Below are 56239 nucleotides of genomic sequence, written 5' to 3'. Positions count from 1 at the left end.
GCATTCCCGGCCGTCACGATCGGGCCGCCGAAGATGGTCTTCAGGCTCGCGAGCTTCTCGATCGTCGTGTCGGGGCGGGGCCCCTCATCCTGATCGAGACTGCCGCGGTCACTCACGTAGGGCACGATCTCGCCGTCGAAGAAGCCGCGCGCCTTCGCCTCGAAGTAGGTCTGGTGGCTGCGAAGGGCGAACTCGTCCGATTCCCCGCGGGTGATCCCGTGCTCGGCTGCGACCTCGCCGGCGTCGACCGCGACGGGCTTCCCGCCGATATCGGCACCGGGCTCGGCCATCGGGTCCTTGAGCGTGGGGCCGCCGCGGCGGATGCCCCACCGGATCGCGGGGTTCATCAGGAACGCCGCCCGACCCATGTTGTCGGCACCGCCCACGAGAACGACGTCGCTCTGGCCGCTCTGGATCGCGCGCGCCCCCAGCTGGACGGCCGTCATCGACGAGCAGCATGCCCGGTCGATCGTGAGGGAGAGCCGGTCCTCGGGGATCCCCGCCCGAAGCATCGCCACGCGGGCCGGGATCGATCCCTCCAGCGCCTCTTCAGCGGGGATCGTCACGCCGTTGTACACCTCGTCGACGTCGCTGGGCGAGATGCCCGCAGCTTCCATGGCCTTGACCATCGCGAAGGTCGCGAGGTCCACGCTCGGCACATCGCGAAGCGCGCCGCCGAACCTGCTGAACGGGGTACGTGCGCCCGCAACGAGCATCACATCATCGGGTGACATCGCCATCACTGCTCCCTCTTGTTGGGGTCCATCGCCGCCCACTCGCGCGCGGAGCGCGAGATGTCGGCCGAAAGCTCGAGTTCGGACAGGATGCTCTCGGCATCACCGCCGACGACAGGGTGGGCCGCCCTTCCGGGCGTCCACGGTCGTGCCATGCGGATGGGGCTGCCCACCTGCAGGGCGTCTGGGGATCCCGGCACCGGGACGAACATCCCGCGCGCCTGGAACTGCGGATCGACCAACGCCTCGGCGAAGGTCTGGACCGGTGTCACGCAGGTCTCGCGGCCCTCGAGCAGCTGCACCCACGCGGCGAGATCCCGCGAGGCGACGAGGTCGGCGACCTCGCCGATCGCCGCGGGGTCCGTCCGGCGGGCGAGCAGATCGGGGCGACCGGCCGCGTCGACGAACTCGGCCCAGAACTGCGGCTCGAGCGCGGCGACAGCGAGGTATCGGCCATCGGCGCAGCGGTACACGCCGTAGGACGGCACCGCGCCGGTGACGGCGGTCGAGGCCGGAGCGTGGCTGCGACCGTCGGCGAGCCAGGAGGAGACGTGCATCCCCATCGCCCACAGCGCGGCATCCGCGAGTCCGACTTCGACCTTGGCTCCCGGGCCTCCGCCGCGAACCGACCACAGCGCCGCGAGGAGCCCCACGGCGCCGGCGAGCCCGCCGATGAGGTCGGCCGACTGGATGCCGGACAGCTGCGGGCCGCCGTCGGCGGAGCCGCTGAAGTGCAGCGCGCCACTGTAGGCCAGGTAGTTCAGATCATGGCTCGGATCGCCGTCGCGAGGCCCGCCCGATCCGTATCCGTTGACGGAGCAGTACACGAGCCTTTCGTTGACGGCACGCAGCTGCTCGTACCCGACGCCGAGCCGCTCGGCCACTCCGGGACGGAACGATTCCAGGACGGCGTCGCTGCGGCCGACGAGCGCGCGGACGATCTCGAGGCCGTGGGGATGCTTGAGATCGACGGCGACGGACTCCTTGCCGCGGTCGATGAACGCGTGCCCGGCCGAAGCACCACCGGGGAGGCGCCCCCCGTACTCGCGCGCCTCCTCGCCCGTGCCGGGCCGCTCGATCTTGATGACGCGTGCGCCGAGGTCCGCAAGCATCTGGCTGAGCACGCCCACCGGCAGCATCCTGCTGAGGTCGACGACGGTGAGTCCTTCGAGGGGGCGCATCAGCGGTGACTGAATTCCGGCGTGCGCTTCTCGAGGAAGGCGGAGAAGCCTTCCTGGAAGTCCTCGGATGCGGCCACGACCAGGAACGCCTCGCGCTCCGCGTCCAGGGCCCCACCGAAGTCCTCGCGTGTGATCCGCTTGATCGTCTGCACGGCTCCGCGCGGGTTGCGGGCGATCTTGGTCGCGAGCGCCATGGCCTCGTCGACGACGGTGCCGGGTTCGGTCACCCGGTTGACGATGCCGAGGTGCTCCGCGCGCGCGGCGTCGATGACCGAGCCGAGGAACATGAGCTCCCGCGCCGCCGAGACACCGATCCGCCGGGGAAGGCGCTGCGTGCCGCCGCCCGCGGGGATCAGGCCCAGCCGAACCTCGGTGAGCCCGAACTTGGCCGTCGGCTCGGAGAGGATGAGGTCGGCCGTCAGTGCGATCTCGAGCCCGCCGCCGACCGCACTGGCCTGCACGGCGGCGATGACCGGCTGGGGGAGGTCCGCCCAGGCAGCGAGCACGCCGCCTGCCCAGCGCGAGTGGGTCGCCATCCCGCCCTCCTTCGTGCGGATGGCTTCGAACTCGCTGATGTCGGCACCCGCCATGAAGGCCTTGTCACCGCCGCCCGTGAGGACGATCGCGCGCACGGACGTGTCGGAGTCCAGTGCCGCCGCGGCCTGCGACAGCCCGGTGAGGACGTCGCTTCCCATCGCATTGACCGGCGGGTAGTCCACGACGACCAGCGCGACGCCGTCGCGCTTGGTGACGGACACCGGTCCGAACTCCAAGGCTCGTTCTTCGGCCACTTCAACCTCCACAGTTCACGACGCGACATCGGTGCGTCTTCCTAGGAATCTAGGGAGCCTCTCGACCCTTGTCAACCAACTGGTTGGTATTTTCCAGCGTGCCCGCAGCTCAATCGCGCGGCAGCCCCAGGACCCGCTCGCCCACGAGATTGCGCAGGATGTTGTCGGTCCCGCCGGCGATGGAGAAGGCCTCCGCGGCGAGAACGCGCTTCAGGATGACGCCTGTCTCGCTTCCGGGCCGCCACGCGGCCGCAGCGGGGCCGAGAAGCCGGACCGCGAGCGCTCCGGCATCCTGCATCGTCCGCGTCATGAGCGCCTTGGCGACCGCGCCCGTCTCGGAGACGAGGGGCCGGCGATGCGCATCGCCGCTGATGTACTCGAAGTACGCGCGCAGGCGCACCTCGGCGAGCACCTGCTCTGCCAACTCCGCCTGCGTGAGGGGATCCTCGTCGCGCCCGGAAGCCGCGGCGAGGGCGAACAGGTCCTCGAGCGACACCCGGGAGACGGCACTGGCTCCCATCGCCATCCGCTCGTGCATCAGCACGAGACGGGCCACGCGCCACCCCTCGTCGAGCTCGCCGATGATGTTCTCACGCGGAACCCGCACACCGTCGAGGAAGACCTCGTTGAAGTCGGACTCTCCCGTCATCTGCCGAAGCGGGCGCACCTCGACCCCCGCGCTGGTCATCGGGACGATGAACATCGTGAGCCCTCGATGCTTGGGGGCACTCGGATCCGTGCGGGCCAGCAGCAGCCCGAAGTCGCACAGGTGCGCGTTCGATGTCCACACCTTCTGGCCCGTCACGACGAAGTCGTCGCCGTCGGCGACCGCGGTGGTCCTCGCCGCTGCCATGTCGGAGCCGGATCCCGGCTCCGAGAAGAGCTCGCACCACACTTCTTCGCCGCGCAGCAGCGGCGGGATCAGGCGCGCGCGCTGCTCCTCGGTGCCGAGTTCGAGGATCGCCGGTCCGATCATCCCGATACCGATGCGGAACAGCTTGTCCTCACCGGCGGCCGTGCTCCGGGTCTCTTCGGAGAAGATGTCGTCGTGGGCCGCCGTGAGCCCCGCCCCGCCGTAGCGGGGCGGATAGGAGATGCCCGCGAAGCCGGCGTCGTACAGCCGACGCTGGTACCGTTTGGCCGCGTCGATGCCCTCCGCCGTCGTGCTCGACGGCCCGGGCCGGACATCCGGCGCCTGCCCTGCGGCAATCGCATCTGTCAGCCACGCGCGAGCGCGCAGGCGGAATTCGGCGGTGTCCTCGGCGACATCCTCCGCGCCGGGCACCGGCGCGGCATCCTCCTTCGCCGGACCCGTCGTGCGCACGAGCGACGCGAGCCGCCCCAGCCGGAGCGAGCGCGGCCCCGCCGCCCCCGTCTCGGCGAGCGCCCGGCGGTAGAAGAGATGCGCATCATGCTCCCACGTGAAGCCGATTCCGCCGTGGATCTGGATGGCCTGCTCACTCGTCCGCACGAACGCATCGCCCGCGATGAGCGACGCCGCGAGCACGGCGGTCTCGACGCGTGACGGATCCGCCCCGGCCGCCGCCAGCCGCGTCGCCTCCGAGACGGCCGCCGTCGCGGCATCGTCGTCGATGAACAGCTCAGCGAGCGCGTGCTTGACGGCCTGGAAGCCGGCGATCGGCCGGCCGAACTGCTCGCGGACCTTGGCGTACTCCGTCGTCACCTCGAGGATGCGTCCCGAAGCACCCAGCGCTTCCGCTGCACGCAGGAGGGCCACCTTCGCCTGCGCGGCGCGCACGGCAGCGCGCGCATCGGGCCCCGGGTCCAGACGCGCGGCCTCGACCTCGCGCAGAGTCAGGAGCCCCACCCGGCGAGTGAGATCCAGCACCACGGCGCTGCTGCGCTCGACGGCCGCGCCCGCGGGGTCCACCCGGAAGACGCCGAGACCTGCACCGGTGTCGGCGACGACATAGACGACCTCGCAGGCCGCCAGGTACTCGACGGGGAGCTCTTCCGCACTCAGGCGCCACGCCTCGCCGTCCCACCGCGCCGTCACGGCGTCATCCCGAAGGCTCGCCGCCACGATCCGGGAGCCCGCCACCGCGTCGGCCAGCTCCGCACCGGCGCGCTCACCGAGCAGGAGTCCGGCAGCCCACAGCGAGAGGTACGGCCCGCCGTAGAGCACCCGGCCCGCCTGCTCGGCGACGATCGAGGCGGCCATCAGGTCACCCGGCTCGCCGCCGTCCTCGGATGGCAGCAGCAGGGATCCGCCGCCGAGCTCTTGACAGAAGCGCGCCCAGACGCGGAGGTCGAAGCCCTCGCCCTCCGATTCGATGTGGTCTCTGAGGCTCCTCAGCGGCGCTTCTCGGGCGAAGAACGCCCGCGAGCCGGCAGCGATCTCGTCATACATGGCGCGGTCCTCGTCTCAGGTGGGCCGGAGCCGGGTTCAGACCCGCTGGATGAGGGTCGCCGTGCCGAAGCCTCCGCCGCAGCACATCGTGACGAGCCCGAACTCCTTGTCGCGCCGCTCGAGCTCGTGCAGAAGCGTCGTGATCAGCCGCGCGCCGCTCGCACCCAGGGGATGCCCCAGGGCGATCGCCCCGCCGTTGACGTTGACGCGCTCAGGGTCCGGCTCGATCTCGTGCTGCCACGCGAGCACGATCGCGGCGAACGCCTCGTTGCACTCGAACAGGTCGATGTCGTCCACCGTCATGCCGTTGCGCTCGAGGATCCGCTGGGTCGCGGGGATCGGGCCCTCCAGCATCAGGACAGGGTCGCAGCCGACGGTGATCGCGTCACGGATGACGGCGCGCGGAGCGAGCCCGAGTGCGCGGACACGATCCAGTTCGCCCACGAGGACGGCGGCCGCCCCGTCGGAGATCTGCGACGAGCTGCCCGCCGTGATCCGCCCGTCGGGACGGAAGACGGGTGCCAGCTGCGCCAGATCCGCCACGTTCGTCCCGGGCCGGATGCCCTGGTCGGCCTCGACGAGGCCATGCGTCGTCGCGAAAGGCGTGATCTCCCTGTCGAAGCGCCCCTCATCCCGCGCGGCGGCGGCGAGCCGGTGCGACCGGGCCGAGAACTCGTCCATCTCCGTCCGGGTGACGCCGTACTTCTCGGCCACCCGCTCGGCCGCCTCGCCCTGATTGACCAGGGGGAAATGCTCGAGGAGCTGCTCGGTGAACGGGCTCCCCCAGGTCTTCTGGATCTCCGGGCCGGCAGCGAACGGGATGCGCCCCATGTGCTCGGCACCCGCACCGATGACGAGGTCCCCTGCTCCTGAGGCGATGAGGCTCGCGGCCGAGTTCACCGCCTGCTGGGAGGAGCCGCACGCGCGGTCGACCGTGGTCGCAGGCGTCTGGACGGGAAGGTTCTCGTGCAGCCAGGCGAGGCGGGCGACGTTGGCGGACTGCACGCCGAAGGGCTGCCCGCAGCCCGCGATGACATCGTCGACCCCCGCGGGGTCGATCCCGACCTGCTCGAGCAGACCCGTGTACGCGCGACCGAGCAGCGCGACGGGGTGCTCGTCCCGGTACATCCCGACGTCCAGTCGCCCCCGCCCGATGGGCAGCCGTGTCGCGCCCACGATCGTCGCGGTCCGGCCTGTGAGTCCAGCCATGTGCACCTCTTCTCAGCGGCACCGGGCGCTCGCCCGGTGGAATGATCAATCGGAAGTCGGAATGAGGTGCACGGGCGGGGCATCCCCGAGACGACCCGCCGGGATCGGCGCGTAGTCCGGACGCTCCTTGCCCAGGCGCGACCCGATCTGCACGAAGTCCCGCCCCGTCAGCGCCTGCTGCGTGATGTCGGCATCGTCGTCGAAGGCCTCCCAGAACGAGGAGCCGGCTGCGCGCTGCACCTGCCACTTCATGACACCCATCGAGACGGCCGAGCCGTTCTCGATCAGGCCGCGCGCGTACTCCCGCGCGGCCTCGGCGAGCACGCTCGACGAGCGCACGTGATCGACGACGCCGAGTCGGCGCGCCTGCACCCCGTCGAACGTTCGCGACGTGAACAGGAGGTCCATCGCACGCGAGGGGCCGACGAGATTCGTCAGCAGCCATGCCAGCCCCTGCTCGGCGACGAGCCCTCGTCTCGCGAAGCCGGTTCCGAACGTGGCGTCGGCGGCGGCGAAGCGGATGTCGCACGCCAACGCGAAGACGAGTCCGATGCCCGCGCAGGGCCCGTTGACGACGCCGATGACGGGCTTGGGGATCGTCCGCGCAATGAGCAGCTCGCGCTCGGGCATCGTCACCTCGTCACCGTCGCCGAGCCCTTCGAGCACGCTGAAGTCCGCGCCCGCGCAGAATCCGCGCCCTGCCCCGGTCAGGATGATGACGCGGACGTCGTCACGGTCGGCCGCTTCGGCCAGTCGCGCGGGCAGCGCGCGCTGCATCTCGCCGTTCATCGCGTTCAGGCGCGCGGGACGGTTGAGGGTGATCGTCGCGATGCCGTCGGCGACATCGAGAAGGACGGTCTCCTCGGACGGCGGCGGCGCGTCTGCCGCTGATGCTCGGGTGTGCACGACATCCTCCACGTCGGTGTGGTCTGTTCGTCACGGCACCCCGCATCTCACCGGGCACCGATCTCGTCGAAGACTAACCAACCAAAAGGTTGGTTGGCAAGCGCAGATACGCCGCCGCCCCTGGACCGGACGGTCGGGATCGGGTCAGCGAAGGCTCGCCATCGCGTACTCCGACATCTTGGCGACGACGTCCTCGCGAGTGAGCTCGCCACCGGGCCGGAACCAGTAGAAGATCCAGTTGCTCATGCCGAAGATGGCGCGCGAGGCGAAGGACGGCTCGACACCGTCGCGCAGCAGTCCGGCATCCGCGGCGACACGGATGAGTGCCCGGAACTCGTGGTCGTACTCCTCCTGCGCGTGCCGGATCTCCTTCGAGTGCACCTCGCTGAGCGAGCGGAAGTCCCGGATGAAGACCTCGGAATAGGTGACATTGCCCATCGTGCAGCGCATGTGGCCTTCCACGAAGGACCGGATGGCCGCGAGCGGGTCATCGGTGATGCTGCGCCACTCCGAGTTCCCCTGGATGATGCGCTCGTGATTGCGCTGGATGATCGCGAAGAGCAGGTCCTCTTTGGTGTCGATGTAGTAGTACAGGCTCCCCTTGAGGATCCCGACCTTGTCCGCGATCTGCTGCAGACTCGTCGCGTCGTATCCGTTCGTGCGGAACAGGTCGGCGGCGGTGTCGATGAGGATCTCGTAGCGGTCGAACCGCCGCCCTTCGCGCGCACCGCCCTTGCGCTCAGCGGCGCCTTCAGTGCTCTTCGTGCGACCAGCCATGTGGTTCACCCTCCATCGTGCGGCATCGTGCCGGTGACTCCCGACTCTGCCCGCTTCGTGTACGACCGTGCAATCACGAACTCCCGATGCGCCGCCGCACACCACAGCCTCGGCTCCGAAAGTGGCCGCCGGCCGTGCTGTCGATCATAAGTCGACGAAAAGACGTCGAAGCAACTCCTCCTTCTCTGGTAACGATTAGCATCGACCGCACAGCTGGGGCCCTACGCCCCCGACGGGCGAAGGAGCCGCGCATGACACTCATCGACGAACAGGACTCTCCGCACGGCGGACCGGAGGCCTCCGGCACGGGCCCCCGCAAGGTGATGGTCCTCCTGACCAAGCGGGCGGATCTGACCCGCGAGCAGTTCATCCGCTACTACGAGGACCACCACGTGCCGCTCGTCCGCCGGCTTCTCCCCTCCATCGGCGAGTACCGGCGCAACTATCTCGACACGACTACGGGGGCGCGTCAGACCCCGCCGCCGGACCTCGGGTTCGATGTCGTGACCGAACTGTGGTTCGAAGACGACGCCGCGTGGGAGAAGTTCCGCAGCGACCTGCAGTCGCCGGAGGTCACCGCCGTCCTCGCCGAAGACGAAGCCAACTTCCTCGACCGGACGAGGAACTGCTCGGTGGGCGTGGACGTCTACCCGCGCTGAGACGTCGGTCAGGCGAACTCGCCCCGCGCGAGCATGTGCACGCTGCCGTCCGGGCGGGTCACCGTGACCTCCAGAGCGTCGTCCCCGCCGTCGCGGACCGCGTAGGTCAGCCGGTCGCCCGGCCACGCGGGAGCCTTCCACCGCGTCTGGAAGCTGCGCAGGGTCGCGATGTCGCGCGCTTCTCCCAGCTGAGCGGCGGCGACACCGGCCGACAGCATCCCCACCGCGAACGGCGAGGGATACCCGGCGTCCTGCGCGAACTGCGCATCGTGGTGGATCGGATTGAAGTCGCCCGAGGCGCCCTGGTAGCGCACGAAGTCGGTGATCGTCAGCGGCTGCGTCACGTGCGTGAGGATCGCGGCGGGGATCTCGGAGGCTGCGTCCGCGGATACCCCGGGGCGGGGGGCGTCGGACCCGTCGCCGCTGTGCTCGGGCAGCGTGATCGTCAGCGCCGTCATCGTGGCGTCGGGCCGGGATTCGTCTTCGGTCCAGAACGAGGTGATCACCTCGGTGAACTCCATCACACCCCGGGACCCGGCCTTCTCGAAGCTGCGCCCGAAGTGCTGGCGCGCACGGTACCGCGTGCCGATGACGGGGAGCCCCCGCGGGTAGTCGAACCGCTGCTCGCCATGGAGCACTCGCCGGTAGTCGCGCTGGACCGTGTGCCAGACCGAGTTCTCGGGCATCATCCACAGGGCGCTCGCGGCGAGGAACGTCACGGGGGCGAGGTCACCCTTCCCCACGGGAGCACCCGTCGCCCGAGCGAACTCGGCGACCTTCCCCTCCTCGACCACGAAGTCGAAGGCGGGCATGCCCGCGGCCGTTCCGTCGCCCATCATCGTCGCCTCGCTCATCGTCGGCCTCCCGCTCGTCTATGCCTATCGTTGTTATGAATAACATGTCCCTGTGGCTGTTCTCAACGACGAGGGCCAGGGGAGACATGGAATGCCGGACGCGATCGCATCAACACGCCCCGCTCACCGCAGGCCGCACTCTTGACGCAGACCAAACGATTGGTTGATACTCTCACCACACGTGCAGTCAGCGCTGACCCCGGATGGACGATGATGCCCACAGACGAACTCGCCACCTATGTTCCCCTCGAACCGACGGGCACCCTCACGGAGGCACTGGCGCGGACGATATCGCGCCGCCCCGACAGCGTCGCCGTCCGCTCCCACGACAACCGCCTGAGCTACACGTGGCGGGAACTGGGAGAGCGCGTCGAGGCCCTCGCAAAGGGCTTCCACAGCCTGGGGCTCCGCCGCGGCGACAAGATCGCGATGCTCATGGCGAATCGTCCCGAGTTCTTCGCGATCGACCTCGCCCTCGTGCGGTTGGGCGTCGTCCCCTTCTCGCTGTACGCGACATCCTCGCGCGAACAGAACTCCTACGCCCTGGAGGACTCCGGTGCCCGGGCCATCATCGTCTCGGCGCCGTTCCTCCCTCGACTCGAGGGCGTCGAGCTGCCGGAGCTGCGCGTCATGCTCGACGAGCCCACCGCCGACGGCTGGCTCGCAGTCGACGACCTCGTCGCCCGCGGCGCCGAGGTCGACCTGTCGTCGGTGCGCGACCCCGAGCCGGACGACCTGCTGACGATGATCTACACGAGCGGAACGACCGGAGCACCCAAGGGCGCCCTCATCTCCCACCGCAACCTGATGTACGCCGCCGACTCCACGCTGCGCGCCGTCAAGGCCCCCACGGGGACCACGATCGTCTCGTGGCTTCCCACCGCCCACATCGGCGAGCGCACCGGCGGCTACGGGATGACGGTCGTCCAGGGCTTCGAGGCTGTCACGGTGGCCGACCCCCGGGAGGTCGTCAACGTCCTTCCCGAGATCAACCCCGGCTACTTCTACGGGCCGCCGCGCACCTTCGAGAAGCTGCGCGCCTCGTTCGAGTCCTGGGTGCTGACCCTCGACGAGGCCGAGCGGGATGCCGTGACGAAGGGCCTGGAGGCGAGCTTCCAGCAGGTGCGCTGCGAGCAGGCGGGCGACGCGGTGCCCGACGAGGTCCGCGCCCTCTCGGCCCGCGCGCGCGACGAGCTGATCCAGCCCTGGCGCGCGCAGGTGGGCTTGGACAACCTCCAGATCGCGGTCGTCGCGACCGCCCCCAACCCCGGGCCGCTGATGGAGTTCTACCACGCGATCGGCATCCCGATGGCGGAGGTGTACGGCCTGACCGAGAGCGGCGCCGGCGGAACGTCTGCCCGAATGGGCGAGATCCGCATCGGCACCGTCGGGCGCCCGGGCGTCCATGTCGAGCTGAAGATCGCGGACGACGGCGAGATCCTGCTTCGCGGTCCGAGCATCTTCGTGGGCTACCACAATCGCCCCGACGCGACGGCGGAGGCCGTCGACGACGAAGGCTGGCTGCACACGGGAGACCTCGGCTCCCTCGACGACGCCGGCTACCTCAAGGTCATCGGCCGCAAGAAGGAGATCCTCGTCACCTCGAGCGGCAAGAACGTCTCGCCCGTCACGGTCGAGTCGGCGATCATCAGCTCCAGCCCCCTCATCGGCCAGACGCTCGCGTTCGGCGAGGGGCGGCCCTACCTGGTCGCCCTCATCGTGCTGGACGGCGAGTACGCCCGGTCCTGGGCCGCACAGGAGGGCCTGGCAGCGACGGACCTGCGCACGCTCGCCGAGGATCCGCGGCTCCTCGCCGCCGTGGGCGAAGCGGTCGCGCGAGGCAACGAGAAGCTCAACAGGGTCGAGCAGATCAAGAAGTTCCACGTGCTTCCCCACGAGTGGCTGCCCGGAACGGTCGAGCTCACGCCGACCTCCAAGATGCGCCGCGAGCCGATCATCGCGAAGTACGCCGACATCATCGAGGGGCTCTACTCATGACCGACGAATCCATCGCCGCCCCGGAGGCCGTCGCGCCCCGGCGGGGGCTGTTCGGCACGATCGTCGCCGCCGTCACCATCGTCTCGATCTTCGCGATGATGGTGCACGTCGTGCTCAACGCGCTCTTCCGGGCGTTCTTCAATCAGCCGATCTTCGGCACGCTCGAGTACACGCAGTTCTGGTACATCCCCCTCATCGCCGCACTCGGGATCGCCCTCGCCCAGGTCAACAACGAGCACATCGAAGCGAGCCTGCTCTTTGACCGGCTGCCTCGCGTCGCCCGCCCGATCGTCGAGATCGTGCTGCAGGTGCTGACCCTCGTCGTCGCGGTGCTCTTCGCGTACTTCGGCGCGCTGATGGCGATCGAGAGCGCAGAGATCGGTCGCACGGCCGGTGTCAGCGGAGTGGCCATCTGGCCGGCGACGTTCTTCCTTCCCATCGCGTTCGCGGCCTTCGCCGTGATCCTCACCATCCAGCTGATCCGAGGCATTCGACGGATGCTCTCGCACGCGTCCGCCGCGACCGGGGAGCCCGAGAAATGACCGACACCAGCACGTTCGTCCCTGCACCGATCGGCACCGATCGGGTCCCGAAGGACCGCCCCTCGTCGTGGGCGTTGCTCATCATCCTCGCCGCCGCGATCCTCGTCCCCGCGGTCGTGATGTTCACGGGCGCCAGCGCCATCACGATCGGCCTGATGGGCATCATCATGATGCTGGGGCTCGTCTTCGTGAAGGCCCCCGTGGCGGTCGCGCTCGTCGTCCCGGGGCTTCTCGGGACCCTCGCGCTGCGAGGTCCCGCCGCCGCCGAGAGCGCGCTCATGGACCTCCCCTACAACGCCGTGGCGGAATGGACGCTCAGCGTCATCCCCATGTTCGTGCTCATGGGCCTCCTCCTCTGGCAGTCCGGCATCACGACGCGCGTCTACGGCACGGCGAAGTCGTGGCTCGGCTGGATGCCGGGAGGCCTCGCCGTCGGCACGAACTTCGCCGGCGCGGGACTGGCGGCCGTGAGCGGCTCGTCTATCGCGACGACCTACGCCCTCGCGCGCGTCGGCATCCCGGAGATGATCAAGGCGGGATACGACAAGCGGCTCGCGATCGTCTCGGTCGCCGTGTCGGGCCTGCCCGGCCAGCTCATCCCGCCCAGCATCATGCTCGTGATCTACGCGGGGATCGCGAGCGTGCCCGTGGGCCCGCAGCTGATCGCGGGCCTCGGCCCCGGCATCCTCGTCGCCATCGTCTTCGCCATCGTGCTCGTGGCGATGAGCATGGTGTGGCCGCGTCTGACCAACGTCAACGGCGGCCCCCGCGTCCGCGAGACCTCGACCTGGTCCGAGCGCTGGCGGAGTCTGCTCTCGGCGTGGCCGATCCCCGTCCTCATCGGCATCATCATCGGCGGGATCTACACCGGGACGCTGACGGTCACCGAAGCCGGCGCCGTCGCGGCGCTCCTGGCAGTCGTCCTCACCGTCTACTACAAGCGCAAGGACCGCCCGTTCGCCGCGATCGGCTCTGCTGCCGTCAGCACTGCCGTCTCGACCGGGGCGATCTTCCTGCTGCTCATCGGCGCGACGATGTTCTCGCGCATGCTGACGCTGTCGGGCGTGACCCGCGACCTCGGCGAGTGGATCACCAGCACGCAGATGGCCGCGTGGCAGTTCCTCCTGCTGATGGCCGTCATCTACCTCATCATGGGCATGTTCCTCGACCCGCTCGCGATGATGCTGCTCACGGTCCCGATCCTCGTTCCCACGCTCGAGGCGATGGACATCTCGCTGCTCTGGTTCGGCGTCTTCGTCGTCTTCATGGGCGAGCTCGCGGTGCTCACACCGCCCGTCGGCATCCTCGCGTACATCATCCACAACATCACCAAGGACCCCGCGGTGAACCAGGGCGTGAACATCACCCTCCGCGACGTCTTCGTCGCCATCCTGTGGCTCATGCCCGCGTCGGTCGCGATCATCCTGCTCCTGATCTTCTTCCCGGAGATTGCGACGTTCCTGCCCTCCATGGGCTGACGCGCGCCGCGCTTCAGCAATCACGCACGAGAAGGAGAACACCGTGCCCCAGAAACACCATGCACCCCTGATGAGGCGAGCCGCACAGACCGCTGCCGTCGCGATCGTCACGACCCTGGCCCTCGCGGGCTGCGGCAGCACCACGGCGGGCGGCGGCGGATCCTCCGACTCCGCTGGGGTGCCCTTCGGGGCGAGCAAGGCGGAGTACCAGGCCGCCTTCGCCGACCTCGACCAGATCACGCTGATCACACAGACCGCGGGCGCGCCGGGGACGATCACGAGCAAGTACTTCGAGGAGTACCAGGAAGCCGTCACCGACTGGTCCGGCGGCAAGATCGAGTTCGAGACGAACTTCTCCTACTCTGTCGCTCCGGCCACCGAGGTCAGCGACGCCGTCGCAGACGGTCGTCTGGACATGTCCTACACGATCCCCGCCTACCAGCCCGAGGAGCTCGCCGCCTCCAACGCCCTGATCGACATGAGCATCACGGCGGAGCAGACACCGCTCGTCGGCCTTCTGCAGCTCATGGGCTGGTCCTTCGAGTCGTCCCTCGCCTCGGAGCCGATCCGCGCCGAGTTCGAGAAGATCGGGCTCTACCCGCTCCTGCCGGTCTACGCGCTCGGCCCGGATGTCATCGCCTGCTCGAGCCCGCGCTCGACACTCGCCGAGCTCAAGGGCGCAAGCGCCCGCATGGGCACCCGGCTCAACGCTCCGCAGTTCAACGCTCTGGGCATCGAGGGCGTGAGCCTGTCGGTCCAGGAGATCTATGAGGCGCTGCAGCGCGGCGTCATCGACTGCACCACATCGGGCCCGCTCTCGCTCGCCCTCAACGGCTCCGTCGAGGTCGCCCCGCACGTCCGCTACGTCCCCACGACCGGCTTCGCGGGCGGCTTCGCCTCGCTCGTCATCAACCAGAGCGTCTTCGAGTCGCTGCCCCTCCCCGCCCGCCAGCTGCTCCACGACCGGCTCGATGTGTTCGTCGAGGCCCAGATCAACAGCGGCATGGGCGCCGAGATGGACCTGCTCGTGCAGTCCGAGAAGTACGGCGGCACGGTCGAGGCGTTCGAGGACGATGTCACCGCGGCGCTCGAGGACGCGAACGCCGGGATCATCGAGGGCGCACGCAGCGAGCTGGCGGGCGTCGAGGACCCCGCGACCTTCGTCGACGACGCGCAGTCGACGATGGAGAGCTGGCTCGACACCGTCGTGGGCCTCGGATACGACCCCGCGATCGGCTACCAGGAGTACGGCCAGTGGTACCAGTCGCGCACCGACGGAGACCTCGACGCCTTCCTGGACAAGCTGTTCAGCGGCGACGTGGCCAAGGCGAACCGTCCTTCCTGACCCACGGTCCGGGGTGCCCGCCGGCTCGGCGGGCACCCCGGCGGAACGGATGAGGGATCATGCTCGGGACGCAGAGTGACCGCTGTGGCTAGGGCGGCCGGATCGCCGACCACCGTCACGACAGTCCTGGCCGCATCGGGGACGGTGGCGGTGCTCCTCCAGTCGCTCGTAGTCCCGCTGATCCCGAGCATCCCCGCGGCCCTCGGCACCGACGTCGTCGGCGGCTCGTGGGTGCTCACGGCGAGCCTCCTCGCCGGCGCGATCGCGCAGCCCATCGTCGGGCGCTGCGGAGACATCTACGGCGAACGGCGGATGCTCGTCTTCTGTCTCGCGGCAGCGATCGTGGGCGCGGTGATCTCCGCCCTGAGCCTGAGCCTCGGGCCGATGATCGTCGGACGCGCACTCCAGGGCATGGGCATGGGCATCATCCCGATGGGCCTGTCGCTCCTGCGCAGGCTCCTCCCCGCAGACCGGCTTCCGGCAGCGGTCGGGACGCTCGGCGCGACGATGGGACTGGGCGGGGCGCTCGGCATCCCCGTGTCGGCGGTCGTCCTGGCCTGGTTCTCGTGGCCTTGGCTCTTCTGGTTCGCCGCGGTGTGCGCCGCCCTCTGCCTGGTTCTCGTCCTCGCGCTCATTCCCGCGAGCGACACCGGCCCCGTCCGGACCCGCCTCGATGTTCCCGGCGCCGTGGGCTTCGGCCTCGCGATCGGCGCTCTCCTCGTGGCCATCACGCAGGGCGCGGCCTGGGGCTGGACGAGCCCCGCATTCCTCGCGCTGCTCGGCGGCTCCATCCTTCTCCTCGCCGGCTGGTGCGGCTACGAGTGGATCCGGCCCGCTCCCCTCGTCGACATCCGCCTCGCCCTGACGCCCTCGGTGTTCTGGGCGAACCTCGCCGGCATCGCCATGGGGTTCTCCATGATGTTCGTCGTCATCGTCCTCCCCCTCCAGATCGTCGCGCCCTCCTCCGTGTCGTACGGGCTGGGCCTGTCCGAGTTCGACATCGGATGGATCATGCTCCCCGGCGGGCTGGCGATGATGCTGGCCGGGCCCGCCTCCGCTCGGATCTCGCAGACCTGGGGGGCGCGGACGACGCTGCAGCTCGGCGCGGCGCTCGTCGCGGTCGGCTATGCCCTGGCGCTCCTGCCGGCGCACGCCGTCATCCTCATGGTGTCGGCGGTCATCGTGTACTGCGGCTTCGGCCTGAGCTTCGCCGCGCTCCCCCTCATCATCATGGCCGGCACACCGACCGACCGGACCGCCGCGGCCAACGGCCTGAACGCCCTCATGCGATCGATCGGGATGACGCTGGCCGCCACCGTGGCCTCCGTCGTGCTCGCGACCGAGCGGATCCTCGTCGACGGCATCGACCTCGCCAGCCCCGCGGCGGTGACCACGACTCTGCTGATCGGCATCGGATCCGGTGCCCTCGGCATCGCGACGGCGATCGGCATCCCCGGTCACCGCCGCATCAACCAAGAAGAAGGAGTGAAGTGATGTCCGACGACGTGTCTCTCGAGGGAATGTCCGCGATCGTGACGGGAGCGGGGTCCGGGCTCGGGCGCAGCGAAGCGCTCGCGCTCGCGCAGCGCGGGGCGAACATCGTGGTGAACGACCTCGGCGATGCCGCGGACGCCGTCGTCACCGAGATCAAGGCTCTCGGACGCGACGCCATCGCCGTGAAGGGCGATATCAGCAGCTGGAACCTCGCTCGCGAGGCCGTCGAGGCAGCGGTGGACACGTGGGGCCGGCTCGACATCCTCGTCAACAACGCGGGGATCATCCGCGACACGATGATCTTCAACATGGGCGAGGCGGAGTGGGACGACGTCATCCGCATCCACCTCAAGGGGCACGCCGCCACGACCCACCATGCCGCGGTGCACTGGCGCAGCGCCGCAAAGGCTTCGCCCGACGGGCGCACGTACGGGCGCATCATCAACACCAGTTCCGAGGCGGGTCTTGTCGGCTCCCCCGGGCAGCCGAACTACTCGGCCGCCAAGTCCGGGATCACCGCTCTGACCCTCGCGACCTCGGGGGCGCTCGCGCGATACGGAGTGACGGCGAATGCCATCGCCCCGCGCGCCCGCACGGACATGACGTCGCACATCTTCGCCGAGGACCCCCACCCCGGCGCACTGGACATCCTCGCTCCCGAGCGCGTCGCGACCTTCGTCTCCTTCCTCGCCTCCCCGGCGGCGCAGGACATCACCAGCCAGCTGTTCGTGGTCTACGGACGCTTCGTCGCGCTCATCGCCGCGCCGGAGGTGGAAAAGCGATTCGATGCCGACGACTCCGTGTTCACGGTCGACGAGCTCCGCTCCACGCTGACGCCGTACTTCAGCGGACGCGAGGCCGGCAAGAGCTTCGCCGCCTGGAACGTCACGACCCTGGATGACACCGGCGTCCAGAACCTCCAGGCCCGCTGACCCCCTTACTGCGAGGAGCAGACATGTCCGAACCTCATTCGTCCATCGCCCACATGTTCGAGCCGATCGACATCGGTCCGCTCCGCCTTCGGAGCCGGTTCATGATGCCTCCGCACGGGCTCTCGGTGGGAAGCATCTGGGGAACCGACTCGGCAGCGCGACGCGGCGCGGCGTACTGGGGCAGCCGTGCGGCCGACGGCGTCGCGCTCGTGTGCGGCCTCAACGGCTTCATGGGCAACACGATCCTGCCGCCGGGTTTCGATCCGACCGGCGTCGGCGCGTATGCGAACGGCGTCTTCCGCAGCCCGAACTTCCGTGAGCGGGCGGGGCTGTACGCGCAAGCCGTGCACGACGGCGGTGCGTATGCGGGCATCCAGTTCATCCAACAGGGCGCCACCCCCCACTCCCCCTCCGGCGTGCTCGCCAACCACTACTTCAACCAGACGCCGCACGCGCTCACCCGGCGCGAGATCGACTGGTTCGTCGAGGAGTACACGTTCTCGGCCGCGGAATCCAAGGCTGCGGGACTGGACGTCATCGAGATCCACGCGAATCACGAAGATCTCATGCACCTCTTCCTCTCCCCCGCCACCAACAAGCGGACCGACGAGTACGGCGGCGATCTCGAGGGGCGAAGCCTGTTCCTCCGGCGGGCGCTCGAGGGCATCCGCGCCGCCGTCGGCCGCGACATGGCGGTGGGCGTCCGCATGAACATGGACGAGTTCTTCGACGGCGGATACGACATCGACGGCGGCATCGAGATCGCTCGGATGCTGGAGGCCACCGGTCACGTCGACTACATCCACGGCGTCATCGGAAACAACTGGGGGGACCCGAGCTACATCCAGCCGCACACGCATCCGGTCGCCGGATGGGCCGACCTCGCCGGCCGCATCCGCGACGCGATCACCCTGCCCGTCATCTACACGGGCCGCGTCACGACGCCTCCGGCGGCGGCGGCGGTCGTGGCCGAGGGCAACGCCGACGTCGTCGGACTCGCCCGCGCGATGTTCGCCGAGGCCAACTTCGTCTCCAAGGCCAGGGCCGGGCAGTTCGCGAGCATCCGGCCGTGCATCGGCACGAACGACTGCCTCCACCGCGGGATCGTCGAGGGCCTGCCCTTCTCCTGCAGCGTGAACCCGGCGACCGGGCATGAGGTGGACGGGCCGCTGCCGGTCGCTCAGACGCCGCGCCGCATCCTCGTGGTGGGCGCCGGACCCGCCGGCATGGAGAGCGCCGCACTCCTGGCCGAGCGAGGGCACACGGTGCACCTCTGGGAGCGCGATGCCGCCCTCGGCGGTCAGCTGCTCCCCGCCTCGGCGGTCAGCGAGAACGCCTCCTACCGCGCCTTCATCGCCTTCCAGGAGCGACGCCTGGCGGCGGCCGGGGTGACCGTCGAGCTCTCGCGCGAGGCGACCATCGATGCGGTCCTGACCGCCGAGGCGGATGTCGTGGTGGTCGCGACGGGTGCAGCCTCGACGCGTCCAGACCTGCCCGGCTTCGATTCCGATCACGTTGTCGACGGACGCGACGTCCTGCAGGGTCTGGCCGATGTCGGCGAGAACGTGGCGGTCATCGCGGTGGAGGACCACATGCAGCCCCTCACCGTGGCGAGCCACCTCGTGGAGAAGGGGAAGAAGGTGACGGTCTTCTACCAGACTCCGGGCATCGCACCCCTCGTCGGCAAGTACTCGATCGGCGCGGTGCTGGCCAAGCTCACGGCCGCGGGCGCCGAGTTCCGGGTGATGGAGCGCGTCGTCTCGATCGAGGGATCGACGCTGACGACGCACAACATCTACAGCGGCGCGCCGCATACGCACACGGGGTTCGACACCGTCGCGCTCGCGTGCGGCGGCACGGCGGAATCCGCGCTCTTCGAAGCCCTCGAGGCAGCCGGCCGTGAAGCGCACATCCTCGGGGACGCCTACGCCCCGCGACGCATCTCATTCGCAACGCGGCAGGCCTACGCGCTGGCCGCCCTGATCTGAAAGACCCACGGAGGCAAGAATGAACATGTCCCCCCACGCCGAAGGCACACTGATCGAGCGGGTCACCGCCCTCTATTTCGACTACGCGGCAGCCGTCGACGATGTCGACATGGAGACGCTGCGCAGCCTGCTCACCGAGGACGTCACGTTCGAATCGAACAGGAGGATCAGCGCTGTCATCGTGGGCGCCGATGCCCTGCTGAAGGCGTACGCGCCGCTCCTCGCTCAGCCGGGGACGGTCTCACGCCACCTCGTGTCCAACGTGCGGGTGCTCCGGGTGGACGGCGATCTCATCCACACGCACGCGTACTTCACGGCGACGTTCCACTTCGAGGACACGACGAGCGTGCAGACCGGGTGCTACCGGGACGTGCACGTGCAGACGGCGGAGGGCCTGCGCATCCGCCACAAGCGGGTCGAAGTCGACCCCGCGATCATCCACCCGCGACCGACCGCGTGAGCCGATGGTGCTCGCCGGGTCCACCCGGCGAGCACCGCGGGATCGTCACTCGGAGCGGATCTCGACCGCGTCGGCGACGGTGGCACGCGTCGTCCGGAAGGAGTTGGCGGGGTGGGCCGGGTCCTCGAACCCGAAGGAGACGGCGCACACGACGAGCCGGTCCTCACCGAGTCCGAAATGCGCGCGGACCGCATCGGAGTAGAGGGCGACGGAGGCCTGCGCGACCGAGGCGAGTCCCGCGGCGCGGGCGGCGAGCATCAGGGTCGAGATGTATCCGCCGCAGTCGATCGCGCCATAGACCCCCTGCTCGCGGTCCGTCGTGATGACGGCCGTGTGCGGGGCCCCGAAGAAGTCGAAGTTCTTCGCCGCCTGCGCGTCGCGGGCCGCGCGATCATCCCGCGCGATCCCGAGACTCGCGTACAGCGCGAATCCGCTCTCGCGCCGCCGGTCGCTGTAGACCCCGTGATAGCCCGCCGGGACATCGAGGTCGGCGCGAGGCGGGTTGGCCCGGGCGTAGTCGGTGAGCGCCGCGGCGAAGCGCCGCGTCGCGTCGCCGCGCGTCACCGTGACCTGCCAGGGCTGGGTGTTGCACCAGGACGCGGTCTTCTGCGCCATCTCGAAGACGCGGCGGATCACCTCGTCGGGGACCTCGTCGGGGAGGTATCCCCGGCAGCTGTAGCGGGAGCTGAGGAGGTCATCGAGCTGGGTGCTCGCCGAGAGGGTGTCGATCATGATGTCTTCTCGCCTTTGATGAGGGGGACGACACGCGCCGTGTCGTACCACGTCGAGACGCGCCGGATGAGGCCGTCCTGGATATCGATCATGTCCACGGCGGGGAACTCCACCCGGGTCCCGTCGAGCTTGACCACGGTGGCCTGGATCTCCACGGCGACGAGGTCGCCCTGGATGAGGATCCGCGTCGGCCGGTCCTCGTGCTCGCCTTCGCGGTACTGGTGCAGGATCGCCTGGTAGAGCCGGACGACGCTGTCCACGCCGTGCGATTCGAGGAGATCCGCGTGGCGGATCGAGATGTCGGGGTGAAGGACGGATCGCAGGGCATCCCAGTCCCGGCTGTTCACGGCGGTGAAGTAGCGCTCCAGGAGCGCCGTGATCCGCTCGCGCCCGCGCCGGGCGTCCTCCGCGCGGAGGATCTCCTCGCGCAGCGTCCGGCGCAGCACCTTGCCGTTCGCGCTGCGCGGAAGCGCCTGGGCCCGCACGAAGAACTGCGTCGGGATCTTGTGACCGCCCAGGACCTTCCGAAGCTCCGAGTCGAGGTGCGCCGGGGTGAGGGCGCTGTCCGCGCTGACGACGAAGGCGACAGGCGTCTCGCCCCACCTTTCATGCGGCACGCCGACCACGGCGCACTCCCCGACACCCGGGATCTGACCGAGCACCCGCTCGATCTCGGCGGGGAAGACATTGATGCCACCCGTGATGATCATGTCCTTCAGACGGTCGACGAGGTACAGGTATCCGTCCTCGTCCATGATCGCGACATCGCCGGTGGCAAGCCACCCGTCGGCGAGCACCGAGCGGTCCACCGCGTGCCCGTTCCAATAGCCGTCCATGACGGCCGGCCCGCGCAGCCACAGCTCGCCGCGCTCTCCCGGCGGCAGGTCCTGCCCCGCGGGACCGACGATCTTCGCCTCCATGCGCATCATCGGGCGGCCGATCGACCCAGGCTTGCGGTCGATGTCCTCGGGGCGCAGCGCCGTTGCGACGCCGGAGGACTCGGTGAGCCCATAGCCCTGAGAGAGCAGGATGCCCCGCGACCTCAGTCGCGACATCAGCTCGGGCGCGACCATCGCGCCCCCCGCGGAGACCGTCGACAGCGATCCGAGGTCGGCGCCGTCCAGATCGGGGTGCTCGGCGATGGCCTGCCAGAGCGCCGGCACCGACATGAACACCGTGATCCGGTCCTCGTGGAACCGGCGGATGGCGCGCGCCGAGTCGAACGCGGCATCCACCACCGTCATCCCCCCGGCGACCATCGTCGCCATCCAGGACGCGAGCAGGCCGGCCGAGAACGCGAGGGGGTACGGAACATAGGTCCGCGTCAGGCGCGACCAGCCGTCGTTGACGATCCGGTCGTGGGCCATGGCGTAGATGCTTCGGTGGCTGACGGCGATGCCCTTGGGGTGGCCCGTGGTTCCCGAGGAGTACAGGATCACCGCGAGATCGTCTTCGCCGCGTCGCACACGCGGACGGATGTCTTCGGCGACGGCCTCCTCGCTCGTCGCCGACAGGAGTCGGATCCCGCTGCGCGAGGCGACCTCGCCGGCTTTGTCGCGGTAGGCCTCGTCGTGCAGGAGAAGACCGGCACCGGCGTCATCGAGCTGCTCCGCCATCTCCCGGGGATGCAAGCGGTAGTTGATGGGCACCGCCACGGCACCCGCTGCGAGGATCGCCAGGGCACTGACGCAGAACTGGCGGGAGTTCTCCATGAGGAAGCCGACGCGATCTCCCGGCATCACCCCGCGCGCACGGATCCCTGCGGAGTGCACACGGACAGCGCCGACGAGCTCCGCCCAGGTGAGGTCGCCCGCGTCGTCGCGCACGGCGATCTCGCGGGGGCACGTCGAAGCCCAGTACTCGGGCGCGTCCAGGATGTCCACGAGAAAGCCCTTCGGTGGAGGAACACTCGCGGTCAGCATAAAACAACCAAACGGCTGGTTGCCAGATCCTCTTCTCCTCACCATACTTGAACTGACCAACGGCGGTCTCGCGGATGACGGGCCGTTCGACCTCCCTTCACGAGAGCTGTCCTCATGCGCGATGACCTGAAGCTGGGCCTGGGACTGGGATACTGGGGCAAGCACCCCCACGATGCGACCGACCTCGTGCTCGCCGCCGAGGATCTGGGGTTCGACTCCGTCTGGACCGGAGAGGCGTACGGCTCGGATGCCTTCACACCGCTGACCTGGTATGCCGCGCGAACGTCGCGCATCAAACTGGGCACCTCGATCATCCAGCTCGACGCCCGGACACCGGCCAACGTCGCCATGACCGCCATGACGCTGGATGCACTCAGCCAGGGCCGGCTCATCCTGGGCATCGGCGTCTCGGGCCCGCAGATCGTCGAAGGCTGGTACGGAAGACCCTTCCCCAAGCCCGTCTCCCGCAGCCGGGAGTACGTCGCCCTCCTCCGCCGGTTCTGGGACCGCAGCCAGCCCGTCACGAACGACGGCGAGTTCTTCCCCCTCCCCTACCCGGGAGGGACGGGGCGCGGAAAGCCCCTGCGACTGATCACCGAGCCGTACCGTTCCCACATCCCGATCTATCTCGGCGCCCAGGGCCCGAAGAACGTTCAGCTGAGCGTCGAGATCGGCGACGGCTGGCTGCCCGCCTTCACCCACATCGATGTCTTCGAGGATGTCTACGGCGAGGCCATCGCCGGTCGCCCCGAGGGCTTCGACATCGTGGCCACCGTCAACACCTTCGTCGACTCCGACGTGCGCGCGGCCTTCCGCCGCGCGAAAGCAGAACTCGCGTGGTACGTCGGGGGCATGGGCGCGAAGGGTGCCAACTTCCACTACGACGCCGTGGCCAGGGCCGGCTACGCCGATGCCGCGGAGAAGATCCAGGATCTGTTCCTCGCGGGGCGGCGGGATGAGGCCATCGAGGCGGTCCCCGACGACCTCGTGGACGGCACCGCGCTCGTCGGATCGCCCAAGCGCATCGCGGAGCGCCTCGAGAGATGGCGCTCGTCGCCCGTGCGCACCGTCGTCATGATGGGGCTGCGCACACCCGAGGAGATCCGCGCCATCGGGACGGAGGTCGGGCTGTGAGCGGCATGACTGCGACGCCGACCGCGGCGGAACTCGCGTTCCGCCCGGGGGTCTCCACCTGGATCTCGCGCCACGCCGCACGCACCCCGGACACCGCCGCGGTCGTCACCTCGGCCGGCGCGGTGAGCTATCGGGCCCTGGAACGGCGGATCTGGCAGATCGCTAACCGTCTCCGCGAGGAGGGCGTCACGACGGGCGACCGCGTGGCGCTGCTCCACGACAACCACGCGGACTTCGTCGCCGCGACCATGGCCATCCTGCGGCTCGGTGCCGTCTTCGTCCCGTTCAACCTGCGCCTGGCCGGCGCCGAACTGACGACGCTGATGTGCGACAGCGAACCGGTCGCTCTCATCACCGATTCGAGTCGCGCGGCACAGGCCGAACTCCTCCACTCCGCGCATCCCCACTTCGTGACCTTCTTCACCGACCAGGCACCCACGGGCTTCACGGGCCATGCCGCCGCCTGGCCCGGCGAGGATGCCGACGCGACGCCGTGCGAGGTCGCGCCCTTCTCCGACGATGCCCCGGCGGGGATCTTCTACACGTCTGGAACGACGGGGGTCCCCAAGGGCGCGATGATCACGCATCGCAACATCCAGTCGGTCGCGACATCCATGGCCGTCGATGTCGGCTTCACGAGGGAGGACCGGCCCCTCATCTCGCTGCCGATCAGCGTCTCCGGCGCGATGCTCGCCGGGGTCCTGCCGTTCCTCCACCTCGGCTGCACGCTGCGCATCCTCGAGCAGGGAACGCCCGCCGCGATCGCCGCCGCCATCGCAGAGGACCGGCCCACGTACATGGCGAGCGTTCCGACGGTGTTCAAATCGCTCCTCGACCACCCCGCGTTCGCCGATCTCGATCTCACCTGCTTCCGCCGCATCCTGTCCGCGGCCGCACCCATGCCGGTGTCGCTCCTGGAGCGCTTCCAGGCCCGCGGCGTCTCCGTCTTCGTCCAGGCCTACGGCCTCACCGAGTCGTGCGGCATCTCGTCGTGCCTCATGCCGCAGGATGCCGTGCGCAAGGCGGGATCGATCGGCAAGCCACTCATGTACAGCGACGTGCGCGTGTTCGGGCCGGACGACCGGGAACTCGGACCCGGAGAGATCGGGGAGCTGCGCGTATCGGGGCCCTCCATCATGTCCGGGTACTGGCAGCGTCCGGACGAGGTCGCCATCGTCGACGGGTGGCTGCGGACCGGAGACCTCGGCTATCTCGACGACGAGGGCTACCTCTACGTCACGGGCCGCCTCAAGGACATGATCGTCAGCGGGGGCTTCAACGTGTATCCCGCCGAGGTGGAGAACGTCATCTACCAGCTGCCCTCGGTGGCCGAAGCCGTCGTCCTCGGCGTGCCCGACGACCACTGGGGGGAGCGCGTGGTGGCCGTCGTGCGTCCGCACCCCGACAGCGAGTTGAGCGACGCGGATGTGCTCCGCGCGTGCCGGGACGTCCTGGCCGGCTACAAATGCCCGAAGGAGGTGCGGTTCGTGTCCGCGCCTTTCCCCCTCAACGCGACGGGGAAGATCATGAAGGACCAGGTCCGGGCCCTTCTTCCCGTCGATGCCGCGCTCGCGGCCAGAGAGAACGAGGCCTGATCGTGAGCACACCCCGACGCAGCTTCGACGTCGTCGTCCTCGGCTGCGGCGCTGCAGGCCTCACCGCAGCGCTCGCCGCCCGCGCCGAGGGTGCGAGCGTCGCGGCGTTCGAGAAGTCCTCGCTCATCGGCGGCACCACCTCGATGTCAGGCGGAATCGTCTGGATGCCGAACAACCCCGCCCAGGCCGAGGCGGGAATCGCCGACAGCACCGAAGCCGGCATCGAGTACATGATGGCGCTGTCGCACGGGCTCATGGATCGCGAGATGATCGAGACCCTCGTGACGACCGGTCCCGAAGCGATCCGCTTCCTGGAGCGGACCAGTCCGCTGCGCTTCGACATCGTCACGGGATACCCCGACTACCAGCCCGAGCATCCCGGCGGCCTGCCCACCGGGGGACGATCCCTCGAATGCGAGCTCTTCCCCTTCGGGGAGCTCGGGCCGTGGGCCGACCGCGTGCGCACCCGCACCGCGGGCGCCCACATCCGCGTCAGCGAGGGGCCTCTCGGCGGCGGAACCGGACGGATCGATCCCGAGCTGATCGCAGCCCGCCGCGCCAACAACGAGCGCGGGACAGGCCAGGCGCTCGTGGCAGGCCTGCTCAAGGGACTGCTCGACCACGGTGCCACGATCGAGACCGATGCCCGGGCGACCAGGCTCCTCACCTCCGACGGCCGCGTCGTGGGCGTCGAGATCGAGACGGCCGAGGGCCTCGAGCACGTCGACGCCCGGTCGGTCATCATCGCGACGGGCGGCTTCGAATGGGATGCCGATCTCGTGCGCACGTTCCTGCGCGGCCCCATGACGACGCCGGCGAGCCCGCCGACGAACACGGGTGACGGTCTGCGCATGGCGATGCGCGTGGGTGCGGCGCTCGGCACGATGCGCGAGGCCTGGTGGGCACCCGTCTGGCAGATGCCCACGAAAGAGGGCATGGAGACCATGCTGTGCCTGCGCGAGCGGACGCTCCCTCGCTCGATCATCGTCAACAGGGACGGGCGGCGCTTCGTGAACGAAGCGGCCAACTACAACGCGCTCAGCGGCGGGTTCCACGCGTTCGACGCGACGACGTTCAACTACCCGAACCTGCCGTGCTGGCTCGTCTTCGACCAGGAGTACCTGACGCAGTACGGCTTCGGCCCGGTTCCCCCCGCCGGTGAGGCGCCCGCCTGGATCGCGTCGGGTCGGACCCCGTCCGAGCTCGCCGCCAAGATCGGAGTGGACCCGATCGGTCTCGAGCGGACGATCGCCGTGTTCAATGCGGGCGCCGAGGAGGCGACCGACCCTGCGTTCGGGCGCGGCTCGAGCGCGTACGACGGATGGAGCGGCGACCGCTCCCGGGCGGGCGCGCAGCAGACCCTCGGACCGTTGGATGCCGGGCCCTACTACGCCGTGCAGATCTTCAGCGGAGCGCTGGGCACGAAGGGCGGACCGCTGACCGACGAGGACGGCCGGGTCCTGGACGTGGACGGCCGTGTCATCGAGGGACTGCACGCGGCGGGCAACGCGATGGCGGGGGTCACGGGCATGACCTATGGCGGTGCGGGCGGGACGCTCGGCCCCGCCCTGACCTTCGGCTACCGGGCCGGACGCGCCGCTGCGGCCGTCTCGGCGCGATCGTCGTGATCGGCTGACCGCAGCTCGTCGATGGCGACGGGGGTGTCGCGCAGCATCCACGTCCCCGTCGCGACGACGCACAGCCGACCATTCGCGTCGTGGACGCGGATGTGGGGTACGCACGTGCGGCGCCCCTGCCGGAGCACCTCGACCTCGAACGAGAGCGGATCCACTCTGGCCGGCGCGAGGAAATGGACCGTCAGGTCGGCCGTCGCCGATCCGAGCCCGTCCGAGGCCGCGGTGACCCCGATGCCGCCGATGATGTCGACCGCGGCGGCGATGAGCGCACCGGAGATGTTGCCGTCCGGATTGCGCTGCGCATCGCGGGCGCGCACCTCCCCGCGCGCGCCGCGGGGACCGATCTCGGTGCAGAGGAGGCCGAGTTCGCGACTGAGCGGCAGCTCGTTGATCCACAGCCGGAACGCTTCACGGCGATCGGCGCTCATGCGTCACCGAAGCTCGGCGTACGGCGCTCCACGAATGCCGTGGTCGCCTCCGTGAAGTCGGCCGTAGACGTCATCATCACCTGGGTCCTGTTCTCGTACTCGATCATCTGATCCAGCGACGCGCCGTCGCGCGAGAGGTTCAGGAGCGACTTCGTCATACGGGTCGTGAAGGGGGCGAGCGCGCACATCTCCTCGGCGAGCGCGAGGGCGGCGGCCGTTCCGGCCCCCGCCTCGACGACGCTCGTGAGCAGCCCCAGCCGCAGAGCCTCGTCGGCGTCGATATTGCGTCCCGTGAGCAGGATGGCCGCCGCGGCCTCAAAGCCGATGATCCGCGGCAGCAGCCACGACGATCCCATGTCGCCGCCCGATGCCGCGAGCTTGACGAAGGCGGGATTGAATCGCGCGGCGGGCTCCCCGATCCGCACGTCTGCCGCGCAGGCGATCGACAAGCCGCCGCCCACGGCGAGCCCGTTGACGACGGCGATGACCGGCTGCGGGATCCGGCGGAGCTTCGTGATGAGCCGCCCGACCGCCTCCTGGAGGCCATAGGTCGCCTGAACCCGCCCGACCCCCTCGACCCACTGCTGTCCGCCCGTGACGTCGTAGAGGTCGATGCCGGCGCAGAACGCGCGCCCCTCTGCTTCGAGCACGACGACGCGCTGCTCGTAGTCGTAGAGCAGGTCGTCGAGGATGTCGTGGAAATGCCGCAGCATCCCGAACGACAGGGCGTTCAGGCTGTCCGGCCGGGTGAAGCGGAGGACCGTCACGGGCCCCTCCCGCCGGACGGCGATCGAATCGGTGTCTGGGGAGATCATGCCTGCTCCTTGGTTCGAGAGACCAGCTCCGCGCGGATATCGCGCTTGAGGAGCTTTCCGCTCATCCCGCGCGGCAGCGGCTCGGTGCGGATCTCGAGGCGCCTGGGCTGCTTGAACCGGGCGAGGCTCGACTTCGCGAAGTCGTTGAGCTGCGCGAGGTCCAGATCCGGATTCGTCGTGACGACGCACGCGACGGGAGTCTCCCCCCATTCGTCGTCGGGCACACCGACGACGGCGATCTCGACGATGTCGGGATGTGCGGCGAGGACATTCTCGATCTCGGCGGGGTAGATGTTGATCCCCCCGGAGATGATCATGTCCTTGGACCGGTCGACGATGCGGAAGTACCCGTCTTCGTCGACGGTCGCGATGTCCCCCGTGCGAAGCCAGCCATCCGAGAGAGCGGCGGCCGTGGCCTCGGGATCGTCCCAGTACTCCTTCATGACGCATGCGCCCGACAGCAGGAGCTCTCCACGCTCGCCCGGCTGCGCGGGGCGCCCGCCGTCATCGACGACCATTGCATCCTGGCCCATGAGCGCCACCCCGACCGACCCGAGACGGGCGATCGCCTCGTGAGCGGGAAGCTCCAGATTCAGACCGGTGCCCTCGGTCAGGCCGTAGGCGTTGACCATGCCGACACCGCGGGACTGATAGAGACGGATGAGGTGCTCGGGCACCATCGCGCCGCCCGACTTCATGATGCGCAGGCCGCTCAGATCGCGCTCGTCGAAGTCGGGTTCGGCGGCGAGCCGCTCCAGGACGAGCGGCACGACGCCGATGAACGAGACGCCGTTGGTCTCGATGTCGTCGAGGACGAGCCTCGGCACGAGTTCCTGGCGGATCACGATCGATCCGCCGCACGCCATGAGCGGGACGCCGAAGGAGACGCCGGCTCCGGTGAAGGCGAGCGGGACGGTGACGATCGCACGATCCTGATAGGTCAGTCCGTCGATCGTGCCGGCACTCGCCGCGACCCCCGCGAGGTTGCCCTGCGTCAGCACGGCACCGCGGGCACGGCCGGTCGTGCCGCTCGTGTAGCAGATCATCGCGGGGTCGGCCGCCGTCATCCGCTCCGAACGCTCGATCCGCCCGTGCGCGCGGAGTCCGCCCAGCGGCCGCCCGCCTGCCGGCGCCTCGCCGACGAAGAAGATCCGCGAGGCTCCGACGATGCCCTCGAGGGGTCCGAGCGCGTCGACGAAGGTCGCATCGGTCACGAGCGCGGCCAGGCCCGCGTCACCGGCGACGGCTTCCAGCTCGCTGCCCGTGAGCAGGGGGTTCAGCGGCACGAAGATGACGCCGATGCGGCTGCAGGCGAGCAGCAACTCGAAGTAGTGGGGGCTGTTCCGCATGAGGCAGCCGAGTCGGTCGCCCTTCTTCAGCCCTTCACGATGAAGTCCCGCGGCGAGCTCTCCGCATCCGTCGTTCAGCTGACCCCACGTCATCGTGAGCTGGTCCGACAGCAACGCGGGGCGATCAGCCCCGAATCGAGCCCAGAACCGCGCCCAATCACTCATCTCCGGCATATTGCTGAAACTACCAATCGGTTGGTAAGTTGTAAAGACCCGGCTCCGGCCGGATACCGATCGTCGACGAACTCGGCGAGTCGCACACATCGAAGGGCAAGAAATGACGATCAACAAAGTGATGGTGGTCGGCGGTGGCGGCCAGATGGGCAACGGCATCGGGCAGGTCGCCGCAGTCGCCGGCCTCGAGGTCACCCTCGTCGACATCCGCGAGGAGGACCTCGCCCGGGGGCTCCGCCGCATCGACCGCAGCCTGGAGCGCATGGTCCGCAAGGGCGAGCTGACCGACGTCGATGCTCAGGCGGCTCGCAGCCGCATCTCCACGAGCACCGACCTGGAAGCCGTCGCGCGCGACACCGATCACGCCGTCGAGTCGATCGTCGAGGACATCGACGCCAAGCAGGAGGTCTTCCGGCGACTGGACGCCGTGGCCCGCCCCGAGGTCATCCTCGCCTCCAACACGTCCCAGTTCGCGATCTCGAAGATCGCGAGCGCCACGGGGCGCCCCGACCGCGTCATCGGCACCCACTGGTTCAACCCGCCGCCCGTCATGCGCCTGATCGAGATCATCCGCGGCGTCGAGACGAGCGATGAGACGCTCGCCGCGATGGAGGAGCTCGCGGTGCGCTACGGCAAGGAGACCATCGTGTGCCAGAAGGACACGCAGGGCTTCCTCACCTCGCGCCTCATCATGATGCTCGCCGTCGAGGCGATGCGGATCGTCGAGGAGGGCGTCGCGACGCCCGAAGACGTCAACCGCGCCTGCCAGCTCGCGTTCAACCACGCGATGGGCCCGCTGCAGACCGCCGACATGGGCGGACTGGACACGTTCGTCAAGGCGTCGGAGGCGATGACGCACCACTACGGCGATCGCTTCCGCCCCACGCAGCAGCTGCGCGCGCTCGTCAACGCGGGCCACTACGGCTACAAGACCGGTCGCGGCTTCAGCGACTACGGCGAGGCGCAGTAATCGATGCGGGAATCCACTCCCGCGACCTCTGCGAAGGATGCGGCTCCGGCGGACCCCGGCGGAGCCGCATTCGCCACTCTCCGCGAGGTCCTGAAGCTCACTCCCCGCGACGGCACCGCCTTCACGGGCGCTCCGCTCGCGACGCAGGGACGCGTCCCCTACGGCGGCCTGCTCGTCGCCCAGGCACTGTCCGCAGCGACGCAGACCACGAGGCCCGAACTGCTGCCCCGCAGCCTCCACGCCTACTTCGTCGGAACCGGGCGCGCCGATCTTCCGGTCGACATCGAGGTCGAGGTCGTGCGCGACAGCGCCTCGTCCGCCTGGCGCTGCGTCGAAGTCCTGCAGGACGGCAACGTCATGCTCCGGGCGGAGACGACGTTCTCGATCGAGCGCGAAGGCCCCGCGCACCAGGACGTGATGCCGGCGGCGCCCCCGCCGACCGCACTGCCGAACGTCGGCGAGCAGCTGGGCGCATTCGCCGACACCTACAGGTACTGGGATCACCGCTCCGCCTTCGACCTGCGCTATGTCACGTCGCCGCCCCGGCTCTCCGCCGAGCGCGGCGAGCGCGACCCGCACTCGATGGCGTGGATGCGGGCGGGCGATGCGGGGCGGATGGATCCTCGCGAAGCCGCACCCCTGCTCGCCTTCGCCAGCGACATGTGCATGCTCGACGCGTGCCTGAAGCCGCACGGACTGTGGTTCGGCGACGGCTCGGCGAGCGGCCTGTCCCTGGACCACTCCCTGTGGTTCCACGGTCCCGCACGCGTGGACGATTGGATGCTGATGGATCTGCGGTCGCCGGCGATGCACGGCGGGCGAGGCCTGGGCATCGCCGACGTCTTCTCGCGCGACGGCCGGATCCTCTGCACGATCGCCCAGCAGGGCAGCATCCGCCCCCCTCGACACTGAACCCGCACCCGCACCCCCAAGGAGACGCCATGTCCACGCAAGAACTCGTCGACGCTTACTTCGACGCGGTGAACAATCACAAGTGGGAGGAGCTCGCGAGCCTCTTCCACCCCGATGTCACCATCCAGCACGGGATGAGCCTGACCTCGGTCGGACGCGAGAAGGCCGTCAAGCTGCTCACCGCGGTCGTCCGTCAGTTCGCGGAGCACGAGGACATCCCGGTGCGCACCCTCATCGACGGCACCGTCGCCGCGATCGAGATCCGGTTCGAGGGCACACTGCCCAACGGCACGGAAGTGGAGTTCGACGCCGTCGACTTCATCGACACGGACGGCACCCACATCACGAAGGTCGCCTCCTGGTACGACACCGCCGTCGTCGTGCCGCTCATCAAAGGCTGACCCGACCCGAGACACGACGGCCCTCGAGGCGGTGCGACTTGTTCACGCACCCCTCGGGGGCCGTTCCCGTGCGGCGCCGCCACAACGCACCGCTCCCCCCGACCCGCGACGGGCCAGGGGGAGCGGGGAACAGCGCGGTCAGGAAGGCCGGCTGGCGCTGAGCACATCGCCTCCGAACAGCGCGTCGAGGAAGGGCCCGAAGACGTCGGCCGGCTGCGCCGCCTGCCACTGGGCGAAGTCGTCGTAGGTGATCTCCGGGTCGTAGCCGAGGTCGACCACGATGTCATACCACCGCTTCATGGCGGCCTCGGAGGTGTCGACGAACGCACCCGGGTCGGCGACGCCGGTCAGGGACGTCTTGCTGGCCTCGATGATGTCGGCGTTCACCTCGGCGAGCGCGTCGCGCACGTCCTGCTCGAACACCTCGACGGTGCCGCCGTGCTCCTCGGTCGCGGTGACGAGTTCGAGGAACGCGCCCTGAACGCTGGCGATCTGGGCCTCAACGAAGACATCCAGCCGGTCGTGGAGCAGCTGGCGCGCGGGGAGCGGCAGCGACGCGAAGAGATCGTTGTTGATCACGAGCGCTCCGACGCCTCCGGAGAAGCCGGTCTCGGGTACGTACCGCGCGTTCGGGGCGATCTCGATCGTTCCCGTGATCGACGCGGTGAGCGGGTTGATGACCGTGCAGTCGATGACACCGCGCTGAAGGGCCTCGTAGATCTCGGCGAGCGACATGCTCACGCCCTGGACACCCAGTGCACCGAGCTGCTCAGCGTGCAGACGCGCACCCATGCGCGCCGTCGCACCCTGGAGCTCGGCGAGGTCGGAGCGCGGCTCGGCGCAGGTGAAGACGTCGGGGCCGAGGGAGTAGACGGGCAGGAGCGGGTACAGATCCATCCGCTCGAACTCGGAGCGGATCTCCTCCGAGGCCAGAGAGAGCTCCACCGACCAGCCCATCAGCTGCAGGTACCCCACGAGCGGCGTCTGCTGCCCCGAGATGCTCATGTCGATCAGCGCGTTGGCGGTCGGCAGCTCCTCCGGGTGGTACGCCGGGATGGTGTAAGACATGTCCAGTCGCCCATCGGCGATGGCCGCGCTCACCTCCGTAGGGGGAGCGATCGAGTAGGCGTAGTTCGTCTCGAAGGTGATCTTGCCTCCCGACCAGTCGGTGATGGCATCCTGGTACGCCTCGAAGTACTCGCTCGTCACGTTGCCGGGCGCACCCGCCGTCTGCGTGATGAGGGTGATCGGGTCGATGTCCTCGAAGGCCGCCTGGTATTCGGCCTTCGAAGCGCCGTACGGCACTCCGCCCGAACTCGGCTCCGCCGTGGACCCGCCCTCCCCACCGCCGCCGCCGCCGCAGGCGGTCAGTGCCAGTACCGACGCGACCACGATTGCGGACATCTGCACGCCCCGCGTCACTGCGGATCGGCTCGATTTCGCTGACATGTCGTTCTCCTCTTCCATGTGTGGGACCACTCGGCCTCGAACCCGACACGCCGCACGCCACGGCGGATCGTCTCCGTCGTCAGGTTCGCGGACACGATCGGCCGGAAGCGTTTCACTCATCCTCGAGTTCACTACCAACCGTTTGGTGATCGATACTCTTCCACTAAAATCCGGCGAACACTAGCCTTACTGGGCAACCATTCGTTTGATTGGCATCTTTAACTGAAGGACGACACATGAAGCTCTCCACGGCGCTCGACTACGCGGGGGACCCGCGCGTGGTCGCCGACTCCGTCCTGGCCCTCGAGGACGCCGGACTCGACACCGTGTGGGTGGCCGAGGCCTACGGGTTCGACGCACCGAGCCTGATGGGCTACCTCGCGGCGAAGACGAGCCGCGTCGAGATCGGGTCCGCGATCATCAACATCTACTCGCGCACACCCACGGCCCTCGGCCAGACGATCGCGGGCATCGACTCTGTCTCCGGCGGACGCGCGATCCTGGGGCTTGGCGCTTCCGGCCCGCAGGTCATCGAGGGATTCCACGGCGTCCCCTACGAGAAGCCGCTGACCCGCATGCGCGAGGTCGTGGAGATCATCAGGAGCACGCTGCGCCGAGAGACGGTACGCCACGAAGGACTCGTCCAGATCCCTCTCGCCCCGGGGCGGGGAACGGGCCTCGGCAAGCCCCTGAAGCTGCTCACGACGCCGGTGCGGTCCTCGGTGCCGATCTATGTCGCCGCCCTCACGAAGAAGAGCGTCGAGGCCACGGCGGAGTACGCCGACGGCTGGCTGCCCACGATGTTCGTTCCCGAACGGGCTCGTGCCGTGTGGGGCGACGCGCTGACGGAGGGCGGCCGTCGCCGCCCGAGTGACCTCGCCCCGCTCGAGGTCGTCGCCGGCGGCATCGTCGCCATCGGAGAGGACGTCAAGCAGCGACTCGACCTGGCCCGCCCGATGCTCGCCCTCTACATCGGCGGCATGGGCGCACGGAACAAGAACTTCTACAACGACCTGGTCTGCGAACTCGGCTGGGAGGCCGAGGCCAAGAAGATCCAGGACCTGTATCTGGACGGCAAGAAGCGAGAGGCCGAAGCGATGGTCCCCCTCGACCTCCTCGAGAGCCTGAACCTCGTCGGCCCCGAGAGCTACGTCAGGGAGCGCATCGCCGCATTCGAAGAGGCCGGCGTGACGAACCTCATGATCCAGCCGGTCGCCGGCGACCCGGCTGCAACCGTGCGCCGCATGCGGGAACTCGTGGACGGCGCCTGAGCGAGGACTCGCCCGGGGCTGTCGCGGCAGCCCCGGGCGAGAGTCAGTTCGAGCCGCTCGGGATCGAGTGATCCACGACCAGCGTCTTCAGCGGCGCATCCGACGTCGCCGCGTCGGGCGGGATGTTCTGGCCCTTCATCAGGGCGGACTTCACCGCCATGAAATCCACGGGGGAGTTCACGCAGTCGGCGCCGAGCAGCGTGTCGCCGCGGTAGTACATCACCGAGAACTTCGGGGCATCCTGATCGCCGCGGATCACGACACGGTCGTGCCCGACGTTGAGCCCCGCCATCTGCAGACGCAGGTCGCCCTGGTTCGACCAGAACCAGGGGACCGCCTGATACGGCTGGGGCGCGCCAAGGATCGTCGCCGCCGCCGTGCGGGCCTGCTCGATCGCGTTGTTGACGCTCTCGAGCCGCACGCGCGCCATCGCCGACCGCACGCGGTCGTAGGGGTTGGGCGCATTGGCGACATCGCCGATCGCGAGGGTGCGTCCGTCCGAGGCCACCATGAACTCGTCGACGACGATGCCGTTGTCGATCCCCAGGCCCAGCTGCGCGGCGAGGTCGGTGCGCGGCACGACGCCGATGCCGACGACCACGACATCGGCGGGAAGGATCCTGCCGTCAGCCAGCTCGACACCGCTGACGTGGCCGTCGCGCTCGTGGAAACGCACCAGGCGCGCGTCCACCTCGATGGTCATCCCGCGGCTGCGGTGAGCGTCGAGGAACCAGGAACTGGTCTCCTCGCCGACCGCCCGGCCGATGATGCGGGGCGCGGCTTCGAGCACCGTGACGCTCTTCCCGTGCTTGAGGGCGCTCGCGGCCACTTCGAGGCCGATGAATCCGCCGCCGATGACGATGACGTCCTGCGCCGTCTCCAGCGCCGCGCGCACGCGGTCCGCGTCATCCGCGTCGCGCAGCGTCAGGACTCCGTCGAGTTCGGCGCCCGGGAGCACGAGCTCCCGCGACTGCGCGCCGACGGCGATCACCAGGCGCTCGTACGGGTGCTCCGTACCGTCCTCCGTGACGACGACTCCGCCATCGCCCACGCGGCGGACCTCGACCGCGGCGGAGCCGAGGGCGAGGGTGATGCCGTGCGTCTCGTAGTAGTCGCGCTGCCGGAAGCGCAGCCCCTGCGCCTCGACGGTTCCCGCGAGGAAGTCCTTGGACAGCGGCGGTCGCTGGTAGGGCTCATGATGCGCACCGTCGATCAAGGTGATCGACTCCGTGTATCCCGCGTCGCGCAGGCTCGCGGCGACCTGGACTCCGGCCTGCGAGGCCCCGACGATGACTGTGCCGTGCCCCATGGTCACATCTGCGTCTCAGGAGTCGTCACGCGGACAACGGCCCCGTCGGGCAGGACCAGCTGGCATGACAGCCGCGAGCACTCCTCGCGGTCGACCGCGGTCGTGTCGAGCATCTCGTCCTCGAGCTCGGTGAGCGGCTCGAAGAGACCGCTGCTGGCCTCGTCGACGAACACGTGGCACGTGGAGCACGACATCGACCCGCCGCATTCGGCCACGATGGTGGACAGCCCGTTTCGCGTGGCGACCTCCATGACGGAATCGCCTGCGTCGCCCTCGAAAGTCACTTCCTCACCAGAGGCCGAGACATAGGTCACCTGTGCGGACATGGTGACGTTCCTTTCCTTCGGAAGCTGTTCGTTGCGCGAGCAGCTGTTCAAACTCCACGGATCACGATCGGGTCCAGCGCCGTTCCCGCGGCATAGACGTCGTTGAAGTACGGCACGGCTTCGGCGGTGAGGGTCGCGCTGATCTCGATCCCGCCGCCCTGAGCGGGCCGCGGCGCGGACAGGGCCGCCACGGGAAGGCGCGTATCGCCGACCGCCCCGACGAACAGCGTGGCGCCGTTCTCGTCGGCGACGAGCTCCGGCTCCGCGATGCGCAGCTGGAGCGCGCCGCCGTGCGCCCGGAAGCGCACGTCGCCCGCGAACCGGATGCGCCCCATCCCCGTGCGCGGATCGAACTGCGTCGAATCGCGCACGGGGAAGAGGAACCCCTCAGGGGTGTCCACGGCGCCGTCGGTCACCGACATCACGCCGTCGGGCATGCCTGCGACATACCGGATGAAGCTCGCCTTGATCCCCCAACGCAGGCCGCGCACGGGCGCCTCCTGGGAAGGTGGGGTCGCCATGGTCAGTCCCGTTCGAAGTCGCTCAGCGACTCGTCCTCGTAGACCTTCACGCCGGGCGTGAACGTGGCCGGGACCCGGAGGTAGCCCGTGTTCACGCCCTGAGCGGCGTAGCGCTCGGTGTGCGCGGTGTCGACCTTGTAGTCGGGCATGCGCGTGATGATCTTCTGCAGGATCGAGCGCGCCATCGGCCGCGCGAGGTGCGAACCGGCGCACCGGTGGCTGCCGACGCCGAAGGCCAGGTGACGGTTCGGGGAGCGCGTGATGTCGACCTCGTCGGGGGTGTCGCCCGCGTCGGCTCCGTCGCGGTTCGCCGAGGCCCAGGACAGCAGCGCGCGATCGCCGCGCTTCATGCTCACTCCGTGGAAGTCGACGTCTCGCGTGATCGTGCGGGAAAGCGCCTGGGTGGGGCTGAAGACCCGGAGGAACTCCTCCACGGCGTTCTGCATGCGCTCCGGGTTCTCGCGGAGCTCCGCGCGGATCTCGGGGTTCTCCGAGAGCCACACCAGCGCCTGGCCCGAGAGGGCTGCGGTGGTGCCCACGCCACCCGAGATGAGGAGCTCGATCATCGCGAAGGCCTCTTCATCGGTGAGCGGCCGGCCGTCGATCTCCTGCGTCACGATGAAGCTGATCGCGTCATCCTGCGGGTCGAGGCGACGCTCAGCGATGACGTCTTCGATCTGCTTGGTCAGGTACGGAAGCTCGACCTCGACGGCCTGCTTGTACCCCTCGCTGCCGACGGGCTCCGCCAGCACGGCCCGGTGGAACGCCGCGTGGCGCCGCCAGTCCTTCGTCGGCATGCCGAGCCACGTGATCGTGACGAGAGCGGGCACGCCGGTCAGCGTGGAGAAGTCCGCTTCACCGGACTCGATGAGCTCGTCGATGAACATGTCGACGTACTTGTCGATCATCGGCAAGAGCTTTGCAACCTGCTTGGGGGTGATCAGCTTGTTCATGATCGACCGGTACTTCTGCGACTCCGGCGGATCGAGCTCGATCGGAAGGTGGATGTGCATGGGCTTCTGGGGCAGGGTGATCGACTGCCCCGTGATGCCGAACTCCTCCAGGCGCGCGGAGCTGAAGAGGTCGTCATCGCGCGCGGCGTCGAAGACGGCGTCGTAGCCGCTCAGCACCCAGTACCCGCCCCACGCCTCGGTCCAGGCGACGGGCGCCTGCTCGCGCAGGTGGCGGTAACTGGCGACAGTATCCGCACTGTGTTCTTTCGAGTTGTGGTCGAATTCGACCACAGGCCCGCGAACCGGTCCGCTCATCGGTGTATCTCCACTTCTTCGTGTTGACGGGAACTAGCTGTGGTCCCTACCAGATTGTATCTAGCATAACATTTATCATAGTATTTCAAGACCACGGGGCCCGGGCATCGATGCGCGGGCCAGCCAACCCCAAAGGTGAGGAGCATGGCATGGACGTAAGTGTTGACCAGAAGGTATGTCAGGGTCACGGCGTGTGCCTGATGATGGCACCGGACTTGTTCGAGATCAGCGACGAGACCGGCCTCGCTTACGTGAAGAAGCAGCCGCAGACGGAGGAAGAGCGCGAGGCAGCGCGAGCAGCGCAGGGCAACTGCCCCGAACGCGCGATCCGCATCGGCGGCGAGTGATGTCCCGGGGGCCGGCCGAGCAGACCTCGCTCTTCGAGCCCCTGCGCATCGGCCCTCTCACCTTGCGCTCGCGCGTCGTGATGCCGCCCCACTCCTCCGCGATCGGAAACCTGTGGGGCAAGGAAGAAGAGGCCGAGAAGGCGCTGGCCTACCTGCGCCGACGCGCGCAGGGTGAGATCGCCTGGGCGACGATGCCCGGACGTGTCAGCAACATCCTTCCCACGGGTTTCGAGCCGCAGGGGCTCAGCGCCGTGACGACCACGCCCTTCCGCTTCGAGAACTACGTCGAGCGCACGGGCCGCTTCGTGGACGTCATGCACGAGGCCGGTTCTCTCGCCGCGACCCAGCTGACACTGAACGGCGGCTACCCGCACGCCCCGTCCGCCCGCTTCGGCCAGAAGCTGAACGCGCTCGCGCCGCACGTGCTGTCGACCACCGAGATCGACCGCTTCGTGGATGAGTACGCGCACTCGTCGGCGCAGGCCTTCCGTGCGGGGATCGACGTCCTCGAACTGCACATGAACCATGAAGACCTCACGATGCAGTTCGCCTCGGCCCAGGTCAACGGACGCACGGACGAGTACGGGGGGAGCTTCGAGAACCGGCTGCGGTTCCCGTTGCGGATCCTTCGCGCCGCGCGCGCGGCCCTCGGGGCCGAGCGCGCCCTCGGCGTGCGGTTCAACGGCGAGGACGGCATGTTCTTCAGCCGTGAAGAGGGCATCGAGATCGCTCAGCACCTCGTCGCGACCGGACTCATCGACTACGTCCACATCGTGCACGGCAACACCTGGGGCAACCCCAGCTACATCCAGCCCCACTTCTATGAGGAGGGCGCCTGGTCTCACATCGCCCGCGACTATCGCGAGGCGCTCTCGGTGCCCGTGCTGTACACGGGACTCATCTCCTCTGCGCAGCGCGCGGCGGAGATCGTCGCTGCGGGAGACGCGGATGCCGTGGGCATGGCGCGCGCGCATCTGGCCGATCCGGATGTGCTCGTCCATGCCAAGAACGGCACCTCGTCACTCACGCGGCCGTGCGTCGGCGTGAACGACTGCATCAACCGCAGATACACCGACGGCCTGCCCTTCGCCTGTGGCGTCAATCCGCACGCGGGCGACGAGGGCGTGCACGAGTGGCATCACGGCCGCTCGGCCCCGGCGACCCCCGTGACAGTGGTCGGCGGCGGTCCCGGCGGCATGGAGATCGCCGCGCTCCTCGCGGAGGCGGGGGCGAAGGTCACGCTCTTCGAGGCGGGCCCCACGCTCGGCGGCCAGCTCGCCGTCGCCGCGCATGCGCCGTCCTGGTCGCGCTATGACGGCTACCTCCGCTGGCAGCACGATCGACTGCGCCGGCTCGGCGTGGACATCCGCATGCGGAGCCGCTTCACCGAGGCCGATCTCGCTGCGATCGCCGACGGGTCGCATGTCGTCTTCGCGACAGGATCGAGCGACAACCGGACAGAGCTCGACGGCTCGACGCTCCCCCACGTGCACACGGCGTCCGAGGTGCTCACCGGCACCGCGACGCCGAGAGGAAACGTCGTGCTCATCGCGCACGAGGACCATCTGCAGCCTTTCGCCGTCGCGGAGAAGCTCGCGGTGGACGGGGCGACGGTCACGATGTTCTACCAGTCGCCCGCGCCGGGGCAGCTGCTCGGCCGCTACAGCATCGGCGCCGTGCTCGGCCGGATGGACGCGCTCGGCGTGCGCGTGGAGATCATGACCGAGGTCACCGGCATCGATCCCACCGGCGTGGACGCGCGCAACATCTTCTCGGGCAGGACGCACCGTATCGACGACGTCGACCACGTCGTCGTCGCGGCGGGAGGCGTCAGCGACGCCGCCCTGTGGCAGCAGGCCGTCGCCGAGGGTCGCGTGCGCGCGCACATCGTCGGCGACGCGTATGCCCAGCGCCGGCTCGTCAACGCCACACGCCAGGCTCTGGCCGTCGCGAAGGAGATCTGTCCGCGCACCGTGTGAACCGACGAGAGAGGGGGCAGGGAGATCACTCCCTGCCCCCTCTCTCGTCGCCGCTACTGCGGCGTGTGCTCGTCGAAGATGCCCTCGCCGAGGAGCACGTGCAGCGCGTGGATGTCGACTTCTCCGGCCAGGCCGGTCCACGTCGTCGCGCCGCGGCTCATGACGGACACGTCGTCTGCGATCCGCAGGCTCGCGTTGGCATTCTGCTCCACCATCAGCACGGCGACACCCGAGTCGGCGATCTCGCGCACGCTGCGCATGACGGTGTGGACCATCGTGGGCGCGAGGCCCATCGACGGCTCATCCATCAGAATCACGCGCGGTCGTGACATGAGAGCGCGCCCGAAAGCGAGCATCTGCTGCTCACCTCCACTCAGCAGCCCTGCCACACCGTGGCGTCGCTCCGAGAGGATCGGGAACCGCTCGTACACGGTGTCGAGGATCTCCGCCGCTTCTCGCTTAGGAGTGAGGTACCCACCGAGCCGGAGGTTCTCTTCGACTGTCAGGGGCGCGAAGATCTTGCGCCCCTCCGGGACGAGCGTGACTCCACGCCGCACAACGGCGTTCGCCGGGCGTCCGAGGAGCTCATCCCCGTCGAGGGACACCGAGCCTTCCGCCTGGCGAAGGAAGCCGGCCGCCGCACGAAGCGTGGTGGACTTTCCCGCGCCGTTCGCGCCGAGGACAAGCGACACGCGCCCGGGGGCCGCATGAAGCGATACCCCTCGCACCGCGCGCACCGCTCCATAGCTCACCTGAAGATCACGAATCTCAAGCATCGGCGCTTCCTCCCATGTACGATCTCCGGACTTCGGCGTCCTCGACCACCGACTGCGGAGGCCCCTCGGCGATCAGCTTGCCCATGTTCATCGCGAACAGGTAGTCGCACGTGTCGACCATCATCTGCACGTCATGCTCGACGAGGAACTGCGTGATCCCCTCGCCCTTCAACGCCAGCATCAGCTCGCTCACCTCATCGCGCTCCGGCCCGTTCATCCCGGCCGTGGGCTCATCCAGGAGGAGGAGCCGGGGCTGACTCACGATGGCGCGCGCAATCTCGACGCGTCGCTGGATCCCATAGGACAGGGCATCCGGATAGACCTCGGCCACTTCGTCGAGGGCGAGACGAGTGAGGACATCAGTGACGCGCTGCTCGATGACGGAGCGCGACGCCTTGCCGACCGCGTCGTGACCCAGTCGGATGTTGTCCCGAACGGTCCGGTCCTCGAGCAGGCGGACCGTCTGGAAGCTGCGCGCGATGCCGAGATGCGGGATCTTGTACGCAGGCTGGCGGTCGAACGGCACACCGTCGAAGCGCAACGACCCCCTCGTCAAGGGCACGAGCCTGCTGATCGCTCCGAACAGCGTCGACTTCCCCGACCCGTTCGCGCCGATGATCCCGTAGATCAGCCCCGGCCGCAGACGCATGGTCACGCCGTCGACGGCCTTCACGCCACCGAAGTGAACAGCGACGTCGTCGATCTCGATCAATGGAGCCTGGTCGACCTCGGAGGCCTGAGCGGCGGCGTTCTCGACAGAGTTCATGAGGGGCCTTCCGTCTTGGCGCGATGCGCTGATGCTTCCCCGGAGACCGCCCGGATGGACGGGATCGCCGACGTCTCGACTGTGGACGGCCGCCCGCGCATCCGGGACTTCCGAATCCAGGACTTGATCACCCCGAGGACGCCATCAGGCAGGAAGACTGCGGCCAGTGCGACGAGGAAGCCGTAGATGACACCCTCCCACTCGCTCACGAAGCCGAGCCACGTCGGGAGCCACACGAAGACCACCGAGCCGATGGCCACACCGACCCATGATCCCCACCCGCCGACCACGATGACGGTGAGTGCCAGGACGATCATGTGGAAGTTGATGTCCGTGGGAGCGATCGTCGTGCGACTGAGCGTCATGAGCGCTCCCGTGAGGCCTCCTACCGCGCCGGATGCGAGGAAGGCGAGGAGTCGAAAGCGCGAGGAGTTGATCCCCATCGCAGCGGCCAGGGCCGGGTCCTCACGGACCGCGTCCGCGCGACGGCCGCGACGGCCGGTCTCGAAGTACGCGACGACAGCGATGACCGCAACGGTGATGAGCGCAATCTGCGGCAGCTCAATGTCGCCGACTGCTCCGTACAGTCCTGCCGCGCCGCCGGTGAGAGTCCCGCCGTTGACGACGATCACCGCAATGATGAGGGTGAACGCGAGGGTCGCCATACCGAGGTACAGGCCATTCAGCCTGCGCACGAGGAGACCGAGCACGTACGTGCTTGCGGCGGCGACGATGACGCCCAGGGCAATGGCTGGGTAGGTCGGCCATCCGAGATGAATCATCGCGATGGCTGCGGTGTAACCGCCGATACCGAACGCACCGAAGCCCGCGAAGGAGAACATTCCTGCACGCATGGGGATCTGCAGGCTGAGAGCCAGCAGTGCCGTGGTGAAGGTCGTCTGGATGAGGACAATGTTGGCAAGGAACCAGTTCATGTTCGGCGCACTTCCTTTCGCCCGAAGAGCCCCTGTGGTCGCAGCAGCAGAATCACGAAGATGAGGCCGAAGGCCGCGGCATCCACCCAGGATCCCTGTCCGGTCACGGTCATGATGGTCTCCGCACCGGCGAGCACATACGCACCCAGAATCACGCCGCCCATGGATCCGAGGCCACCCAGCACGATGATCGCGAATGCCTTGATCAGCAGTGTGTCGCCCGATTCGGGAGAGATGGCCGAAAGATAGAAGGTGAGGAGGCCGCCGGCGAGTCCGGCCAGCGCGCCTGCCACGGCCATCGTGCCCAGCCCGAGAAGGTCGCGGTTGACGCCCATTCCCTGCGCGGTCTCAGCGTCGGTGCCGATCCCGCGGAGGGCGAGGCCCTGCTTGGAGCGACGGAGCCAGATCGTCACCCCGATGCCGATGGCCAGGCCGACGACGATGATGATGAGGCCGGTCGAGCTGACCCGCAATCCCGCGATCTCGATGACGGTCGCCTCGTACGAACTGCGGATGCCGAAGGGGGCGTTGACGGTCACCTTCTCCGCGATCGCCAGCGGAATCGCCGAGACGCCTATACCACCGATGATGACCCGCAGCTCTGCCTGGTGGTGCGATCGCGATCTCTTCACGATCGGCTGGAAGACGAGCAGCTGCGTCAGCACCGAGATGACGGCGCCGATGAGGACGGCAAGCAGGAGCGCCCCAAGCATGGGCAAAACGACCAGTTTGGACACGAGATGCACAACGAGCGCTGAGAACATGAACGTCGACCCGTAGGCGAAGTTCAGGACTCCGATGGTCCCCCAGGGCAATGCCATACCCAGGGCGAACAACAGGTAGATGGAACCCAGCGTCGCGGCGTTGAGGAGCTCCTGCATGCCACTATCTCCTTACTCGACCAGCGACTCTTCGCCGTTGGCCCAGGTGACGACCGTGCCCTCGACACGCACGTCATGGCCGTCGACGAAGGTCAGACCGCTACGTCCCTGAGCCGCGGCGAATCCCGCGTTCCCGACGGCGACGAGGCCTTCCTGGATGCCCTCGCGGGTCGAGCAGCCCGTCTCCTTGATGCCGTGGGCGATCCACCAGATCGCGTCATAGCCCTCGGCGTTGTAGGTGTTGGGCAGACGGCCGTCGTACGCGGAGCCGAACAGCTTCACGAAGTTCTTCGCGTCCTCGTCTTCCATGGCGGGCGTGAAGGCGACGGGGTACACGATGCCCTCGACCGCGGCACCGCCGTCGGCGACCATTCCGCCGGCCTGCGAAGGCGTGCCGACGATCTGTCCCTTGTAGCCGGCGTCACGAAGCTGGTTCATGAAGGTGATCGAAGGCGCGGGCAGGATGAGCATGATCACGGCGTCAGGGTTCTCGTTGGCGATGACCTGCGCCTGGTTGGTGTAATCCTGCGTCGTCGACTGCACCTCCTGCGAGGAGAGGATCTCCAGCCCGAGCTCGTTGGCCAGCTCCGGAATCTGAGTCTTGCCCATCTCCGCAAAAGTGGGGAACGTGCCGTTGTAGATCACAGAGACGGTCTTGTAGCCGTTGTCTGCGACCCACTCCACCACCGAGTTGTAGTAGGTCCCCGTGGGCGGGGTCGCGCGGAAGGTCCAGTCGTTGATGACGACACCTTCAGAGCCCGCCTGCGTGAAGATGGTCGGGACCTGAGCCTTGCCGACGGCCGGCGCGACAGCGATGGCCGACTGGCTGCTCGCCGGGCCGATGACGGCCATGACGTCAGGGTTGTTGAGCATCTTCGTCGTCTCGGCGCTGGCGCGGTCCGTCTCGCTGGCCGTGTCAGCGACCTCGATGGAGAGCGTCACTCCGTCGCCGAGGTAACCCGTCTCGTTGATCTCTTCGATCGCGGTCTCGGCACCCTCCAGCACGCCGACGCCGGCGAAGAAGGAGCCGCCAGACTGCTCGTTCACCATGCCGATGACGATGTCATCCGCAATGGCACAGGTGGTATCGACGTCCCCGTCGGCTGCGGGCGCATCCGCAGCACCGCATGCGGTCAGCGCGAACGCGCCGAGGGCGATGACGGATGCTGCACCGATGGTCTTCGTCAAGAGCTTTCTTGCCGTGAGCATAAGAATCCCTTCGCTGTGTCGCCCGTGATCATCATTAATCTCGGGCGGTGGGTCTTCGACGATGAAGACCGTGGCTAATCATACATATGGTGATCACTGATATGTCAACGGGCCGAAAATGGCCCTCATTCCAGCGCGAGAAGCTCCCGAGGAGTCGCAGCCGCCACCTGGCGCAACACCGCCTCAGGCACGCCGAGCTCCCAGAGTTGACTCACATAGCTCTGCAGCCCGGCTGCCGGGTGCGGGAGGTGCTGGGTCCAGCCGAAGTCACTGGAGAGCACGACCTGCGTGTGGGGGAGGACGGCGAGTGCTTCGGCGACCTGCGTTGCTTTCGCGGGGTTCCCCGCACAGGTGTGCGCGGCGAACTCGATGAACATCCCCCGTTGCGCCAGCTCCACGCACTGCGATTTCGTGAGCTCGGGACCGGCGCCGTTTCCGTGCATCGCATGGGTGGCGACGACCTTGCCTCTTCCCGCCATGGCGTTCGCCACCGCGAAATGCTCGTCGGCAGTGATGTGTCCGGTGGCGAGGACAGCGTCGTACTCGATCACGAGGTCCACGATCGCCGCGACGTCCGGGAGGAGCACACCGCCCTGGTCTGCAACGGCGAACCTCTCGGATGTGCCGAACAGCTGCTCCGTGCGCCGGCTGGTGAGGGCAGAGACCGTGGGCAACCAGACCACGCGCGCGCCCGCGCGAAGCGCCACTTCGACCGCGAAGGGATTGATCCCGCCGACCGGATGATCCAGTGTGATGCCGCCAAAGATCTCGATCCCGGGCACAGCATCAGCCGCCAACTGCGCGGCGAGCACGGAGGGGAACTCGTGCGGCTTCAAGACGATGGCGCCCATCCCGTGCTCCCGGGCCTCGCCGGCGGCCTGAATCGGGTCGACCGAGTGTCGCGAGCCCGAGATGATGTCCAGCATCGGTTCGGGTCCGTAGTGAACGTGCATGTCGATCGCGCCCTCGATCAGGACGTGGTGACCCCGCAGTTCCCTGCGTGCGCTGCTCATGTTTCATCCACCGTCTTCACGAGACTCATTCGGCGGTCATGCCGCCGTCGGCGAGGATCGATTGGCCGGTGATGAAAGAAGCGTCGTCGGAGGCGAGGAAGGCGACCAATGCGGCGATCTCCTCGGGCCGTCCACGCCTGCCCATGGGGATGTCGAGCGGCTTGCTCCCGCCCGCAGCCGCACTCGCGCCGTGCGGGGTGATCGTCGTCGTGTTCTGCCACAGGTTCGTCTCCACCGGCCCCGGGCACGCGCTGTTGACTCGGATGTGACGGGCGGCATATTCCACTGCGAGCGTTTGGGTGAGCATCCGGATCGCCCCCTTGGACGCACGATACGCCGCTCGCCCGCCTCCGCCCGAGGCGATGAAGGACGACGTCGATCCACAGAAGACGATCGCGCCGCCCCCGAGCTCCATCATCGACGGAAGGCATGCCTGGGCAGCGAAGAAGCTGCCGTTGAGGTTGATGTCGAGCACGCCCTGCCACTCGTCCGCCGACAGATCGTGGCTCGGCACCGGGTGAGCCGCCACTCCTGCTGCCGTGAAGAGCACAGACGGGCGCCCGAGGGCTTGTGAGAGCGCCGCGACCGCGTCGCGCGTCTGGTCCAGCGATCGGACGTCCACGCCCCCCGCGACCGCGGCCTTCCCGCCGCCATCCTCGATCTCCCGCGCTACCGCGCGGGCGCTGTCTCCGTTCAGGTCCACCAGCCCGACCGCCGCGCCTTCGGCCGCCAGCCGCTTGGCCGCCGCCGCACCGATCCCCGAGCCCGCTCCGGTGATGATCGCCGTGCGATCACGCAGGCGTGTCGTGAAATCCATCCGGTTCCCTTCCTCCCCCTGCTCAGCAGGATCGACCTCGTGACCGTCGCGGGTCACCTTGCGATGTACGGCAGCACCTCATCGCGGAACATCCGCAGCGTCTCGAGCATGCGCTCGTGCGGGAAGTCGTACCACTGCATGCGGAGCACGACATCCGTGACGCCGATCTCCTCGAGCGCGCGCAGGTGCTCGATCGCCCCGGCGGGATCGGTGAAGATGTAGGCGTCGCGCGCCTTCTGCTCCGCGGCCTGCGCGTTGGACAGCTGCGCGTAGTCGGGTGTCGTGTCGGGCGCGTTGTAGGCGCCGTACTCGGCGGTGAGTCGGGTACGCGCGGCGGTGCCCTCCTCCAGCGCGCGATCGCGGTCCGCGTGCAGGACGAGTTCGCGGCGCACCATGAACCGGTCCTGCGTCTGGGCACCCAGATCGGCGCGTGCCGCACGGTAGAGCCGGATCGCTCGCTCGAGCCGGTCCCCCGTGACGTGCGGAGGAACGATCCACGCATCGCCGAGCCGCGCCGCCCGTTCGATGCCGACCCGATGGGCGCCCGCACCGATGAAGATGGGGATGCCGCCCTCGCGGACCGGGGGCAGGCTGATCCGCTCGTCCTCGATGCGGAAGTGCGTGCCGGCATACGTCACCCGCTCGCCCGACCACAGCCTGCGGATGATCTCGATCGACTCGGTGTAGCGGCCGATGCGCTCCTCCATCGGGACGCCGAACGCCGCGAACTCGTTCTCGCGGTATCCCATCCCGAACCCTGCGAGAGCGCGCCCCCCGGACAGGGCGTCCAAAGTGGCGAACTCCTCGGCGACACCCACGGGGTGCCGAAGCGGCAGGATGTACATGTTCGTCCCGAGCCCCAGATCACCCGAGACATCGACGATCGACGACAGCGCCTGAAGCGGCTGCAGGGTCGGCATGGTGCCCAGGTAGTGCTGCAGCACCCACAGCGATTCGACGCCGCTCTTCGATGCCTCCTGCGCCTGCTCGCGCATCTGCGCGACGCGCAGGGCGATGTCGGCATCCCGCGGGAAGTCGTTCTGCAGGGCGAGTCCGAACCTGAGTGCCATGTGCTTCTCCTCTGTACGACGGTCAGTTCCGTGCAGCCGCGGCGTCGATGTCGTCGCCGCGGACGAGCGCGTCGACGACGACCGCCCCCTCCCCCGGCGCTCCGACGATGACGGGGTTGAGATCCAGTTCACTCAGCTGCGGACACCGGGCGGCGATCTGCGACACGCGCACCAGGAGCCCGACGAGCGCATCCACGTCTCCGCGACGCCCACGGAAGCCCTCGAGCAGTCGCGTCACCCGCAGCCGTCCGAGCGCGGTGCGGACATCCGCCTCCGTGGCGGGGCACGCGATGAAGGTCTTGTCGTCGAGCAGTTCGGCGAGCACGCCGCCCGCGCCCACCAGCATGACCGGCCCGAACGAGGGGTCGCGCGTGACGCCGACGATGAACTCGACGCCGCTGTACTGCCGGGCCACGAGGAGGCCGTCCAGATCCACACCGTGCTCACGCGCCGCGGCGCGGATCCCGTCCGCGGCCAGGACGAGACCGCGATCGTCGCGGATGCCGGTCGCGACCAGTCCGTACTCGGATTTGTGCGCGACGCCCGGTGCGACGCCCTTGAGGACGACGGGATACCCCACGGGCGAGACCGTCGCGTCAAGCGGCACGACACACTCGTCGCTGACGGGGATCCCGAGGCCCGCGAGCCAGGCCTTGGCCTTCGCCTCGTCCCGCATCGCGTCGGCGTCCCACTGCACCGCCTCCCCCGGCTCACCGGCTTCGGCCGAGGCGTCGGCCGATCCGCTCGTGCCGGCGACCACGAGCGCCCGGATCGCCCGGGCCGCATCATCGAAGAAGAGGACGCCTTCGTCGCGGAGCATCTGCTCCCGCCACTCGGTGAGGCCCCGCGAGGACCACGCGGTCAGGACGACCGGGACCGCTGAACCGCGCATCGCCTTCACGATCGGGGGCATCAGTCGCCGAGAATCGAACTCTCCCCACGTGGGAAGCGCGACGACGATGAGGTCGAACTCCGCCGAGCGCTCCAGGGCGCCGAAGACGCGACCGAGCATCTCGTCGTCGCCGATGACCTGGCCCGTGAGATCGAGCGGGTTGCCCGGCGTCCCGAACCTCATGATGTCCGCGAGCCCGGCGACGAGCCCCTCGGACAGGTCGGGCATCGTCAGGCCCGCCCCCTCCGCGAGATCGGCGACATAGCCGCACTCGCCGCCGGAGGGTGAGACGACCAGGACCCGGTCCCCGCCGACGGCGCCGAGGTGCTGGCGCACGCGCGCCGCGTCGACGAGATCATCGAGGGTGTCCACGACGATCACGCCCATCGCACCGACGAGATCACGGAAGACCGCGAATTCGCCCGCCATCGCGCCCGTGTGGCTCTGCGCGCTGCGCATGCCCGCCTGCGAGCGGCCGGCTTTGACGCACAGGATGGTCTTCCCCGCCGCGCGCACGCGCGCAACGGCCCGCCGGAATCGGGGGACGTCGCGCAGCTGCTCGACGTAGAGGAGGACGGTCGACGTCGCGGCATCGTCGGCGAGCGCGTCGAGCACGTCCGCGACATCCACATCCGCCTCGTTGCCGAGGCTCAGCATCGCGCGGATGCCGACGCCATCGCCCTGCGCGCGGTTGAACAGATTCGTCGCCATGCCGCCGGACTGACTCACGATCGTGACGTCTCCCGGCGACTGCTGGACGGTGATGTTGAGCGTCGTCACCGAGACGGCGTTGTCGAGGACCGACAGCACGCCGATGCAGTTGGGACCGATGACGCGCATCCCGGCGGACCAGGCGAGGTCGCGAATCCGGCGCTGCGCATCCTCCCCGGCGTCGCCTTCCTCGGCGAAGCCGGATGCGTTGACGACGACGTTGCGCACACCCGCAGCGGCGCACTCGCCGATGATCTCCTCGACCTTGTCTGCACCGACGAGGATGTAGGCGAGGTCCACCCGCTCGGGCACATCCACGATCGACCGGTAGCTCGCGAGGCCTCGCACGTCGCCCTCGCGCCGCGTGACGGGATAGATCGCGCCGTCGTAGCCGGTGCGAAGCAGGTTCGCGATCGGCCTCCCGTTGTGCCGGCCTTCATCCGCCGAAGCGCCGATCACCGCGATCGAACGCGGCGCGAGCAGCGATCCGAGATCCAATGCCGGACGTCGTCCCTCTGCCGCGTTCACGGTGCCTCCTTGCTCCGAAAATCGATCGAGTCGATATATATGATCATCATCATAAACTATTTGCGCCTCAGGGCGACGATCACCAGAACCCCGAGCAGAGCGGATGCCGCAAGTCCGGGCACGGCGAAGTTCAGCACGACACCCGCGGGGTCGGGGAACACCTGGCCCTGCGAGTACGACGCGATGATGGCGCCCGAGAGTGCCGCACCCACGGAGCCCCCCACCGTGCGCAGCAGCTGATTGAAGCTCATGGCGCTGCCGAAGTCCGTCGCCTTGACGTGGCGGCCGATGAGCAGCGGCATCACGCCGTAGGCGATCCCCATCCCCAGACCTGCCACGAGCATGCCGAGGTAGAAGGTCACGGACCAGCCGTGCGCGAACACGAGGAGCCCGCTTGCCAGGGCGGCACCGGCAACTCCCGCCGCGAGCGCCCAGACGACAGGACGCCCCTCGGTGCCGATCCGCACGGACAGCTTGCCCACCGCGATGCTGGAGACGTAGGCCCCGAGCGTGAGCGGCAGCATGATCCACCCCGCCTGGGCGACGGTCCAGGCGTACCCGTACCCCGTCGAATGCGGCGCCTGACCGACGATTCCGCTGCCGGAGGCGACCATGTAGACCGTCATGCCGAACACGAGCGTGACGAGATTGGCCAGCAGGACGCCCGCCCCCAGCGATCCGCGCAGATCGATGACGGGATGCGGGACGCGCAGCGCCTGCCACACCCAGCACGCCAGGGCGAGCACCCCCACCGCGAGCGCCACCAGGCCGATCGGCGCGAGCCAGCCCAGGGTGGGCCCCTCCGCGATGTAGAAGAGGACGCCGCAGAGCCCGCCGCCCAGCAGCACGGCACCCAGATAGTCGAAGCGATGCCGCACCGGCTCGACGACGGTGCGCAAGGGCACGATCGCGGGGGAGACGGCGACGAGCGCCAGCAGTATGTAGCCCGCACCGAACCAGAAGGCGGTCGAGAAGGAGCCCACCTCGGCGAGCAGACCCGTGATCGGGTAGCCGAGCCCCGTCCCCACGGCACCCGAGACCGCCAGGCCCGCCAGGGCGCTGCGCAGCACGCGGGGCTCGCTCACCGAGCGGCGCGCGAGGGCGGCGGCGACGGGGAACAGCGCATAGGAGGGTCCTTGGAGGATCCGCCCGAGAAGGAACACCGCAAAGTTCGGGGCGAGGGCGCACACGACCGAGCCGATGCCGATCGAGAGGATCGCCAGCATCATGACGCGGCGCGGACGCCCCCCGTCGCTGAGTCGCCCGAGGATGGGGGTCGCCACGACGCCGGCGATGAGATTCGCCGTGAGCATCCACTGCGCCGTGGCCACCTCGACGTCGTATGCAGCCGCGATCGAGGGAACCAGCAGAATGCCGAGCGAGCTGACGATCCCCGCGCCGAGGGCCGCAAAGGTGATGCCGAATGCGGCGCTGCGATCACTCCCCGTCCGCATCCTCGCCGCTCAGGAAAGCCGCGCGGCGACGTGCTCGCTGGCGACGAGCCCCGTCGTGAACGCGTGGGTCAGGCCGTTGCCGGGCAGGTAGGTGTCCACCCCGGTGCCCGAGATCCCGGCGGCCACTCCGCCGCACGCGTACAGACCGGGGACGACCGCGCCGTCCACCGTCACGACGCGGCAGCCCGTGTCGACGGTCAGGCCGCCCTGCGTGTGGATGACCCCCGCCGAGACCCGAGCTCCGTAGAAGGGCGCGGCGAGCGGGACCCGCGTGGTCGCCTTGCGACCCAGCTCGTCCACGTCCGACCCCGCCGCGGCATTGAACCGGGCCACCTCGTCGGCGACGGCATCCGCGGGCAGGGCGAAGGCGTCCGCCAGTTCCTCCAGCGAGTCGAACCGCCGCACGGCGCCCACCGTCCACGCCTCTTCGTACGCGCCGTTGCGCAGCGCGGCGGAGTGGACGCGGTCGTCGTAGATCTCGACGGCTTCGCTGCCGGGAAGCGGGATCATGAACCGTGAGAAGCCCGAGTTCGTCGTATCCTCCGGGGCGAAGCGGCGCCCATCCGACCCGACGATGATGCTGCCGAGCGCCGGAAGCGCGCCGCCCATGCGCGTGCCGTACTTGGGGTTGAGGTGACTGTGCCCTTCGTATGCCGTCATGTACGCCGTGCCGGCACCCAGCCGCATCCCGATCTCGATGCCGCGCCCGTCGCTGTTCTCCGAGCCCCAGTAGGGAAGCTCTGCGACAGCCTCGCCGATGTATCGGCGCACCATGTCGCGGTTGGCGCCGAATCCGTTCGAGGCGAGGATGACGTGCTCGGCGAGGATCGACTCCGTCGCGTCGTCCTGCGCGAAGGTGACACGCAGCAGATCACCCTCGGGAACGACGTCGAGCACCTCCGCGCCGTCCACAAGGTCGATCAGCTCGTCATCGCGCATGCGTGCGCGCATCTCGCGCACGAGCTCGTCGCCGGTCTCGGACGCCATCGCGTGCATCCGGTAGGTCGAGTGACCCGAGTAGAGCACGCTCGTATCGAGGTGCATCTTCAGCCCCATGCTGTCCACGAGGAAGTGGATGACGTCGGCCGAGCGCCGCGCGACCATCTCGACGATCGCCGCGTCCGCGACCCCCTTGTTCTGGGCCATCAGGTCGGCGTAGTGCCGGGAGGGCGAGTCCTCGATGTCGCTCTCGGCCTGGAATCGTGTCCCCGAGCCCTGAATGAGACCACCCGAGAACTGCGCGTTGCAGCCTACCCGCAGGCTCTTCTCCAGGATGACGGCCGGGTGCCCGGCTGCCGACAGGCTCATCGCCGCGATCATCCCTGCCGCCCCCGCTCCCACGATGACGACGGGGATGACGTCCTCCGAGCTCACTTCCCCTCGTCCCCCTCGCCGGGGTCGGGGAGCGAACCCTTGACGTACGGCTCGCCGAGCGCTGTGAAGAACCACGTGCGGTGCTCTCCGTCGAACAGCTCGCCCGCGCGAGACTCGATCCAGGGCTTGCGCCCGTTCGCGAGCGCATCGGCGCGCTCGGCTCGCTGATAGGCCTGCGCGCGCTTGGCGTCCTCGAGCTTGCCCTCGGGGATCTCGTAGATCGCAAGGTAGCGATATTCCGCGCTCTCGTTCTGGTTCGGGGCGAGTTCGAACCGCTGCGCGGACTCGAGTCCGTCGAGCTTGTTGACGACATCCACGAGGTGGACGTTCGTGTACCAGTCGTTGAACTCTGCGTCGAGTTCCGGCTTCGAGTTCGAGAGCACGACCATGACGTGGGCGGGCATATGAATCCTCCGGGAGTCGTATCGAGTGTGGGAGAGCGGACTACCCGGGCCAGCCGGGGATCCTCATCGGAAGGTCGGCCTCCGTGGGTGCCCCATCGGCCCAGCGGATCCGCTTGAGGCTGCGGAAGCCGTCGACCGTGTCCTCCGGGCGCATCGAGTAGAAGAAGTTCAAGGAGCGCCGACGGAAGAGCCAGCGGCCGTCATCCTTGACGTAGTCGTCGTAGTAGCGGTACGCCGCGAAGTGGATCTCGCCGTTCAGGAGCAGTTCGGCATGACCCGAGACGACGCCCTTGACGTGCGGGCGTCCTGGCGGGGACGGCTGCACGTCGAGCACCTGCGAGTGCGTCACATGGTTCGTGAACTCGTACCGGTCCGCCGAGGCGAGGAAGAAGGCGCGCACGGCGTCGCGGCCGCTGACGACCTTGCCGATGCGCTCGAACTCGCCGTCCTCCGCGAAGAAGTCCAAGAGATCGTCGAAGCGCTTGTCGTCGCGAGCCAGGGAGTAGCGGGCGATCAGCTCCTGGAGCTCCAGCCGATCCTCGACGGTGAGCGCAGGCGCCTCGGTCACGCCTCCGCCACGGGGCGGCACATCGCCATACCCGCGCGCTTGCAGATCAGGACGATCTCATCACGCTGATTGATGCCGCGATGCTCGAACCACACGATCCCCCGCGTGGGGTCGCTCTGCGAGAGCCGCTTGTCGAGGATCGTCGTCTCGGCGCGCAGGGTGTCGCCCGCGAACACGGGGTTCGGGAACTTGACGTCCTCGTATCCGAGGTTGCCCAGCGAGGTCTGGAAGACGAGGTTCGGAACGGTCATGCCGCCGATGAGGCCCATCGTGAACAGGCTGTTCATGAGCGGTCGCCCGTACGGAAGCGTCTTGGCGTACTCGACATCGAGGTGGATCGGTGCGACGTTCATGGTGAGCGAGGTGAACAGCACGTTGTCCATCTCCGTCACGGTGCGCGTGAGCGGGTGCACAACGACGGCGCCCGGTTCCATCTCTTCGAAATACAAGCCCTTCATCGGCTCTTCGTCCTCTCGTCGTGCACGCCCGTCATCGGGCGTGGAGTGATTCGATCTGGTCTGCGTGGGCGAGCCATGCGCGCGCCTTGTCCAGATGCGCCTTGTCGATGTGCCCACCCTCGTAGATGACGGCGCCCGCACCCTGTGCCGCGGCGGCGTTGTAGGCCTCGATCATCCCCTCGAAGAAGCGGCGCTTCTCGGGATCGGGCCCGTAGACCTCGTTGATGACGGGCACGTGACTCGGGTGGATCGCGATCTGCCCGCGGAAGCCGATCTGGCGGCCCTGGATCGAGAAGGCGCGCAGACCCTCGAGGTCATGCACGCGCTCCCACAGGCCCGTCATCGGGTGAACGCCCGCCGCTCGCGCGGCGAGCTGCACGCGGGTGCGGACCGCGAGGGTTTCGAGCCCTTCCGGGGTCCATTCGAAGCCGATCTCGCGCGCCACGTCGGCGTGCTCGGCCGTGGATCCGAGGATCGAGCCGATCCTCGGCGTGGCCGCGGCGATCTCCTCGCAGTTCACGACGGCGCGCGCCGTCTCCATGGGGACGACGAGCTTGACGTTCTCGGCACCGTTGCGGACCTCGAAGTGGTCCAGGAGCGTCTCGAAGCGCTGCGCGTCCAGAGCCGTCTCGACCTTGGGGGCGAAGATCGCGTCGAGGCCGGGCCCGACGACCGCCTCCATGTCCGCGCCGGTCTGCCCCGTCGACAGCCCGTTGACGCGGACGAGGATCCCGATCTTCTCGTTGTGCTCGCGGACGCGCTCGATCGATTCCCGTACGAGCGCGCGCGCTTCGGGCTTGAGCTCTTCGGGGACGGAGTCCTCGAGGTCCAGCGTGATCGCGTCGGCTCCCGAGGCGATCGCCTTGTCCACCCAGGACACTCGGTGTCCCGGAACGAAGAGCATTGAGCGATACGGGTGCATGCGATCCCTTTCAGCAACGTCGGTGTTGCGATGCGCCGACCTGTGATCGGTCTTCCGCGCCATCAATTAATGGGTATCATACACATAGATTACGAACAGAGGAGCGGTTCATGGAAGAACTCTCACCCGACGTCGAAGAGGAAATTCGTCAAGCGGTTCGCGCTGTATGCCTGAAGTTTCCGGATGCCTACTGGGCCAACGCCGACGAGACTCACACGTTCCCGTGGGAGTTCTACCACGCAATGGCCGAAGAGGGCTGGCTGGGCATCACCACACCCGAACAATACGGCGGCGGAGGCGCGGGCGTGCAGGCCGCGTCGATCCTCATGCAGGAAGTCGCCGGCAACGGCGGCGGCCTGAACGCGGCGACGACCGTCCAGGTCGCGCTGTTCGGATTGGAGCCCGTGCTCAAGCACGGCACCGAGGAGCAGCGGCAGAAGTACCTCCCCGAAGCCATCGCGGGCCGCCTGCAGGTGTGCTTCGCCGTCACCGAGCCCGACGCGGGAACCGAGACGACGGCCATCACGACGTTCGCCAAGAAGGTCGAAGGCGGGTACATCGTCAACGGCCGCAAGGTGTTCATCTCGCGGGCGCTGGAAGCGGACCGGATGCTGCTGATCACGCGCACGGCGCCGAAGGACGCCGGGGCGAAGCCCACGGACGGCATGACGCTGTTCTTCACGAAGGTCGACCGCGACCACGTGCAGATCAACCCGATCCCCAAGCTCGGTCGCAACGCGATCGCGACGAACGAGCTGGTCATCGAAGACCTCTTCGTCCCCGACGAGGACGTCGTGGGTGAAGAGGGCAAGGGGTTCAAGTACCTGCTCAGCGGCCTGAACGCCGAGCGCATCATCGTCGCCGCGCTGTGCCTGGGCATCGGCCGCGCCGCACTGAAGAAGGCGACGGAGTACGCGAAGGAGCGCGTGGTCTTCTCCCGCCCGATCGGGATGAACCAGGGCGTGCAGTTCCCGCTGGCTGATTCGCTCGCCAAGCTCGACGCGGTCGATCTGCTCATCCGCAAGGCCGCCATCCTCTACGACGCGGGCGAGCCGTGCGCGAAGGAGGCCAACGAGGCGAAGTACCTCGCGAGCGAGTGGGCTTTCGAGGCCGCGGACCGGGCGATCCAGATCCACGGCGGATACGGCTATACGAAGGAGTACCACGTGGAGCGGTACTGGCGTGAGGTGCGCGTCGAGCGCA

General features: G+C 68.6%; 52 protein-coding genes (2 of these 52 running past the window's edge). 19 read left to right on the top strand and 33 right to left on the bottom strand.

What is annotated here, in order from left to right; translation table 11 throughout:
* From ACWIBS_RS09710 to ACWIBS_RS09680, 7 genes are all read right to left on the bottom strand, one after another.
* On the bottom strand, positions 1-740 hold the 5' portion of the coding sequence (locus tag ACWIBS_RS09710; protein ID WP_376131070.1) for a thiolase family protein. It extends 469 nt beyond the left edge of the window; the window shows 740 of its 1209 coding nt (coding positions 1-740); the start codon lies at positions 738-740; its stop codon lies off the left edge, out of view.
* Complete coding sequence (locus ACWIBS_RS09705; protein WP_376131073.1) at positions 740-1915, bottom strand: CaiB/BaiF CoA transferase family protein; 1176 nt, start codon at positions 1913-1915, stop codon at positions 740-742. Before ACWIBS_RS09705 ends, ACWIBS_RS09710 begins: the two co-directional genes overlap by 1 nt.
* Positions 1915-2706, bottom strand: coding sequence for an enoyl-CoA hydratase/isomerase family protein (locus tag ACWIBS_RS09700; RefSeq protein WP_376131075.1), 792 nt, complete (start codon positions 2704-2706; stop codon positions 1915-1917). The genes ACWIBS_RS09705 and ACWIBS_RS09700 overlap by 1 nt, the downstream gene beginning before the upstream one ends.
* 109 nt (positions 2707-2815) lie before the next feature.
* Positions 2816-5077 (bottom strand): acyl-CoA dehydrogenase family protein, encoded by a 2262-nt coding sequence (locus tag ACWIBS_RS09695; RefSeq protein ID WP_376131078.1) that lies wholly within the window; start codon positions 5075-5077, stop codon positions 2816-2818.
* A gap of 36 nt (positions 5078-5113) precedes the next feature.
* Positions 5114-6286, bottom strand: coding sequence for a thiolase family protein (locus tag ACWIBS_RS09690; protein ID WP_376131081.1), 1173 nt, complete (start codon positions 6284-6286; stop codon positions 5114-5116).
* Between the two features lie 45 nt (positions 6287-6331).
* Complete coding sequence (locus ACWIBS_RS09685; protein ID WP_454136880.1) at positions 6332-7204, bottom strand: enoyl-CoA hydratase-related protein; 873 nt, start codon at positions 7202-7204, stop codon at positions 6332-6334.
* A gap of 132 nt (positions 7205-7336) precedes the next feature.
* Positions 7337-7969 carry a TetR/AcrR family transcriptional regulator gene (locus ACWIBS_RS09680; protein WP_376131087.1) on the bottom strand — a complete coding sequence of 211 codons (633 nt, stop codon included), beginning with the start codon at positions 7967-7969 and terminating at the stop codon, positions 7337-7339.
* Positions 7970-8220: 251 nt separating this feature from the next.
* On the opposite strand from ACWIBS_RS09680, the gene ACWIBS_RS09675 reads away from it, so the two are divergent.
* Positions 8221-8628, top strand: a complete 408-nt coding sequence (locus ACWIBS_RS09675) for an EthD domain-containing protein (RefSeq protein ID WP_376131090.1) — start codon at positions 8221-8223, stop codon at positions 8626-8628.
* Positions 8629-8636: 8 nt separating this feature from the next.
* Here the strand turns inward: ACWIBS_RS09675 and ACWIBS_RS09670 are convergent, their stop codons facing one another.
* Entirely contained in the window at positions 8637-9482 is an 846-nt protein-coding gene (locus ACWIBS_RS09670) for a MaoC/PaaZ C-terminal domain-containing protein (RefSeq protein ID WP_376131093.1), read from the bottom strand.
* 213 nt (positions 9483-9695) lie between these two features.
* Here ACWIBS_RS09670 and ACWIBS_RS09665 point away from each other — a divergent pair, with 213 nt between their 5' ends.
* From ACWIBS_RS09665 to ACWIBS_RS09630, 8 genes are all read left to right on the top strand, one after another.
* Entirely contained in the window at positions 9696-11480 is a 1785-nt protein-coding gene (locus ACWIBS_RS09665) for an AMP-dependent synthetase/ligase (protein WP_454136877.1), read from the top strand.
* On the top strand, positions 11477-12022 hold the full coding sequence (locus ACWIBS_RS09660; RefSeq protein WP_376131100.1) for a TRAP transporter small permease: 546 nt from the start codon (positions 11477-11479) through the stop codon (positions 12020-12022). The genes ACWIBS_RS09665 and ACWIBS_RS09660 overlap by 4 nt, the downstream gene beginning before the upstream one ends.
* Positions 12019-13500, top strand: coding sequence for a TRAP transporter large permease (locus tag ACWIBS_RS09655; RefSeq protein ID WP_376131103.1), 1482 nt, complete (start codon positions 12019-12021; stop codon positions 13498-13500). The genes ACWIBS_RS09660 and ACWIBS_RS09655 overlap by 4 nt, the downstream gene beginning before the upstream one ends.
* Positions 13501-13570: 70 nt before the next feature.
* Positions 13571-14845, top strand: a complete 1275-nt coding sequence (locus ACWIBS_RS09650; RefSeq protein ID WP_376131106.1) for a type 2 periplasmic-binding domain-containing protein — start codon at positions 13571-13573, stop codon at positions 14843-14845.
* Between the two features lie 84 nt (positions 14846-14929).
* Entirely contained in the window at positions 14930-16339 is a 1410-nt protein-coding gene (locus ACWIBS_RS09645) for an MFS transporter (RefSeq protein ID WP_376129067.1), read from the top strand.
* A complete protein-coding gene (locus ACWIBS_RS09640) occupies positions 16339-17271 on the top strand; it encodes an SDR family NAD(P)-dependent oxidoreductase (RefSeq protein ID WP_376129069.1) in 933 nt (310 codons plus the stop codon). The genes ACWIBS_RS09645 and ACWIBS_RS09640 overlap by 1 nt, the downstream gene beginning before the upstream one ends.
* 23 nt (positions 17272-17294) lie before the next feature.
* Positions 17295-19259 carry an oxidoreductase gene (locus tag ACWIBS_RS09635; protein WP_376129071.1) on the top strand — a complete coding sequence of 655 codons (1965 nt, stop codon included), beginning with the start codon at positions 17295-17297 and terminating at the stop codon, positions 19257-19259.
* Positions 19260-19284: 25 nt separating this feature from the next.
* Complete coding sequence (locus ACWIBS_RS09630; RefSeq protein WP_454136874.1) at positions 19285-19719, top strand: nuclear transport factor 2 family protein; 435 nt, start codon at positions 19285-19287, stop codon at positions 19717-19719.
* A 45-nt stretch (positions 19720-19764) separates the two neighbouring features.
* Here ACWIBS_RS09630 and ACWIBS_RS09625 read toward each other — a convergent pair whose 3' ends face one another.
* Complete coding sequence (locus ACWIBS_RS09625) at positions 19765-20451, bottom strand: nitroreductase (RefSeq protein ID WP_376129074.1); 687 nt, start codon at positions 20449-20451, stop codon at positions 19765-19767.
* Positions 20448-22334 carry an AMP-binding protein gene (locus ACWIBS_RS09620; RefSeq protein ID WP_376129076.1) on the bottom strand — a complete coding sequence of 629 codons (1887 nt, stop codon included), beginning with the start codon at positions 22332-22334 and terminating at the stop codon, positions 20448-20450. Before ACWIBS_RS09620 ends, ACWIBS_RS09625 begins: the two co-directional genes overlap by 4 nt.
* 153 nt (positions 22335-22487) lie before the next feature.
* Between ACWIBS_RS09620 and ACWIBS_RS09615 the strand changes: the two genes are divergently transcribed.
* From ACWIBS_RS09615 to ACWIBS_RS09605, 3 genes are read left to right on the top strand one after another with little or no spacing between them, the layout of a single operon-like run.
* Positions 22488-23507 carry an LLM class F420-dependent oxidoreductase gene (locus ACWIBS_RS09615; RefSeq protein WP_376129078.1) on the top strand — a complete coding sequence of 340 codons (1020 nt, stop codon included), beginning with the start codon at positions 22488-22490 and terminating at the stop codon, positions 23505-23507.
* Between the two features lie 5 nt (positions 23508-23512).
* Positions 23513-25102 (top strand): class I adenylate-forming enzyme family protein, encoded by a 1590-nt coding sequence (locus ACWIBS_RS09610; protein ID WP_376129149.1) that lies wholly within the window; start codon positions 23513-23515, stop codon positions 25100-25102.
* Positions 25103-25104: 2 nt separating this feature from the next.
* Positions 25105-26730 (top strand): FAD-dependent oxidoreductase, encoded by a 1626-nt coding sequence (locus ACWIBS_RS09605; protein WP_376129080.1) that lies wholly within the window; start codon positions 25105-25107, stop codon positions 26728-26730.
* On the opposite strand, the gene ACWIBS_RS09600 is transcribed toward ACWIBS_RS09605, so the two are convergent.
* The 3 genes from ACWIBS_RS09600 to ACWIBS_RS09590 are packed head-to-tail and all read right to left on the bottom strand — an operon-like array spanning position 26682 to position 29496.
* The gene (locus tag ACWIBS_RS09600; RefSeq protein WP_376129081.1) at positions 26682-27167 is read right to left on the bottom strand and encodes a PaaI family thioesterase; all 486 of its coding nucleotides are present in this window, start codon (positions 27165-27167) and stop codon (positions 26682-26684) included. The two genes, ACWIBS_RS09605 and ACWIBS_RS09600, sit on opposite strands and share 49 nt — an antisense overlap.
* Positions 27164-27982 (bottom strand): enoyl-CoA hydratase/isomerase family protein, encoded by an 819-nt coding sequence (locus ACWIBS_RS09595; protein ID WP_376129083.1) that lies wholly within the window; start codon positions 27980-27982, stop codon positions 27164-27166. The genes ACWIBS_RS09600 and ACWIBS_RS09595 overlap by 4 nt, the downstream gene beginning before the upstream one ends.
* Positions 27979-29496, bottom strand: coding sequence for a class I adenylate-forming enzyme family protein (locus ACWIBS_RS09590; protein ID WP_376129085.1), 1518 nt, complete (start codon positions 29494-29496; stop codon positions 27979-27981). Before ACWIBS_RS09590 ends, ACWIBS_RS09595 begins: the two co-directional genes overlap by 4 nt.
* A gap of 112 nt (positions 29497-29608) precedes the next feature.
* Between ACWIBS_RS09590 and ACWIBS_RS09585 the strand changes: the two genes are divergently transcribed.
* Genes ACWIBS_RS09585 through ACWIBS_RS09575 form a run of 3 tightly spaced genes read left to right on the top strand, consistent with a single transcriptional unit; the run spans position 29609 to position 31788 of the window.
* Positions 29609-30475, top strand: coding sequence for a 3-hydroxyacyl-CoA dehydrogenase family protein (locus ACWIBS_RS09585; RefSeq protein WP_376129087.1), 867 nt, complete (start codon positions 29609-29611; stop codon positions 30473-30475).
* Between the two features lie 3 nt (positions 30476-30478).
* Entirely contained in the window at positions 30479-31387 is a 909-nt protein-coding gene (locus ACWIBS_RS09580; protein ID WP_376129089.1) for an acyl-CoA thioesterase, read from the top strand.
* Positions 31388-31416: 29 nt separating this feature from the next.
* Positions 31417-31788 (top strand): nuclear transport factor 2 family protein, encoded by a 372-nt coding sequence (locus ACWIBS_RS09575; RefSeq protein WP_376129091.1) that lies wholly within the window; start codon positions 31417-31419, stop codon positions 31786-31788.
* 138 nt (positions 31789-31926) lie between these two features.
* Here ACWIBS_RS09575 and dctP read toward each other — a convergent pair whose 3' ends face one another.
* Positions 31927-33192 carry a TRAP transporter substrate-binding protein DctP gene (dctP, locus tag ACWIBS_RS09570; protein WP_454136912.1) on the bottom strand — a complete coding sequence of 422 codons (1266 nt, stop codon included), beginning with the start codon at positions 33190-33192 and terminating at the stop codon, positions 31927-31929.
* A gap of 281 nt (positions 33193-33473) precedes the next feature.
* Here dctP and ACWIBS_RS09565 point away from each other — a divergent pair, with 281 nt between their 5' ends.
* On the top strand, positions 33474-34508 hold the full coding sequence (locus ACWIBS_RS09565) for an LLM class F420-dependent oxidoreductase (protein ID WP_376129095.1): 1035 nt from the start codon (positions 33474-33476) through the stop codon (positions 34506-34508).
* A gap of 43 nt (positions 34509-34551) precedes the next feature.
* Here ACWIBS_RS09565 and ACWIBS_RS09560 read toward each other — a convergent pair whose 3' ends face one another.
* From ACWIBS_RS09560 to ACWIBS_RS09545, 4 genes are read right to left on the bottom strand one after another with little or no spacing between them, the layout of a single operon-like run.
* On the bottom strand, positions 34552-35817 hold the full coding sequence (locus tag ACWIBS_RS09560; protein WP_376129096.1) for an NAD(P)/FAD-dependent oxidoreductase: 1266 nt from the start codon (positions 35815-35817) through the stop codon (positions 34552-34554).
* Positions 35818-35819: 2 nt separating this feature from the next.
* On the bottom strand, positions 35820-36143 hold the full coding sequence (locus ACWIBS_RS09555; RefSeq protein ID WP_376129098.1) for a 2Fe-2S iron-sulfur cluster-binding protein: 324 nt from the start codon (positions 36141-36143) through the stop codon (positions 35820-35822).
* 47 nt (positions 36144-36190) lie between these two features.
* Complete coding sequence (locus ACWIBS_RS09550; protein WP_376129100.1) at positions 36191-36634, bottom strand: HtaA domain-containing protein; 444 nt, start codon at positions 36632-36634, stop codon at positions 36191-36193.
* A gap of 32 nt (positions 36635-36666) precedes the next feature.
* Entirely contained in the window at positions 36667-37932 is a 1266-nt protein-coding gene (locus ACWIBS_RS09545; protein ID WP_376129102.1) for a cytochrome P450, read from the bottom strand.
* A gap of 149 nt (positions 37933-38081) precedes the next feature.
* Between ACWIBS_RS09545 and ACWIBS_RS09540 the strand changes: the two genes are divergently transcribed.
* Positions 38082-38279, top strand: a complete 198-nt coding sequence (locus tag ACWIBS_RS09540; RefSeq protein ID WP_376129104.1) for a ferredoxin — start codon at positions 38082-38084, stop codon at positions 38277-38279.
* Positions 38279-40258 (top strand): oxidoreductase, encoded by a 1980-nt coding sequence (locus ACWIBS_RS09535; protein ID WP_376129105.1) that lies wholly within the window; start codon positions 38279-38281, stop codon positions 40256-40258. The genes ACWIBS_RS09540 and ACWIBS_RS09535 overlap by 1 nt, the downstream gene beginning before the upstream one ends.
* Before the next feature lie 53 nt (positions 40259-40311).
* Here the strand turns inward: ACWIBS_RS09535 and ACWIBS_RS09530 are convergent, their stop codons facing one another.
* The 15 genes from ACWIBS_RS09530 to ACWIBS_RS09460 all read right to left on the bottom strand — a co-directional run bounded on the left by ACWIBS_RS09530 (position 40312) and on the right by ACWIBS_RS09460 (position 55018).
* Entirely contained in the window at positions 40312-41034 is a 723-nt protein-coding gene (locus ACWIBS_RS09530) for an ABC transporter ATP-binding protein (protein ID WP_376129106.1), read from the bottom strand.
* Positions 41027-41800, bottom strand: a complete 774-nt coding sequence (locus tag ACWIBS_RS09525; protein WP_376129107.1) for an ABC transporter ATP-binding protein — start codon at positions 41798-41800, stop codon at positions 41027-41029. Before ACWIBS_RS09525 ends, ACWIBS_RS09530 begins: the two co-directional genes overlap by 8 nt.
* Positions 41797-42735, bottom strand: a complete 939-nt coding sequence (locus ACWIBS_RS09520; RefSeq protein WP_376129108.1) for a branched-chain amino acid ABC transporter permease — start codon at positions 42733-42735, stop codon at positions 41797-41799. The genes ACWIBS_RS09525 and ACWIBS_RS09520 overlap by 4 nt, the downstream gene beginning before the upstream one ends.
* Positions 42732-43616 (bottom strand): branched-chain amino acid ABC transporter permease, encoded by an 885-nt coding sequence (locus tag ACWIBS_RS09515; protein WP_376129110.1) that lies wholly within the window; start codon positions 43614-43616, stop codon positions 42732-42734. The genes ACWIBS_RS09520 and ACWIBS_RS09515 overlap by 4 nt, the downstream gene beginning before the upstream one ends.
* A 12-nt stretch (positions 43617-43628) precedes the next feature.
* Positions 43629-44804 carry an ABC transporter substrate-binding protein gene (locus ACWIBS_RS09510; RefSeq protein WP_376129111.1) on the bottom strand — a complete coding sequence of 392 codons (1176 nt, stop codon included), beginning with the start codon at positions 44802-44804 and terminating at the stop codon, positions 43629-43631.
* A 146-nt stretch (positions 44805-44950) separates the two neighbouring features.
* Positions 44951-45838 (bottom strand): DUF6282 family protein, encoded by an 888-nt coding sequence (locus tag ACWIBS_RS09505; protein WP_376129112.1) that lies wholly within the window; start codon positions 45836-45838, stop codon positions 44951-44953.
* Between the two features lie 25 nt (positions 45839-45863).
* Positions 45864-46655 carry an SDR family NAD(P)-dependent oxidoreductase gene (locus ACWIBS_RS09500; protein WP_454136864.1) on the bottom strand — a complete coding sequence of 264 codons (792 nt, stop codon included), beginning with the start codon at positions 46653-46655 and terminating at the stop codon, positions 45864-45866.
* A 53-nt stretch (positions 46656-46708) separates the two neighbouring features.
* Positions 46709-47725, bottom strand: coding sequence for an LLM class flavin-dependent oxidoreductase (locus ACWIBS_RS09495; protein WP_376129116.1), 1017 nt, complete (start codon positions 47723-47725; stop codon positions 46709-46711).
* A 22-nt stretch (positions 47726-47747) separates the two neighbouring features.
* Positions 47748-49856, bottom strand: a complete 2109-nt coding sequence (locus ACWIBS_RS09490) for an acetate--CoA ligase family protein (RefSeq protein ID WP_376129118.1) — start codon at positions 49854-49856, stop codon at positions 47748-47750.
* 56 nt (positions 49857-49912) lie between these two features.
* Positions 49913-51310 carry an MFS transporter gene (locus ACWIBS_RS09485; protein ID WP_376129120.1) on the bottom strand — a complete coding sequence of 466 codons (1398 nt, stop codon included), beginning with the start codon at positions 51308-51310 and terminating at the stop codon, positions 49913-49915.
* Between the two features lie 9 nt (positions 51311-51319).
* Positions 51320-52684, bottom strand: coding sequence for an FAD-dependent oxidoreductase (locus tag ACWIBS_RS09480; RefSeq protein WP_376129121.1), 1365 nt, complete (start codon positions 52682-52684; stop codon positions 51320-51322).
* Positions 52681-53088 (bottom strand): hypothetical protein, encoded by a 408-nt coding sequence (locus ACWIBS_RS09475; RefSeq protein WP_376129123.1) that lies wholly within the window; start codon positions 53086-53088, stop codon positions 52681-52683. Before ACWIBS_RS09475 ends, ACWIBS_RS09480 begins: the two co-directional genes overlap by 4 nt.
* A gap of 40 nt (positions 53089-53128) precedes the next feature.
* The gene (locus tag ACWIBS_RS09470) at positions 53129-53656 is read right to left on the bottom strand and encodes a nuclear transport factor 2 family protein (RefSeq protein WP_376129124.1); all 528 of its coding nucleotides are present in this window, start codon (positions 53654-53656) and stop codon (positions 53129-53131) included.
* Positions 53653-54114 (bottom strand): MaoC family dehydratase, encoded by a 462-nt coding sequence (locus ACWIBS_RS09465; protein ID WP_376129125.1) that lies wholly within the window; start codon positions 54112-54114, stop codon positions 53653-53655. The genes ACWIBS_RS09470 and ACWIBS_RS09465 overlap by 4 nt, the downstream gene beginning before the upstream one ends.
* Positions 54115-54145: 31 nt before the next feature.
* Positions 54146-55018, bottom strand: a complete 873-nt coding sequence (locus ACWIBS_RS09460) for an HpcH/HpaI aldolase/citrate lyase family protein (protein ID WP_454136910.1) — start codon at positions 55016-55018, stop codon at positions 54146-54148.
* 128 nt (positions 55019-55146) lie between these two features.
* On the opposite strand from ACWIBS_RS09460, the gene ACWIBS_RS09455 reads away from it, so the two are divergent.
* A protein-coding gene (locus ACWIBS_RS09455) for an acyl-CoA dehydrogenase family protein (protein ID WP_376129129.1) crosses the window boundary here: on the top strand, positions 55147-56239 show its 5' portion. The gene runs 74 nt beyond the window's last position; the window shows 1093 of its 1167 coding nt (coding positions 1-1093); the start codon lies at positions 55147-55149; its stop codon lies beyond the right edge, outside the window.

This window comes from Microbacterium sp. NPDC055442, from assembly GCF_053644215.1.
The sequence above is the reverse complement of the archived record's forward strand: the minus strand, read 5'-3'. Positions and strand labels throughout refer to the sequence as shown.

What these genes read in the sequence shown, in the direction of transcription:
- ACWIBS_RS09585 (WP_376129087.1), top strand. Translation starts at nt 29,609, where the DNA reads ATGACGATCAACAAAGTGATGGTGGTCGGCGGTGGCGGCCAGATGGGC.
- ACWIBS_RS09650 (WP_376131106.1), top strand. Translation starts at nt 13,571, where the DNA reads ATGAGGCGAGCCGCACAGACCGCTGCCGTCGCGATCGTCACGACCCTG.
- ACWIBS_RS09505 (WP_376129112.1), bottom strand. Translation starts at nt 45,838, where the DNA reads ATGAGCAGCGCACGCAGGGAACTGCGGGGTCACCACGTCCTGATCGAG.
- ACWIBS_RS09575 (WP_376129091.1), top strand. Translation starts at nt 31,417, where the DNA reads ATGTCCACGCAAGAACTCGTCGACGCTTACTTCGACGCGGTGAACAAT.
- ACWIBS_RS09670 (WP_376131093.1), bottom strand. Translation starts at nt 9,482, where the DNA reads ATGAGCGAGGCGACGATGATGGGCGACGGAACGGCCGCGGGCATGCCC.
- ACWIBS_RS09475 (WP_376129123.1), bottom strand. Translation starts at nt 53,088, where the DNA reads ATGCCCGCCCACGTCATGGTCGTGCTCTCGAACTCGAAGCCGGAACTC.
- ACWIBS_RS09500 (WP_454136864.1), bottom strand. Translation starts at nt 46,655, where the DNA reads ATGGATTTCACGACACGCCTGCGTGATCGCACGGCGATCATCACCGGA.
- ACWIBS_RS09680 (WP_376131087.1), bottom strand. Translation starts at nt 7,969, where the DNA reads ATGGCTGGTCGCACGAAGAGCACTGAAGGCGCCGCTGAGCGCAAGGGC.
- ACWIBS_RS09660 (WP_376131100.1), top strand. Translation starts at nt 11,477, where the DNA reads ATGACCGACGAATCCATCGCCGCCCCGGAGGCCGTCGCGCCCCGGCGG.
- ACWIBS_RS09690 (WP_376131081.1), bottom strand. Translation starts at nt 6,286, where the DNA reads ATGGCTGGACTCACAGGCCGGACCGCGACGATCGTGGGCGCGACACGG.
- ACWIBS_RS09495 (WP_376129116.1), bottom strand. Translation starts at nt 47,725, where the DNA reads ATGGCACTCAGGTTCGGACTCGCCCTGCAGAACGACTTCCCGCGGGAT.
- ACWIBS_RS09640 (WP_376129069.1), top strand. Translation starts at nt 16,339, where the DNA reads ATGTCCGACGACGTGTCTCTCGAGGGAATGTCCGCGATCGTGACGGGA.
- ACWIBS_RS09655 (WP_376131103.1), top strand. Translation starts at nt 12,019, where the DNA reads ATGACCGACACCAGCACGTTCGTCCCTGCACCGATCGGCACCGATCGG.
- ACWIBS_RS09600 (WP_376129081.1), bottom strand. Translation starts at nt 27,167, where the DNA reads ATGAGCGCCGATCGCCGTGAAGCGTTCCGGCTGTGGATCAACGAGCTG.
- ACWIBS_RS09630 (WP_454136874.1), top strand. Translation starts at nt 19,285, where the DNA reads ATGTCCCCCCACGCCGAAGGCACACTGATCGAGCGGGTCACCGCCCTC.
- ACWIBS_RS09540 (WP_376129104.1), top strand. Translation starts at nt 38,082, where the DNA reads ATGGACGTAAGTGTTGACCAGAAGGTATGTCAGGGTCACGGCGTGTGC.
- ACWIBS_RS09625 (WP_376129074.1), bottom strand. Translation starts at nt 20,451, where the DNA reads ATGATCGACACCCTCTCGGCGAGCACCCAGCTCGATGACCTCCTCAGC.
- ACWIBS_RS09530 (WP_376129106.1), bottom strand. Translation starts at nt 41,034, where the DNA reads ATGCTTGAGATTCGTGATCTTCAGGTGAGCTATGGAGCGGTGCGCGCG.
- ACWIBS_RS09665 (WP_454136877.1), top strand. Translation starts at nt 9,696, where the DNA reads ATGCCCACAGACGAACTCGCCACCTATGTTCCCCTCGAACCGACGGGC.
- ACWIBS_RS09525 (WP_376129107.1), bottom strand. Translation starts at nt 41,800, where the DNA reads ATGAACTCTGTCGAGAACGCCGCCGCTCAGGCCTCCGAGGTCGACCAG.
- ACWIBS_RS09535 (WP_376129105.1), top strand. Translation starts at nt 38,279, where the DNA reads ATGTCCCGGGGGCCGGCCGAGCAGACCTCGCTCTTCGAGCCCCTGCGC.
- ACWIBS_RS09635 (WP_376129071.1), top strand. Translation starts at nt 17,295, where the DNA reads ATGTCCGAACCTCATTCGTCCATCGCCCACATGTTCGAGCCGATCGAC.
- ACWIBS_RS09560 (WP_376129096.1), bottom strand. Translation starts at nt 35,817, where the DNA reads ATGGGGCACGGCACAGTCATCGTCGGGGCCTCGCAGGCCGGAGTCCAG.
- ACWIBS_RS09695 (WP_376131078.1), bottom strand. Translation starts at nt 5,077, where the DNA reads ATGTATGACGAGATCGCTGCCGGCTCGCGGGCGTTCTTCGCCCGAGAA.
- ACWIBS_RS09705 (WP_376131073.1), bottom strand. Translation starts at nt 1,915, where the DNA reads ATGCGCCCCCTCGAAGGACTCACCGTCGTCGACCTCAGCAGGATGCTG.
- ACWIBS_RS09565 (WP_376129095.1), top strand. Translation starts at nt 33,474, where the DNA reads ATGAAGCTCTCCACGGCGCTCGACTACGCGGGGGACCCGCGCGTGGTC.
- ACWIBS_RS09580 (WP_376129089.1), top strand. Translation starts at nt 30,479, where the DNA reads ATGCGGGAATCCACTCCCGCGACCTCTGCGAAGGATGCGGCTCCGGCG.
- dctP (WP_454136912.1), bottom strand. Translation starts at nt 33,192, where the DNA reads ATGTCCGCAATCGTGGTCGCGTCGGTACTGGCACTGACCGCCTGCGGC.
- ACWIBS_RS09520 (WP_376129108.1), bottom strand. Translation starts at nt 42,735, where the DNA reads ATGAACTGGTTCCTTGCCAACATTGTCCTCATCCAGACGACCTTCACC.
- ACWIBS_RS09485 (WP_376129120.1), bottom strand. Translation starts at nt 51,310, where the DNA reads ATGCGGACGGGGAGTGATCGCAGCGCCGCATTCGGCATCACCTTTGCG.
- ACWIBS_RS09610 (WP_376129149.1), top strand. Translation starts at nt 23,513, where the DNA reads ATGACTGCGACGCCGACCGCGGCGGAACTCGCGTTCCGCCCGGGGGTC.
- ACWIBS_RS09595 (WP_376129083.1), bottom strand. Translation starts at nt 27,982, where the DNA reads ATGATCTCCCCAGACACCGATTCGATCGCCGTCCGGCGGGAGGGGCCC.
- ACWIBS_RS09675 (WP_376131090.1), top strand. Translation starts at nt 8,221, where the DNA reads ATGACACTCATCGACGAACAGGACTCTCCGCACGGCGGACCGGAGGCC.
- ACWIBS_RS09615 (WP_376129078.1), top strand. Translation starts at nt 22,488, where the DNA reads ATGCGCGATGACCTGAAGCTGGGCCTGGGACTGGGATACTGGGGCAAG.
- ACWIBS_RS09460 (WP_454136910.1), bottom strand. Translation starts at nt 55,018, where the DNA reads ATGCTCTTCGTTCCGGGACACCGAGTGTCCTGGGTGGACAAGGCGATC.
- ACWIBS_RS09555 (WP_376129098.1), bottom strand. Translation starts at nt 36,143, where the DNA reads ATGTCCGCACAGGTGACCTATGTCTCGGCCTCTGGTGAGGAAGTGACT.
- ACWIBS_RS09515 (WP_376129110.1), bottom strand. Translation starts at nt 43,616, where the DNA reads ATGCAGGAGCTCCTCAACGCCGCGACGCTGGGTTCCATCTACCTGTTG.
- ACWIBS_RS09545 (WP_376129102.1), bottom strand. Translation starts at nt 37,932, where the DNA reads ATGAGCGGACCGGTTCGCGGGCCTGTGGTCGAATTCGACCACAACTCG.
- ACWIBS_RS09465 (WP_376129125.1), bottom strand. Translation starts at nt 54,114, where the DNA reads ATGAAGGGCTTGTATTTCGAAGAGATGGAACCGGGCGCCGTCGTTGTG.
- ACWIBS_RS09590 (WP_376129085.1), bottom strand. Translation starts at nt 29,496, where the DNA reads ATGAGTGATTGGGCGCGGTTCTGGGCTCGATTCGGGGCTGATCGCCCC.